The sequence below is a fragment of the Streptomyces sp. SID12501 genome (assembly GCF_010550245.1).
Classification (GTDB): domain Bacteria; phylum Actinomycetota; class Actinomycetes; order Streptomycetales; family Streptomycetaceae; genus Streptomyces.
The window spans coordinates 57,672-114,279 of sequence record NZ_JAAGLU010000036.1 but is presented as its reverse complement, the minus strand read 5'-3'; the positions used below and the strand labels follow the sequence as shown (position 1 = coordinate 114,279).

The 56,608-nt window shown below is 70.2% G+C and carries 53 protein-coding genes and 1 other RNA gene (1 of these 54 running past the window's edge); 14 read left to right on the top strand and 40 right to left on the bottom strand.

Annotated features, from left to right (window positions below):
• From guaB to G3I71_RS35055, 3 genes are all read right to left on the bottom strand, one after another.
• Positions 1-1,346: the 5' portion of an IMP dehydrogenase gene (guaB, locus tag G3I71_RS35065; RefSeq protein WP_164321156.1), read on the bottom strand. The gene continues 157 nt to the left of window position 1, outside the view; 1,346 of the gene's 1,503 nt are visible here — the first part of the coding sequence; the start codon lies at positions 1,344-1,346; its stop codon lies off the left edge, out of view.
• A 185-nt stretch (positions 1,347-1,531) separates the two neighbouring features.
• Positions 1,532-2,119 carry a sigma-70 family RNA polymerase sigma factor gene (locus G3I71_RS35060; RefSeq protein ID WP_164321154.1) on the bottom strand — a complete coding sequence of 196 codons (588 nt, stop codon included), beginning with the start codon at positions 2,117-2,119 and terminating at the stop codon, positions 1,532-1,534.
• Positions 2,120-2,375: 256 nt separating this feature from the next.
• Complete coding sequence (locus tag G3I71_RS35055; protein ID WP_164321152.1) at positions 2,376-2,987, bottom strand: response regulator transcription factor; 612 nt, start codon at positions 2,985-2,987, stop codon at positions 2,376-2,378.
• 402 nt (positions 2,988-3,389) lie between these two features.
• On the opposite strand from G3I71_RS35055, the gene G3I71_RS35050 reads away from it, so the two are divergent.
• Positions 3,390-3,719 carry a WhiB family transcriptional regulator gene (locus G3I71_RS35050; RefSeq protein ID WP_164321150.1) on the top strand — a complete coding sequence of 110 codons (330 nt, stop codon included), beginning with the start codon at positions 3,390-3,392 and terminating at the stop codon, positions 3,717-3,719.
• 29 nt (positions 3,720-3,748) lie between these two features.
• Here the strand turns inward: G3I71_RS35050 and G3I71_RS35045 are convergent, their stop codons facing one another.
• Positions 3,749-4,648 (bottom strand): LysR family transcriptional regulator, encoded by a 900-nt coding sequence (locus G3I71_RS35045; RefSeq protein WP_164321148.1) that lies wholly within the window; start codon positions 4,646-4,648, stop codon positions 3,749-3,751.
• 136 nt (positions 4,649-4,784) lie between these two features.
• Between G3I71_RS35045 and G3I71_RS35040 the strand changes: the two genes are divergently transcribed.
• The 3 genes from G3I71_RS35040 to G3I71_RS35030 all read left to right on the top strand — a co-directional run bounded on the left by G3I71_RS35040 (position 4,785) and on the right by G3I71_RS35030 (position 7,152).
• Entirely contained in the window at positions 4,785-5,447 is a 663-nt protein-coding gene (locus G3I71_RS35040) for an MOSC domain-containing protein (protein ID WP_164321178.1), read from the top strand.
• Positions 5,448-5,568: 121 nt separating this feature from the next.
• Positions 5,569-6,342 carry an SDR family oxidoreductase gene (locus G3I71_RS35035; protein ID WP_164321146.1) on the top strand — a complete coding sequence of 258 codons (774 nt, stop codon included), beginning with the start codon at positions 5,569-5,571 and terminating at the stop codon, positions 6,340-6,342.
• 102 nt (positions 6,343-6,444) lie between these two features.
• Positions 6,445-7,152: an ester cyclase gene (locus tag G3I71_RS35030; RefSeq protein ID WP_164321144.1), complete on the top strand. Its 708-nt coding sequence runs from the start codon at positions 6,445-6,447 to the stop codon at positions 7,150-7,152.
• Between the two features lie 126 nt (positions 7,153-7,278).
• Here the strand turns inward: G3I71_RS35030 and groL are convergent, their stop codons facing one another.
• On the bottom strand, positions 7,279-8,898 hold the full coding sequence (groL, locus tag G3I71_RS35025) for a chaperonin GroEL (RefSeq protein WP_164321142.1): 1,620 nt from the start codon (positions 8,896-8,898) through the stop codon (positions 7,279-7,281).
• A gap of 121 nt (positions 8,899-9,019) precedes the next feature.
• Positions 9,020-9,328, bottom strand: coding sequence for a co-chaperone GroES (groES, locus tag G3I71_RS35020; RefSeq protein ID WP_164321140.1), 309 nt, complete (start codon positions 9,326-9,328; stop codon positions 9,020-9,022).
• A gap of 255 nt (positions 9,329-9,583) precedes the next feature.
• Between groES and G3I71_RS35015 the strand changes: the two genes are divergently transcribed.
• On the top strand, positions 9,584-10,234 hold the full coding sequence (locus G3I71_RS35015) for a hypothetical protein (RefSeq protein WP_164321138.1): 651 nt from the start codon (positions 9,584-9,586) through the stop codon (positions 10,232-10,234).
• Positions 10,235-10,264: 30 nt separating this feature from the next.
• On the opposite strand, the gene G3I71_RS35010 is transcribed toward G3I71_RS35015, so the two are convergent.
• Together G3I71_RS35010 and G3I71_RS35005 are read right to left on the bottom strand one after the other, a co-directional pair.
• Positions 10,265-11,065, bottom strand: a complete 801-nt coding sequence (locus tag G3I71_RS35010) for a polysaccharide deacetylase family protein (protein WP_164321177.1) — start codon at positions 11,063-11,065, stop codon at positions 10,265-10,267.
• An 11-nt stretch (positions 11,066-11,076) separates the two neighbouring features.
• A complete protein-coding gene (locus G3I71_RS35005; protein WP_164321136.1) occupies positions 11,077-12,003 on the bottom strand; it encodes a polysaccharide deacetylase family protein in 927 nt (308 codons plus the stop codon).
• A 126-nt stretch (positions 12,004-12,129) separates the two neighbouring features.
• Here G3I71_RS35005 and G3I71_RS35000 point away from each other — a divergent pair, with 126 nt between their 5' ends.
• Positions 12,130-13,314, top strand: a complete 1,185-nt coding sequence (locus G3I71_RS35000) for a methyltransferase domain-containing protein (protein ID WP_343243154.1) — start codon at positions 12,130-12,132, stop codon at positions 13,312-13,314.
• A gap of 68 nt (positions 13,315-13,382) precedes the next feature.
• Here G3I71_RS35000 and G3I71_RS34995 read toward each other — a convergent pair whose 3' ends face one another.
• From G3I71_RS34995 to G3I71_RS34975, 5 genes are all read right to left on the bottom strand, one after another.
• Positions 13,383-14,675 (bottom strand): RNA polymerase sigma factor, encoded by a 1,293-nt coding sequence (locus tag G3I71_RS34995; protein ID WP_164321133.1) that lies wholly within the window; start codon positions 14,673-14,675, stop codon positions 13,383-13,385.
• 75 nt (positions 14,676-14,750) lie between these two features.
• Positions 14,751-15,107: a YciI family protein gene (locus G3I71_RS34990; RefSeq protein WP_164321131.1), complete on the bottom strand. Its 357-nt coding sequence runs from the start codon at positions 15,105-15,107 to the stop codon at positions 14,751-14,753.
• A gap of 213 nt (positions 15,108-15,320) precedes the next feature.
• Positions 15,321-16,394 (bottom strand): LCP family protein, encoded by a 1,074-nt coding sequence (locus G3I71_RS34985; RefSeq protein ID WP_164321129.1) that lies wholly within the window; start codon positions 16,392-16,394, stop codon positions 15,321-15,323.
• Positions 16,395-16,489: 95 nt separating this feature from the next.
• Complete coding sequence (locus G3I71_RS34980; RefSeq protein ID WP_203732163.1) at positions 16,490-17,842, bottom strand: endo-1,4-beta-xylanase; 1,353 nt, start codon at positions 17,840-17,842, stop codon at positions 16,490-16,492.
• Between the two features lie 202 nt (positions 17,843-18,044).
• Positions 18,045-19,094 carry a LacI family DNA-binding transcriptional regulator gene (locus tag G3I71_RS34975; RefSeq protein WP_164321127.1) on the bottom strand — a complete coding sequence of 350 codons (1,050 nt, stop codon included), beginning with the start codon at positions 19,092-19,094 and terminating at the stop codon, positions 18,045-18,047.
• Between the two features lie 141 nt (positions 19,095-19,235).
• Here G3I71_RS34975 and G3I71_RS34970 point away from each other — a divergent pair, with 141 nt between their 5' ends.
• From G3I71_RS34970 to G3I71_RS34955, 4 genes are read left to right on the top strand one after another with little or no spacing between them, the layout of a single operon-like run.
• Complete coding sequence (locus G3I71_RS34970) at positions 19,236-20,579, top strand: ABC transporter substrate-binding protein (protein WP_164321125.1); 1,344 nt, start codon at positions 19,236-19,238, stop codon at positions 20,577-20,579.
• Positions 20,576-21,472: a carbohydrate ABC transporter permease gene (locus G3I71_RS34965; protein ID WP_164321123.1), complete on the top strand. Its 897-nt coding sequence runs from the start codon at positions 20,576-20,578 to the stop codon at positions 21,470-21,472. Before G3I71_RS34970 ends, G3I71_RS34965 begins: the two co-directional genes overlap by 4 nt.
• Before the next feature lie 4 nt (positions 21,473-21,476).
• Positions 21,477-22,385 carry a carbohydrate ABC transporter permease gene (locus G3I71_RS34960; protein WP_164321121.1) on the top strand — a complete coding sequence of 303 codons (909 nt, stop codon included), beginning with the start codon at positions 21,477-21,479 and terminating at the stop codon, positions 22,383-22,385.
• Positions 22,386-22,444: 59 nt separating this feature from the next.
• Positions 22,445-24,775: a glycoside hydrolase family 3 N-terminal domain-containing protein gene (locus G3I71_RS34955; protein WP_164321119.1), complete on the top strand. Its 2,331-nt coding sequence runs from the start codon at positions 22,445-22,447 to the stop codon at positions 24,773-24,775.
• A 61-nt stretch (positions 24,776-24,836) separates the two neighbouring features.
• Here G3I71_RS34955 and G3I71_RS34950 read toward each other — a convergent pair whose 3' ends face one another.
• Positions 24,837-25,688, bottom strand: a complete 852-nt coding sequence (locus G3I71_RS34950) for a DUF3152 domain-containing protein (RefSeq protein WP_164321117.1) — start codon at positions 25,686-25,688, stop codon at positions 24,837-24,839.
• A 186-nt stretch (positions 25,689-25,874) separates the two neighbouring features.
• On the opposite strand from G3I71_RS34950, the gene G3I71_RS34945 reads away from it, so the two are divergent.
• A complete protein-coding gene (locus tag G3I71_RS34945) occupies positions 25,875-27,089 on the top strand; it encodes a transposase (RefSeq protein WP_343243153.1) in 1,215 nt (404 codons plus the stop codon).
• 127 nt (positions 27,090-27,216) lie between these two features.
• Here the strand turns inward: G3I71_RS34945 and pstB are convergent, their stop codons facing one another.
• The 12 genes from pstB to tsaB all read right to left on the bottom strand — a co-directional run bounded on the left by pstB (position 27,217) and on the right by tsaB (position 41,499).
• Complete coding sequence (gene pstB / locus G3I71_RS34940) at positions 27,217-27,981, bottom strand: phosphate ABC transporter ATP-binding protein PstB (protein WP_203732194.1); 765 nt, start codon at positions 27,979-27,981, stop codon at positions 27,217-27,219.
• Between the two features lie 185 nt (positions 27,982-28,166).
• On the bottom strand, positions 28,167-29,105 hold the full coding sequence (locus G3I71_RS51565) for a sortase (RefSeq protein WP_164321113.1): 939 nt from the start codon (positions 29,103-29,105) through the stop codon (positions 28,167-28,169).
• Between the two features lie 104 nt (positions 29,106-29,209).
• Entirely contained in the window at positions 29,210-31,192 is a 1,983-nt protein-coding gene (locus tag G3I71_RS34930; protein ID WP_164321111.1) for an Ig-like domain repeat protein, read from the bottom strand.
• Between the two features lie 152 nt (positions 31,193-31,344).
• Positions 31,345-33,996, bottom strand: a complete 2,652-nt coding sequence (locus G3I71_RS34925; protein WP_164321109.1) for a hypothetical protein — start codon at positions 33,994-33,996, stop codon at positions 31,345-31,347.
• An 8-nt stretch (positions 33,997-34,004) separates the two neighbouring features.
• Entirely contained in the window at positions 34,005-35,783 is a 1,779-nt protein-coding gene (locus G3I71_RS34920) for a substrate-binding domain-containing protein (RefSeq protein ID WP_164321107.1), read from the bottom strand.
• Positions 35,783-37,198: a phosphate ABC transporter permease PstA gene (gene pstA, locus G3I71_RS34915; RefSeq protein ID WP_164321105.1), complete on the bottom strand. Its 1,416-nt coding sequence runs from the start codon at positions 37,196-37,198 to the stop codon at positions 35,783-35,785. Before pstA ends, G3I71_RS34920 begins: the two co-directional genes overlap by 1 nt.
• Before the next feature lies 1 nt (position 37,199).
• Entirely contained in the window at positions 37,200-38,219 is a 1,020-nt protein-coding gene (gene pstC / locus G3I71_RS34910; protein ID WP_164321103.1) for a phosphate ABC transporter permease subunit PstC, read from the bottom strand.
• Positions 38,220-38,404: 185 nt separating this feature from the next.
• Positions 38,405-38,776 carry a hypothetical protein gene (locus G3I71_RS34905; protein WP_164321102.1) on the bottom strand — a complete coding sequence of 124 codons (372 nt, stop codon included), beginning with the start codon at positions 38,774-38,776 and terminating at the stop codon, positions 38,405-38,407.
• Positions 38,777-38,875: 99 nt separating this feature from the next.
• Positions 38,876-39,130, bottom strand: a complete 255-nt coding sequence (locus G3I71_RS34900; RefSeq protein WP_164321100.1) for a hypothetical protein — start codon at positions 39,128-39,130, stop codon at positions 38,876-38,878.
• Positions 39,127-40,269 (bottom strand): tRNA (adenosine(37)-N6)-threonylcarbamoyltransferase complex transferase subunit TsaD, encoded by a 1,143-nt coding sequence (gene tsaD / locus G3I71_RS34895; RefSeq protein ID WP_164321098.1) that lies wholly within the window; start codon positions 40,267-40,269, stop codon positions 39,127-39,129. The genes G3I71_RS34900 and tsaD overlap by 4 nt, the downstream gene beginning before the upstream one ends.
• Positions 40,262-40,846 (bottom strand): GNAT family N-acetyltransferase, encoded by a 585-nt coding sequence (locus tag G3I71_RS34890; protein WP_164321096.1) that lies wholly within the window; start codon positions 40,844-40,846, stop codon positions 40,262-40,264. The genes tsaD and G3I71_RS34890 overlap by 8 nt, the downstream gene beginning before the upstream one ends.
• Complete coding sequence (tsaB, locus tag G3I71_RS34885; protein ID WP_164321094.1) at positions 40,843-41,499, bottom strand: tRNA (adenosine(37)-N6)-threonylcarbamoyltransferase complex dimerization subunit type 1 TsaB; 657 nt, start codon at positions 41,497-41,499, stop codon at positions 40,843-40,845. The genes G3I71_RS34890 and tsaB overlap by 4 nt, the downstream gene beginning before the upstream one ends.
• Positions 41,500-41,609: 110 nt before the next feature.
• Here tsaB and G3I71_RS34880 point away from each other — a divergent pair, with 110 nt between their 5' ends.
• Positions 41,610-42,164, top strand: coding sequence for a hypothetical protein (locus tag G3I71_RS34880; protein ID WP_343243152.1), 555 nt, complete (start codon positions 41,610-41,612; stop codon positions 42,162-42,164).
• Between the two features lie 328 nt (positions 42,165-42,492).
• Here the strand turns inward: G3I71_RS34880 and tsaE are convergent, their stop codons facing one another.
• From tsaE to G3I71_RS34835, 8 genes are all read right to left on the bottom strand, one after another.
• A complete protein-coding gene (gene tsaE, locus G3I71_RS34870; RefSeq protein WP_164321090.1) occupies positions 42,493-43,065 on the bottom strand; it encodes a tRNA (adenosine(37)-N6)-threonylcarbamoyltransferase complex ATPase subunit type 1 TsaE in 573 nt (190 codons plus the stop codon).
• Positions 43,028-44,287 carry an alpha/beta hydrolase gene (locus tag G3I71_RS34865; protein WP_164321088.1) on the bottom strand — a complete coding sequence of 420 codons (1,260 nt, stop codon included), beginning with the start codon at positions 44,285-44,287 and terminating at the stop codon, positions 43,028-43,030. The genes tsaE and G3I71_RS34865 overlap by 38 nt, the downstream gene beginning before the upstream one ends.
• Before the next feature lie 135 nt (positions 44,288-44,422).
• Positions 44,423-45,616, bottom strand: a complete 1,194-nt coding sequence (gene alr / locus G3I71_RS34860) for an alanine racemase (RefSeq protein ID WP_164321086.1) — start codon at positions 45,614-45,616, stop codon at positions 44,423-44,425.
• Between the two features lie 43 nt (positions 45,617-45,659).
• Positions 45,660-46,559 (bottom strand): L,D-transpeptidase family protein, encoded by a 900-nt coding sequence (locus tag G3I71_RS34855; RefSeq protein ID WP_164321084.1) that lies wholly within the window; start codon positions 46,557-46,559, stop codon positions 45,660-45,662.
• 77 nt (positions 46,560-46,636) lie between these two features.
• Positions 46,637-48,118 carry an NAD(P)H-hydrate dehydratase gene (locus tag G3I71_RS34850; protein WP_164321082.1) on the bottom strand — a complete coding sequence of 494 codons (1,482 nt, stop codon included), beginning with the start codon at positions 48,116-48,118 and terminating at the stop codon, positions 46,637-46,639.
• 80 nt (positions 48,119-48,198) lie between these two features.
• Positions 48,199-48,570, bottom strand: coding sequence for a holo-ACP synthase (locus G3I71_RS34845; protein WP_164321080.1), 372 nt, complete (start codon positions 48,568-48,570; stop codon positions 48,199-48,201).
• A gap of 19 nt (positions 48,571-48,589) precedes the next feature.
• Positions 48,590-49,057, bottom strand: a complete 468-nt coding sequence (locus tag G3I71_RS34840; RefSeq protein ID WP_164321078.1) for a hypothetical protein — start codon at positions 49,055-49,057, stop codon at positions 48,590-48,592.
• Positions 49,030-49,470, bottom strand: coding sequence for an ATP-binding protein (locus tag G3I71_RS34835; RefSeq protein ID WP_164321076.1), 441 nt, complete (start codon positions 49,468-49,470; stop codon positions 49,030-49,032). Before G3I71_RS34835 ends, G3I71_RS34840 begins: the two co-directional genes overlap by 28 nt.
• Positions 49,471-49,694: 224 nt before the next feature.
• Between G3I71_RS34835 and G3I71_RS34830 the strand changes: the two genes are divergently transcribed.
• Both G3I71_RS34830 and G3I71_RS34825 read left to right on the top strand, forming a co-directional pair.
• Entirely contained in the window at positions 49,695-50,531 is an 837-nt protein-coding gene (locus G3I71_RS34830; RefSeq protein ID WP_164321074.1) for a helix-turn-helix transcriptional regulator, read from the top strand.
• Between the two features lie 8 nt (positions 50,532-50,539).
• Positions 50,540-50,809: a DUF397 domain-containing protein gene (locus G3I71_RS34825; RefSeq protein ID WP_164321072.1), complete on the top strand. Its 270-nt coding sequence runs from the start codon at positions 50,540-50,542 to the stop codon at positions 50,807-50,809.
• A 4-nt stretch (positions 50,810-50,813) separates the two neighbouring features.
• Here G3I71_RS34825 and G3I71_RS34820 read toward each other — a convergent pair whose 3' ends face one another.
• The 6 genes from G3I71_RS34820 to ftsE form a co-directional block, all read right to left on the bottom strand.
• Positions 50,814-52,181 carry a hypothetical protein gene (locus tag G3I71_RS34820; RefSeq protein ID WP_164321070.1) on the bottom strand — a complete coding sequence of 456 codons (1,368 nt, stop codon included), beginning with the start codon at positions 52,179-52,181 and terminating at the stop codon, positions 50,814-50,816.
• A gap of 105 nt (positions 52,182-52,286) precedes the next feature.
• Positions 52,287-52,689, bottom strand: a transfer-messenger RNA (tmRNA) gene (gene ssrA, locus G3I71_RS34815).
• 138 nt (positions 52,690-52,827) lie between these two features.
• Positions 52,828-53,310: an SsrA-binding protein SmpB gene (smpB, locus tag G3I71_RS34810; protein WP_164321068.1), complete on the bottom strand. Its 483-nt coding sequence runs from the start codon at positions 53,308-53,310 to the stop codon at positions 52,828-52,830.
• 101 nt (positions 53,311-53,411) lie between these two features.
• A complete protein-coding gene (locus G3I71_RS34805) occupies positions 53,412-54,593 on the bottom strand; it encodes a S41 family peptidase (protein ID WP_164321066.1) in 1,182 nt (393 codons plus the stop codon).
• A gap of 67 nt (positions 54,594-54,660) precedes the next feature.
• Entirely contained in the window at positions 54,661-55,581 is a 921-nt protein-coding gene (gene ftsX / locus G3I71_RS34800; protein WP_164321064.1) for a permease-like cell division protein FtsX, read from the bottom strand.
• 77 nt (positions 55,582-55,658) lie between these two features.
• Positions 55,659-56,348, bottom strand: coding sequence for a cell division ATP-binding protein FtsE (gene ftsE / locus G3I71_RS34795; protein WP_164321062.1), 690 nt, complete (start codon positions 56,346-56,348; stop codon positions 55,659-55,661).
• Positions 56,349-56,608 lie beyond the last annotated feature (260 nt).

Sequence of the window (56,608 nt, the reverse complement as noted above, 5' to 3'; positions counted from 1 at the left end):
CCGACGAGCTGGTGCAGCACGTTGGCCAGCGGACCGCGGTAGGGCACCTGGCCCTCGATGCCCTCGGGGACGAGCTTGTCGTCGGAGCCGACGTCGGCCTGGAAGTAGCGGTCCTTGGAGTACGACTTCCCCTGGCCGCGCGACTGCATGGCGCCCAGCGAGCCCATACCGCGGTACGACTTGAACTGCTTGCCGTTGATGAACTGCAGCTCGCCCGGGGACTCCTCGCAGCCCGCCAGCAGGCTGCCCAGCATCACGGAGTCGGCACCGGCGGCCAGCGCCTTGCCGATGTCGCCGGAGTACTGGAGGCCACCGTCGCCGATCACCGGGATACCGGCGACACGGGCCGCGAGGGCAGCCTCGTAGATGGCCGTTACCTGCGGTACGCCGATGCCGGCGACCACGCGAGTGGTGCAGATGGAGCCGGGGCCGACGCCGACCTTGATGCCGTCGACGCCCGCGTCGATCAGGGCCTGGGCACCGTCACGCGTGGCGATGTTGCCACCGATCACGTCGACGTGGATGCTCGACTTGATCTTCGACATCCAGCTCAGGGCGTTGCTGTTGTGCCCGTGCGAGGTGTCGACGACCAGGAAGTCCACGCCCGCCTCGGCGAGTCCCTGGGCGCGCTCCAGTGCCTCGGGGCTGGCGCCGACGGCCGCGCCGACCAGCAGCCGGCCCTCGGAGTCCTTGGCGGCGCTCGGATACTTCTCGGCCTTGACGAAGTCCTTGACCGTGATCAGGCCCTTGAGAAGACCGGAGTCGTCGACCAGGGGAAGCTTCTCGATCTTGTGGCGGCGCAGCAGCTCCATGGCCTCGGTGCCGGAGATACCGACCTTGCCGGTGACCAGCGGCATCGGCGTCATGACCTCGCGGACCTGACGTGAGCGGTCGGTCTCGAAGGCCATGTCGCGGTTGGTGACGATGCCGAGGAGCTTGCCGTTGCCGTCCGTCACCGGGACGCCGCTGATGCGGAACTTGGCACACAGCGCGTCGGCCTCGCCCAGCGTCGCGTCCGGGTTCACCGTGATCGGGTCGGTGACCATGCCGGACTCGGAGCGCTTCACGAGGTCGACCTGGTTGACCTGGTCCTCGATGGAGAGGTTGCGGTGCAGCACGCCCACGCCGCCCTGCCGGGCCATGGCGATCGCCATGCGCGACTCGGTCACCTTGTCCATCGCCGCGGAGAGCAGCGGGATGTTGACGCGGACGTTGCGGGAGATGAGGGACGAGGTGTCGACAGCGTTGGGCAGCACTTCGGATGCGCCCGGCAGCAGCAGCACGTCGTCGTAGGTCAGCCCGAGTGTCGCGAATTTGGCGGGCACTCCGTCGACGTTCGCAGTCATGACACCTTCCCCAAAGCCTTGATCGGTGCGGATGTCCATGCTAACGGGAAGCACGGGTCCCGAATTCCACGGTGCGAGCCGCCCCGGGGCTTCGTACGTTCGTACGGAGTCGTCTGTTCGTACGGAGTCGGTGCTCCGGCCGTTCACACAGGCCCAGGAAAAGGGAGTCAGTCGACCGTGGGGCCTTACTGCTCCGCCAGTGCCCGCAGCCGGTTCAACGCGCGATGCTGGGCCACACGCACCGCGCCGGGTGACATTCCCAACATCTGGCCCGTCTCCTCCGCCGTGAGGCCCACCGCGATGCGCAGCAGGAGAAGTTCGCGCTGGTTCTCCGGGAGGTTGGCCATGAGTTTCTTGGCCCATTCGGCGTCACTGCTGAGGAGAGCGCGTTCCTCCGGGCCCAGGGAGTCGTCGGGGCGTTCCGGCATCTCGTCCGAGGGGACCGCCGTCGAACCCGGGTGGCGCATCGCGGCGCGCTGGAGGTCGGCGACCTTGTGCGCGGCGATAGCGAAGACAAACGCCTCGAACGGGCGTCCGGTGTCACGGTAGCGCGGCAGGGCCAGGAGTACGGCGACACAGACCTCCTGCGCCAGGTCCTCCACGAAGTGCCGCGCGTCGCCCGGCAGCCGGGACAGCCGGGTGCGGCAGTAGCGCAGGGCGAGGGGGTGGACATGGGCGAGCAGGTCATGCGTTGCCTGCTCGTCCCCGTCGACGGCACGGTGGACGAGACCACCAATCACCCCATGGGCATAAGCCGCCTCGTCGTCACGCATCGGACCATGGTGCCTTGGCGCCGCTCTCTCCGTGGCACCGCGTCCGTTGTTGTGCACCGAAGCGTTATGAGCAGGTGCGCCGGAACTCATCTCCTGCGCCCTCCCCTTCCGCTCGACCGACTTGTCCCCGAGGAACTCCACACCTCAAGGATGCGGCATCCGCGCCGAAACGAGGAGCGGGCACCCGGCGGGCCGTTTCGCGACCCCCGCCCACCTTGCGGTGGACGGGGACTTCTCCGCCCCCGGTGAGGTCCACTTAACGGACCAGACCCCACCGGAAACCGAGCGCCACCGCGTGCGCCCGGTCCGAGGCGCCGAGCTTCTTGAACAGGCGCCTGGCGTGCGTCTTCACCGTGTCCTCGGAGAGGAACAGTTCGCGTCCGATCTCCGCGTTCGACCGGCCGTGGCTCATGCCTTCCAGGACCTGGATCTCGCGCGCGGTGAGCGTGGGCGCGGCGCCCATCTCGGCCGAGCGCAGCCGGCGCGGCGCGAGCCGCCAGGTCGGGTCGGCCAGCGCGTGCGTCACCGTGGCCCGCAGTTCGGCGCGCGAGGCGTCCTTGTGCAGATAGCCGCGGGCACCGGCGGCGACGGCGAGCGCCACGCCGTCCAGGTCCTCGGCGACGGTGAGCATGATGATGCGTGCTCCGGGGTCGGCGGACAACAGCCGCCGGACCGTCTCGACGCCGCCCAGACCGGGCATGCGTACGTCCATCAGAATCAGGTCCGAACGGTCGGCACCCCAACGGCGGAGGACTTCCTCGCCGTTGGCCGCCGTGGTCACGCGCTCGACACCGGGCACGGTCGCGACCGCGCGGCGGAGCGCCTCTCGGGCAAGCGGGGAGTCGTCGCAGACGAGGACGGATGTCATGGCCGCCCTCCGCAGCTGATGCGCGTCACCTTGAGCCTCCAGGCTGGTACTTATCGTCACCTGTGCGGTTGACGCTCGACCGAATTTCCCGGCAGTGGGTACTGCCGCCCGTTCGAGCGCTTGTCCCTCCAACCGCCTCGCACTCTCAACGATGGTCACTCGAAAGAGTTACGGGGCTGTGTGTCGTCTTCGGCACTCTACGTGAGGGCCCGCACACGGTGCAGACATGCACAACAGACCCTCAAGCTTTCAACACAACCTATGCCCCATTCAGACGTTTTTCTTCCCTTTTATTGGTGTCTGAGGCTAGATTCGCAATGAGTCATATTTTCATCTCCTTAGATCGTAGTTGTACGGTCAGGGGCACCAATACAGCCCAGAACGGCAACAAGGGGACACGCAATGGCAGATTTCTCCCGCCTTCCCGGTCCGAACGCGGACCTCTGGGACTGGCAGCTCCTCGCGGCCTGCCGCGGGGTCGACAGCTCGCTCTTCTTCCACCCGGAAGGAGAGCGCGGTGCGGCACGGAGCGCTCGCGAGAACTCGGCCAAGGAGGTCTGCATGAGATGCCCGGTCCGCGCGCAGTGCGCGGCGCACGCACTGGCGGTGCGTGAGCCCTACGGCGTGTGGGGCGGGTTGACCGAGGACGAACGCGAAGAGCTGATGGGACGGGCGCGCAACCGGCTGGTGTCGGCGTCGGCCGGTGGCGGGCACCTCGGTTCGAACAACTGAAGGAACGTTTCTTCCAAGGCCGGCGCGCCTCAGGTTCGCGTCGCCGCCCGCGCCAACTGCTCCAGCGTCGCCGCCACCGCCGGCACCTGCGCCAGGTCGGGCAGGGTCAGCGCGACGATCTCCCGCCGTACCGCCGGTTCCAGCGTCACCGTGCGCGCACCCCGCGGCCGTACGGACTCGATGGCGAGCTGGGGCAGGACCGCCACGCCCAGTCCCGCGCTCACCAGGCCGATCACCGCGGGGTAGTCGTCGGTGGCGAAGTCGATACGAGGGGTGAAGCCCGCGCTCTCGCAGGCCTCGACGAGCTGGCCACGGCAGCGCGGGCAGCCGGCGATCCACGACTCGGCGGCGAGTTCGCCGAGGGCGACCGACTCGGCGCGGGACAACCGGTGACCTTCGGGTACGAGGCCGACGAGCCGGTCGGTGAGTAGGGGGCGGACCACCAGGTCGTCCCACTCGCCGGCGCCGGCCGCGCTCTCGTACCGGAAGGCGAGGGCCACGTCGCAGTCGCCCTGGCGCAACATTTCGACGGAGTGCGGGGGTTCGGCCTCCTCCAGGGAGACCCGGGTGCCGGGGTGGGCGGCGCGCAGGGCGGCGAGGGCCGTCGGGACGAGGGTGGAGCTGCCGCTGGGGAAGGAGACCAGCCGGACCCGCCCCGCCCGCAGACCGGCGATCGCGGCGACCTCCTCCTCCGCCGCCGTGAGGCCCGAGAGGATGCCGGCCGCGTGTCGCACCAGGGCTTCGCCCGCCTGGGTCAGACGCATCTCTCGCCCGCTGCGGATGAGCAGCGGGGTGCCGACCGAGGCTTCGAGCGCCTTCATCTGCTGGCTCACGGCGGGCTGGGTGCAGCCCAGTTCGCGGCCCGCCGCCGAGAAGGAGCCGGTGGTGGCCACAGCGCGCAGGACACGGAGATGACGGGCTTCGATCATTTTTCGATCATAAGTGAAGCTTGGGGATGTTGGCGAATAACGCGTCGACACTTTGGGCATGAGTGACTTAGCGTGTGGTCGTGGTCATTGATCTGAATGTGGTGTCGAAGTGACGAGTACGGGGGCGAGTGCCGTGATGAAGGTGCTGTCGGTGAACGTGGGTCGTGCGCGGTCCGTGCCGTACACGGATCATCCGCAGGGCACCGCTATCGACAAGCGGCCGGTGGACGGGCCGGTCCGGATCTCGGCGCCCGGGCCCAAGGGAATCGGCGGCAGCGGTCTGGCCGGGGACTCGGTGTGTTCCAAGCAGCATCACGGCGGCGACGAACAGGCGGTGTACGCGGTCGCGCGCGAGGATCTCGACGAATGGGAGCGCGAGTTGGGCCGCCCGCTGCGCGACGGGATGTTCGGCGAGAACGTCACCACCCGGGGCCTCGACGTGTCCGGCGCGCTGATCGGCGAGCGCTGGCTGATCGGTTCCGAGGTGGTCCTCGAGGTCACCAGCGGGCGTATCCCCTGCGTGACGTTTCAGGGCCATCTGGGTGAGAAAAAGTGGGTGAAACGGTTCACGGAGCGGGGTGCGCCGGGCGCCTATCTGCGAGTGATCGAGCCGGGCGCGATACGGGCGGGCGACTCGGTCGACATCGTGCACCGGCCGGACCACGACGTGACGGTCGCCCTGTACTTCCGGGCGCTGACGACCGAGCGGGCACTGCTGCCACGGCTGCTCACGGCCGGTGCGGCGCTGCATTCGGAGGCGGCGACCACGGTTCGCGAGTATGTGAAGAAGTACGGCTGACGGACGGGGACGGTACGGCTGCTGACAAGGGATTGCGTGAAGGCCCCGCCCGGGGCCTTCACGATCGGGAGGGAGCGTGCAGGGGGCGGACGAGCACGGTCGGGGTCACTAATCTTGCGCCATGACAACGGCTCTGATTACGGGATCGACCGCGGGAATCGGCGCCGCGTTCGCGCGGCGGCTGGCGGCCGACGGCCACAACCTCGTCCTGGTGGCGCGCGACGCCAAGCGGCTCGGCGAGCAGGCGACCGAACTGCACGACCGGCACGGCATCGAGGCGGAGGTGCTGAGCGCCGACCTCGCGACGGACGTCGGCATCGAGGCGGTGGCCGATCGCCTCGGCGACCGCAAGAACCCCGTCGACCTGCTGGTCAACAACGCCGGCTTCGGCAACAAGGGCCGCTATCTCGACGTGTCGATGGCGGACGAACTGAGGATGCTCAAGGTGCACTGCGAGGCGGTGCTGCGGCTGACCGGTGCGGCGGCCGAGGCCATGCGGGAGCGAGGGCGTGGGGGTGTCGTCAATGTGGCGTCCGTCGCCGCCTTCGTGCCGCGGGGTACGTACGGGGCGTCGAAGGCGTGGGTCGTGCAGTTCACTCAGGGCGCGGCGAAGGACCTGGCGGGGAGCGGGGTGCGGCTGATGGCGCTGGCTCCCGGTTTCGTGCGCACGGAGTTCCACGAGCGAGCCGGGATGGGGACCGACAACATCCCGAACTGGATGTGGCTGGACGCGGACAAGCTGGTCGCGTCGGCGCTCGCCGATCTGGCCCGGGGCAAGTCCCTGTCGATTCCCGACCCGCGCTACAAGGCGCTGATGGGAGTGGTGAAGGTGACGCCCAGGGCGCTGCTGGGCGGGATCTCGTCGAAGACGGGGCGCAAGTACGGGCCTCAGTGACGCCTGTACGGCCTCTCCCGGTGTTGGTGGAAGAGGTGGTGCCGCGCCTCCGGTGGGAGTATGGATAGAGGTACCGGACCCAGGGGGGCCGGAGGCGGCGCCATGACATTCGTACAGCTGATTGACTGCAGAACCAGTCGGTTCGACGAGATGAACCGGCTGATGGACTCCTGGGTCGAACAGACCAGGGGGAAGCGGAGCGCGACGCACACGCTGGTCGGCAAGGATCTCTCGGACTCGTCGCACTTCGTCGAGATCGTGGAGTTCCCGTCGTACGAGGAGGCGATGCGGAACTCGAACCTTCCCGAGACCGACAGGATCTCGCGGGAGATGGCCGCTCTGTGCGACGGGATGCCGACGTTCACGGATCTGGACGTGGTGCGGGACGAGCAGTTGTGCGCGGACACCGCGCGGCGGTTCTTCGAGGTGATCGCCACCCATGGTGAACTGCCCCCGCTCAACGACCTGTTCGTGGAGAGTTACCACGACCACGACCCGTCCAACGAGCAGGATGTCGTCGGGCTGGACGCGGCCCGGCGCGAGATGCAGATGTGGCGCGAGGGCTTCGACTTCGCGTTCACGGTGCACGAGCAGATCGCCCAGGGCGACCGGGTCTGCACCCGCTGGATGTGGAACGGGACACAGCGGGGCGAATTCCTCGGGATTCCCAGCAGCGGCAGGAAGGTCTCGATGACCGGCACGACCATCCACCGGTTCGACACGGACGGGAAGATCGTCGAGGGCTGGTGGGAGTACGACCGGCTGGGGCTGATGGGTCAGCTCGGGGTGCTGGACTCGTTGGAGCAGTAGAGAGCAGCAGAGGGGCAGAGCAGTTGGGGTGCGTGCGTACGGGGATCATCTGACCGCCCGCGAAGGGAGAAACCCCCCGTTCCAGCCAGGAACGGGGGGTTTCTTCGTGCTGCGTGAGCCGTTGGCTCAGTGGGAGTGGCCGTGGCCACCGGCGGCCGGCTCGTCCTCTTCCTTCTTCTCGACGACCAGGGTCTCGGTCGTGAGGAGGAGGGAGGCGATCGAGGCCGCGTTCTCCAGGGCGGAGCGGGTGACCTTGACCGGGTCGATGACGCCCTGCTTGACCAGGTCGCCGTACTCGCCGGTCGCGGCGTTGAAGCCCTGGCCCTTGTCGAGCTCGGCGACCTTGGCGGTGATGACGTAACCCTCCAGGCCGGCGTTCTCGGCGATCCAGCGCAGCGGCTCGACGGCGGCCTTGCGGACGACCGCGACACCCGTCGCCTCGTCGCCGGTCTTGCCGAGGTTGCCCTCGAGGATCTTCACGGCGTGGACGAGCGCGGAGCCACCACCGGAGACGATGCCCTCTTCGACCGCGGCGCGGGTCGCGGAGATGGCGTCCTCGAGACGGTGCTTCTTCTCCTTCAGCTCCACCTCGGTGGCGGCGCCGACCTTGATCACGCACACGCCGCCGGCCAGCTTCGCGAGGCGCTCCTGGAGCTTCTCGCGGTCCCAGTCGGAGTCGGTGTTCTCGATCTCGGCCTTGATCTGGTTGACGCGGCCGGTCACGGCGCCACTGTCGCCGCCGCCGTCGACGATGACCGTGTCGTCCTTCGAGATGGTGACGCGGCGGGCGGTGCCCAGCACGTCGAGGCCGACCTGGTCGAGCTTGAGGCCGACCTCCTCGGCGATGACCTCGGCGCCGGTGAGCGCGGCCATGTCGCCGAGCATCGCCTTGCGGCGGTCGCCGAAGCCGGGGGCCTTGACCGCGACCGCGTTGAAGGTGCCGCGGATCTTGTTCACGACCAGGGTCGACAGGGCCTCGCCCTCGACGTCCTCGGCGATGATCAGGAGCGGCTTGGAGGAGTTGGTCTGGATGACCTTCTCCAGCAGCGGCAGCAGGTCCTGGATGGAGCCGATCTTGCCCTGGTGGATCAGGATGTACGGGTCGTCGAGGACGGCCTCCATACGCTCCTGGTCGGACACCATGTACGGGGACAGGTAGCCCTTGTCGAAGGCCATGCCCTCGGTGAACTCCAGCTCCAGGCCGAAGGTGTTGGACTCCTCGACGGTGATGACACCGTCCTTGCCGACCTTGTCCATCGCCTCGGCGATGAGGTCGCCGACCTGCGTGTCCTGCGCGGAGAGCGCGGCCACGGCGGCGATGTCGGACTTCTCCTCGATCGGGCGGGCGGTCGCGAGGAGTTCCTCGGACACAGCCTTGACCGCCGCGTCGATGCCCTTCTTCAGAGCGGCCGGGGAGGCGCCGGCTGCGACGTTCCTCAGGCCCTCGCGGACGAGCGCCTGGGCCAGCACGGTGGCGGTGGTCGTACCGTCACCCGCGATGTCGTTGGTCTTGGTCGCCACCTCCTTCACCAGCTGGGCGCCGAGGTTCTCGAACGGGTCGTCGAGCTCGACCTCGCGGGCGATGGTGACGCCGTCGTTGGTGATGGTGGGAGCGCCGAACTTCTTGTCGATGACGACGTTGCGGCCCCGGGGGCCGATCGTCACCTTGACCGTGTCGGCAAGCTTGTTGACGCCGCGCTCGAGGGCGCGACGGGCGTCCTCGTCGAACTTCAGGATCTTCGCCATGGGAGCGGTTCAGCCCTCTCGGAAAACTTGGGTGAACGAACCGCGCCCCCAGCACCCGGCTTGTTGAGAGTCGCGGGGGCCAGGGGCGCAGTTCACTGCAATGCTGTTAAAACCGGGTGAATTACTTCTCTACGATCGCGAGCACGTCGCGAGCCGAGAGGACGAGATACTCCTCGCCGTTGTACTTCACCTCGGTGCCGCCGTACTTGCTGTACAGCACGATGTCGCCGGTCTTCACGTCGAGCGGAAGCCGCTCGCCGTTCTCGAAGCGGCCCGGGCCAACACCAAGGACGACGCCCTCCTGGGGCTTCTCCTTGGCGGTGTCCGGAATGACCAGGCCAGAGGCCGTGGTCTGCTCGGCTTCGAGCGGCTGGACCACAATGCGGTCCTCGAGCGGCTTGATGGCAACCTTGGAGCTGGTGGTCGTCACGATCCGACCTCCCCCTTCGGAGATCTCACGGGGTTAACTGTCTGAGGTGGCGACCAGGTCGATCCGTCGTCGCGGGTGCCGGACCTGCCCGTCGCTATTGGCACTCTCCAGGGGGGAGTGCCAGAACTGAGACTATGACCGCGATTAGCACTCGGTCAAGCGGAGTGCCAATCCCGCCGTCGGTCGCGCCGGGTTTCCGGTGGTCGTGGGGCGCGGTGAAGCGGGTCGGGGACAGGGTTCGGAGACAGGGTGTCGATGCGTCTGCGTCCAGGTGAGACCGAGGCCGTCGGCCGGCACGCGGTGGCCGTGCTCGACGCCGTCCGGCGGCTGCGCGACGCGTCACCGGACGTCACCGGACGTCCCCGGGTGATCGCGATCGACGGCCGGGGCGGCGCCGGCAAGACGACCCTGGCCGAGCGGCTGCGCGGCGCGGCGCCCGGCTCCGCCGTCGTGCACACCGACGACGTCGCCTGGAACCACGCCTGTTTCGACTGGGGCGCCGTGCTCGTCGAGAACATCCTGCGGCCCCTGCACCGGGGTGAGGCGGTGGACTTCCGCCCTGCCGCCTGGATCGGACACGACCGGCCCGGATCGATCACCGTCCCCGCCGGTGCCGGCTTCGTCTGGGTCGAGGGCACGGGTGTCATCCGCGAGGAGCTCGCCCCGCGGCTGGACGCCTCGGTGTGGATGCAGGGCGACCTCGACGAGCAGCAGCGCCTGCTGGCCGTCCGCGACGGTGACTCCCCCGCGCAGCGGGAGCACGTGGCGAACTGGCTGCTGGAGGAAGTGCCGTTCATGCTGCGCGAGCAGCCGTGGGCCCGAGCCACCATGATCGTCGCCGGCCCTCCGCAGGCCGACCACGACCCGGACACCGAGTTGGTCATCGCCCCGCCGACCGGCCCCTAGGCCGCCCCTGGGCCGGCTCGCCCCCGGACGTCAGAGGTAGTCCTCCAGACGGCCCACGCTCAGCCCCCTCTCCTGGACCTCGCGGAGCAGCCTCACCGTCCGCTCGACCAGTGGAGGGCCGTCCAGATCGTCGTCCGGGCCCACCAGGAGGATGTCGCCCGCCTGGAGGCGCTCCCCTTCGGTCCACAGGACCACCGCCGAGACCCCGCAGTCCCCGGCCGCCCTGAGGGTGGTCGTGTCGTAGGTGCCGTAGGGCGGGCGGAAGAGGCGGGGGCGGAGGCCGAAGCGTTCCCGGAGCTTGTCCTGCTGGCCGCAGATCTCGGCGCGCTGGCCGGCGTACGGCAGGCCTTGGAGGGACTGGTGGTCCAGGGTGTGGTTCTGGACGTTCGCGCCGACCTCGCGCAGGCGGGCGAAGTGGGCGTAGCCCGGTCCCACGACGCTGTCCGTGAGGAACATGCTGACCGGGAGGCGCAGTTCGCGGACCAGGTCGACGAACCGGGGGTCGCGTTCGGCGCCGTCGTCGTAGGTGAGGAAGACGACCTTGTCGTGGGTCGGGACGCGGTCGACGACCGGGGGGAGGCCTGGGCCCGCCGCGCGGATCCGGGGGCGGGGGGCCGGGGGCGGGGCCAGGGGCACGGGCGACGACAGGCCCCAGCGGCGGTACGCGTGCGCGTGGCCGTCCGGGGAGGACGTACGGGCGGCCTGCCGGGCCGCGTGGGCCGCCTTTCTGCCGAGGCGTTCGATGGGGTCCACGGACTGGGCGCAGCCGGTGACGGTCGCCGCCAGGAGCGCGACGGCGAGTACGGCGGCGGCCAGTGGGCGCGCGGTCAGTGGGCGCGCGGTCACAGGTAGTCCTCCAGGCGGGCCACCGCGTACCCCTTGGCGGTGACGAGCTTCATGAAGCGGCGGACCATGTCGGGCATCGTGCCCTTCCCGTCGTCATTGCCGCGGAAGTGGCTGAGGACGATGTCACCGGGGTGGATGTCCCGGTCCCACTCGCGGTAGTCCCAGTGGTCGGCGAAGACCTCCTCGTTCCAGAGGGGTACGTGCTTCACGCCGCACGACTTCGCGGCGCGCAGGCTGTCCTCGTTGTAGTTGCCGTAGGGCGGCCGGAAGAGGGTCGGGCGGGTGCCGTACCGCTTTTTGATCACGTCCTGCATGCCGCAGATCTCGGTCTTCTGGCGCTCGTAGGAGAGGGCGGGCAGGTAACGGTGGCGGAGGGTGTGGTTGTTGAGTACGACGCCCAGGTCGCGCATCTTCCTGAAGTAGCCGTAGTCCTCCTTGACCAGGTAGTCGCTGAGGAAGGCGGTGTACGGGATCTTCAGTTCGCTCATCATCCGCAGGAACGCCGGGTCCTTCTCGGCGCCGTCGTCGATCGTGAGGAAGACGATCTTGTCGCGGGTCGGGATCGTGGTGAAGACGGGCGGCAGGCCGCGTTCCTCGTGGTCGTCCACCTCGAAGCCCTTGCGGGTGGTGAGGTGCGGTTTGCGAGTGGGGGGCGGGGGTGCGGTGAGTGGGGGTGCGGTCAGGCCCCAGCGTTCGGCCGTGGCAGCGCGGGCCGCGTAGGAACGGCGCAGCTTCTGGGCGTACGCGTCGAGGGCGCGCGCCGGGGGTGCGTTCAGGCGCAGTTCCTGGCCGGGGGCAGGGCGGACGTTCTTCGGCCCGGCGCCGCCTGCCGTGCCACCTGCCGTGCCGCCTCCCGTGGTGCTTTCCGCGCAGCCGGAGGCGAGGGTGGCCACGGCGAGCGCGGTGATCCCAGCACGGACCATTGACCGGTTTTTGTATTTTTGTCCTACGGATCGCATGGTGCCGGATCTTCCCAGGGCGGGACCGGGGAACGCGGCCGACACCGCCGCCGGAGGCACGCCGTCCACCGGCTGGCCCACAATGACCCGGTGAACGACCTCGCCGCACCCCTCTCCGCCTTCGCCGCCCTCCTCACCCCCGAGGGCCGCGCCCTTCTCGACGAGGTGCGCGGTACCGAGCCGGCCCGTGAACTGGCCGTCGCCACCCGGCTGCGCCGCGCGCATCCCGTCGAACTGGTCTCGGCGGCGCTCGGACAGGAGCGGTTGCGGCAGCGGGCGGTGGCGAAGTTCGGCGCCGGGGACGCCGGGCGGATGTTCTTCACGCCCAACGGGGTCGAGCAGTCGACGCGAGCGAGTGTGGCCGCGTACCGGGCGGGCCGGTTCAGGGAGTTGGGCGTGACCTCCGTCGCCGACCTGTGCTGCGGGATCGGGGGCGATGCCCTCGCGCTCGCCCGGGCCGGGATCCGTGTCCTCGCCGTGGACCGGGATCCGCTCACGGCCGCCGTCGCGCGCGCGAACGTCGAGGCGCTGGGCATCGGGGATCTGGTGGAGGTGCGGGAGGCGGATGTCACCGACATCGACACGACGTCGTACGACGCGGTGTTCGTCGATCCCGCGCGGCGCGGGGGGCGCGGGAGGATCTTCGATCCCGAGGCGTACTCGCCGCCGTTGTCGTGGGCTGTGGCGGCCGCGCGGAAGGCTCCGCTGGCCGCGCTGAAGATCGCCCCCGGTGTGCCGCACGAGGCGATTCCCGCCGACGCCGGGGCCGAGTGGATCTCGGACGGCGGGGATGTGAAGGAAGCGGTGCTGTGGTTCGGGACCGAGCCGGGGGTCGTGCGGGCAACTCTGCTGCCGGGGCCGCGTGTTCTGATCGGGCGAGGGCTGCCGGATCCTCAAGTGCGTTCGGTGGGACGGTACTTGTACGAGCCAGACGGCGCCGTCATCCGGGCGCATCTGGTGGCGGAGGTGGCCGAGGAGGTCGGCGGGGGGCTCGTCGACGAGACGATCGCCTATGTGACGGCGGATGAGCTGCGGGTTGCTCCGTATGCCTCCGCTTACGAGATCACCGATCAACTGCCTTTCGGGGTCAAGAAGTTGAAGGCCCTGCTGCGGGAGCGGGGAGTTGGGGTGCTGACCGTGAAGAAGCGGGGGTCGGCTGTCGAGCCCGAGGAGCTCCGGAAGATGGTGAAGCCTCAGGGGCCCAACTCGGCGACGGTTTTCCTTACTCGGGTGGCGGGGGCGCCGGCGATGCTGATTGGGCACCCTGTGCGTTGAGCTCCGCTGGTGGGGCGGCTATTTGGCTGCCGGCCAGTGGGGGGCTTGTCGCGCAGTTCCCCGCGCCCCTATGGGGCGCACTCCTGCGCTCGGGTTTGTAGCAAGTTCCGCTCTCTTTCGTTTTGGGTCAGTTCTGCTGCTCGTAGGAACTCGGCTCTTGCCTCCGTCCTGCGGCCCAGGCGTAGGAGCAGGTCGGCTCGGACGCTGGGGAGCAAGTGGTAGTCGCGTAGGGCCGGTTCGGTGGTGAGGGTGTCGATGATCTGGAGGGCGGGGGTCGGGCCCTCGGCCATCGAGACAGCTACCGCTCGGTTCAACTCCACCACGGGGGACGGGGATCGGACGGCGAGCGCGGCGTACAGCGCGGCGATGCGGGTCCAGTCCGTGTCGTCGTAGGAGTGGGCGTGGGCGTGGCAGGCGGCGATGGTGGCCTGGAGGGCGTACGGGCCCGGGCCTGATGTGGTTGTCGTGGCGCCGGCCGCTTCCGCGCGGGCCAGGGCCGTGAAGCCGCGGGCGATCAGCATGCGGTTCCAGCGGGAGCGGTTCTGGTCCTTGAGGAGTACCGGTTCGCCGGTCGGACCCGTGCGGGCCGCCGAACGGGACGCCTGAAGCTCCAACAGGGCTGTCAGCGCGTGCACTTCGGGTTCCTTGGGCATCAGGCCCGACAGCACGCGGGCCAGCCGAAGGGCGTCCTCGCAGAGGGCGGGGCGCAGCAGGTCGTCGCCGGCTGTGGCCGCGTATCCCTCGTTGAAGATCAGGTAGATGACCTCCAGGACCGAGCCGAGACGGGCCTCGCGCTGTGGGCCGTACGGGACCTCGAAGGCGACGTTCTTCGTCGCGAGGGTTCGTTTGGCGCGGACGATACGTTGGGCGACCGTCGCCTCGGGGACCAGGAAGGCGCGGGCGATCTCGGGGGTGGTGAGGCCGCCGAGAAGGCGGAGGGTGAGAGCGATGCGGGCCTCGGCGGACAGCACCGGGTGGCAGGCGGTGAAGACGAGGCGGAGCAGGTCGTCGTCGATGTCGTCGGGGGCGGACGGCTCGACCGGCGGGGCGGTCGGCTCCAGGGTTCGGCCGATCTCCGCCAGCTTGCCGGCGTACGTCTCGCGGCGGCGGACCAGGTCGATGGCGCGATGCTTGGCCGTGGCCATGAGCCAGGCGCCCGGGTTGTCGGGGACGCCGTCGCTGGGCCACTGTTCGAGGGCGGCGACCAGGGCGTCCTGGGCCAGTTCCTCGGCGATGCCTATGTCCCGGACGGTGCGGGTGACGGCCGCGATGATGCGGGGTGATTCGAGGCGGAAGACCGTCTCGACGGATCGCTCGGTCGCGGAGTCGGAGTCGGAGTCGGAGGTGGGCTGCGGGGTCACAGCCCACCATCAGACACCGTCGGCGACGATCGGCCAAGGAAGCCGGGAGGGTAGGGAGAACAGCGAGGGGTTCGCTCAGCCCTCCGCGATCTCCCGCACCTCGCAGGTGACCGTCCAGTGCTCCTCGTGGACCTTCAGGAACCGCTTGGTCCACTCCAGGGCCTCGGCCTTGTCCTTGCACTGCATGATCGCGTAGCCGCCGACGATCTCCTTGGACTCGGTGAAGGGGCCGTCGGTGACCGAGATCCTGCCGTCCTGCCAGTGCACGCGGGTGCCCTGCGCGGTGGGAGTGAGGCCGGCGGTGTCGAGCATCACCCCGGCCTTGGTGATCTCCTCGATCAGCTCGCCCATGCGCTGCATCAGCTCGGGGCTGGGGCCTTCGGCGGGGACGGTGGCTTCGTCGATCTGTACGAGGGAGAGATAGCGGGGCATGGGGTTCCTCCTTGGGCGGGGCCCGGTTCCTTTCCGGGCTCTCACCTGTGCGTCGAACGGGGCGGGCCCGGATCGACACGGCTGCGGAAATTTCTTCGGGAATTTTTCCCCGGGGGCGTTTCCGCAGCTCAGAAGCTTCCCTCTCTCCGCGAGACCCTCACCGCAAGGCCGTCACCGTTGGGTCGTCACCGCAAGTCCGTCACCGCAAGGCCGTCACCGTAGGGTCGCCCACAGCTCTGCCGCTTCCGGCTCCTCGGCAACCACCCGGTTGGCGTTGGACGCCGCCGTCACCACCGGCATCGTCACCGTCTTCAGATCGTCCGCCGACAGGCCCTGCAGGCTCTGGCCCAGGCTCATCAGTTCGCTGAGCGAGTTCAGGCCGGTGTCCGTGGTCAGGCCGGCCGTGGCCACGTCGGCGACCTTGTACAGCTTGGCCGGGCTGGTCAGCAGGTTCGTCGAGGAGATCTGCTGGAGGAGTGCCTTGACCAGGGTCTGCTGCAGGCCTATTCGACCCAGGTCGCTGCCGTCGCCGATGCCGTGCCGGGTGCGGGCGAGAGCGAGGGCCTTGGTGCCGTCGAGGTGGTGCGTGCCCGCCTTCAGGTCGAGGTGGCTGTCGTCGTCGTCGATGTCCTCGTCCGTGGTGACTGTTACGCCGCCCAGCGCGTCCACCAGGTCGGCGAAGCCGGCGAAGTCGACCTCCAGGTAGTGGTCCATGCGGACGTTCGTCATCGACTCCACCGTCTTGACCGCGCAGACCGGGCCGCCGACCGAGTACGCCGTGTTGAACATGACGCCGTACGCCTCCGCCGTCGAGCCCCCGTCCGCCAGGGGGCAGGACGGGCGCGTGACCAGCGTGTCGCGCGGGATGCTCACGATCGTCGCCTTCGTGCGGCCCGCGTCCAGGTGGACGACCATCGCGGTGTCGGACCGCGCGCCCTCGCTGCTGCCGCCGCCGAGTGCCTGGTTCCGCTTGCCGCTGCGCGAGTCCGACCCCAGGACCAGGATGTTCAGTGCCTCGCTCGGCAGCGGTGACGCCGAGGCGGACGCGGCTGCCGAGGGCAGCGACTGCGTCTTCGCCGGCCGGTTGTCGCCGAGCGCGCTGTTGATGTCGACGCTCTTGATGTTGCGGTTCAGGTGCCAGTAGGCGTAGCCCGCACCCGCGACCCCGATCACCAGGGTGCCTGCGAGCGTGAAACCGACGGCCTTCATCCAGCGCGACGACCGTCGGCCCACCTGTCTCTCCGCGCCCCCGTCGTCATCCGACTTCTGTCTTTCGTCTCCCGTCACACGGAGGAACGTACGTCCGAATTATTACGCGCAGGGGCCCCTACCCGGGATTCTTCGGAGAATCTCACGCTTCTCAGCCCAAAATCAGGCCGGGATCACCCCAGTGTTACCGTCGGTAGCGGGTTGCTCCCGCTCCATGTCCCGTTGAACCCGAAACTCACCGAGCCACCGCTCGGCACCGTCCCGTTGTAGGAGGCGTTCACGCAGGTCACCACCGCCCCCGACTGGGTGCAGGTGGCGTTCCAGGCCTGCGCGACCTGCTGACCCGCGCCGTACGTCCAGTTCACCTTCCACGACGACAGCGAACGGCCCGCGGAACAGGCGATCGTCACCTGCCCGGTGAACCCGGAGTTCCACTGGTTGGGGACGCTGTACGTCGCCGTGCAGCCCTCCGTCGACGGGGTGCCGCCGAGCGACTGGGCGATGGCGTAGTACGCCGGTTTCGGGGTGAAGCTCTCCGAGTACGGGGTCGCCGCGCCGTATCCGTCGAACACGTCCGGGATCCACGAGTCGGAGTCGGTGAAGCCCCAGACCGTCACGCCGACGCACCTGGTCACGGCCACGCAGGCGTTCATGACCGACTTGTAGTCGGCCGCCTGCTGGGCCAACTTGGCTTCTGTGGCGGGCAGTTGCATACGGATGTCGAGTTCCGTGATCGCCACGTCGACGCCGAGATCGGCGAACCGCTGGATGTTCTGCTGGAGGGTCGAGGGGTACTGACCGAGGATCAGGTGGGCTTGGAGTCCTACTCCGTCGATCGGTACTCCGCGCTCCTTCAGGGACTTGACCAGGTTGTAGAGGGCCGTGCTCTTCGCGTTGACGCCCTCGACGTTGTAGTCGTTGATGTAGAGCTTCGCCGCCGGGTCGGCCGCCCGTGCCCAGGTCAGGGCCTGCGCGATGTAGTCCGTGCCGAGGTTGGTGGACCACAGCGTCGAGCGGTAGGTGCCGTCCTCGTTGAAGGGCTCGTTCACCACGTCCCAGGCCGCCAACTTGCCCTTGTAGCGCGTGACTTCGGTGGTGATGTGGTCCTGGAGGATGGTGCTGAGCTGGGCCGGCGTCCACGTGCCGTTGGCCAGCCAGCCCGGGTTCTGGCTGTGCCAGACCAGGGTGTGGCCGCGTACCTGCTGGGTGTGGGCCTGGGCGAAGGCGACGATCTGGTCGGCCTCGGTCCAGTTGTACGTGCCCCGACCGGGCTCCACGGACTCCCACTTCATGGCGTTGCCGGGGGTGAGCGAGTTGAACTGGGCGCCGGCGAGGTCGCCGTACGTTCCCGTGAGTTTGGAGCCGGTGACCGCCGTGCCTATGACTTTGCCCTTGGCGGTGGCGAGGTCGCGCAGTGGGGGGTCTGCCGCGGTTGCCGTCCCGGCGAGGAGCAGGGTGGCGGTGGTGGCTGCGCCTGTGAGGAGGGCCAGCAGGCGTGGGCGTAAGGCTGTTCTGGAGGGGCTCATTGCGGGTGCCTCCGAAAGTTTCGGCTGTTCAACCGATTGACTTCGGTGCAGTTTGGGGGCCCTTGCGTCACTCGTCAATACGGTTGTGCCGATAAGAGGCCGGTGGGTCGCTGCGGGTGCGTCGTGGTTCGTCGCGCCCACGCGGCGGAGCCGGAAATCGATTCAGCCCCGCGCCCCTTGGGGGGGGGTTGCCCTGCCCCGCTCAGGCAGGCGGCGGCGCCGTGCTGTTGCGTACCACCAGGCTTGTTGCCAGCTCAACCCTGGTTGCCCCTGACGTGCCGTCTCCCCTGCCCAGGTCCAGGACCATTTTGGCTGCGGTTTCCGCCATTTCCATCAGGGGCTGGCGGACGGTCGTCAGTGGGGGGCCGACCAGGCGCGCGATCGGCAGGTCGTCGAAGCCGACGACGCTCAGGTCCTCCGGGATGCGCAGGCCGAGTTCGCGGGCCGCCTCGTACAGGCCCAGGGCCTGGAGGTCGTTGCCGGCGAAGACGGCGGTCGGGCGGTCCGGGGAGCGCAGGAGTTCGAGGCCGGCGCGGTAGCCCGTCTCGTGGTGGAAGTCGCCCACCTTGAGCAGGGCGGGGTCGACCGGCAGGCCGGCCGTCTCCAGCGCGGCGCGATAGCCGTCGACGCGGGCGCGGCTGCACATCATCCGGGAGGGGCCGCTGATCGACGCGATGCGGGTGTGGCCCAGTTCGACGAGGTGGCGGGTGGCAGCCAGGCCGCCCTGCCAGTTGGTCGCGCCGACCGAGGGCACGTTGTCGCCGGGGTCGCCCGCCGGGTCCATCACCACGAACGGGATGGAGCGGCTGGTCAGCAGCGCCCGCTGGGACTCGTCGAGGCCGGACAGGACCAGGATCACGCCGTGCGGGCGGCGGGCGGCGACCTGGTCGGCCCAGGTGCGGCCCGGGGTGAGGCGGCCCGCGCTCTCGGAGAGGACGACACTCAGCCCCTCCTCCCGCGCCGCGTTCTCCACACCCCGGATGACCTCCATCGCCCACGCGCTCTCCAGCTCGTGGAAGACCAGGTCGATCAGCGGGGAGCGGGTCGCCTCGGCACGGCGGCGCCGGTAGCCGTACGCCCTCAGCAGGTCCTCGACCCGGGTCCGGGTTCCAGGAGCGACATCGGCGCGGCCGTTGAGCACCTTCGAAACAGTCGGAGCGGAGACGCCTGCCTCGCGGGCGATCTCGGCGAGCGTCGCGGTCTGGGTGGACTGCGGTGTCGTCTGCTTTTCAACGGGTTTCGAGGGTCTCATGGCGGCGATCGTATCCCTGCGCGACCTCTTGACGAAGACCCTGTCCCCCCATAAATTTCCGGAACATTCGACGTACCACCCGAAAGATTCGTACAGAGACTTCTTCAGGTTTCGTTCAGAACATTCGCGAGAGGTGCAGTCATGGAGTCGAACAGAGGGCGGTCCACAGGGTCCACCGGTACGGCGTTCAGCAGGCGCTGGGTGCTCGGTGCCGGCGCCTCCGCCCTGCTCACCACCGGCCTCAGTGCCTGCGGCTCGGGTGAGGGTTCGGGCGGGGGCGGGAACACGATCACCGCGTTCGTGTACGGGGACGACGCCGTGAAGGTCCAGGCCGCGGCGGTTGCGCGGTTCAACAAGTCGGCCGCCAGCAAGACGGCCAAGGGCAAGGTCAAGCTGGAGAAGATCCCGGGCTCGGACTACCTGCCCAAGCTACGTACGGCGATGGGGTCGCCGAGCGCCCCGGACGTCTTCTTCAACTGGGGCGGCGGCTCCATCAAGGCGTACCAGGAGGCCGACAAGATCGTCGACCTGACCGACGTCATCGAGAGCGACCCGGTGCTGAAGAACGGCTTCCTGCCCTCCGTGCTCGCCGCCGGTGACCTGGGGGGCCGGCACTACGGCATACCGATGCGCGGTATGCAGCCGGTGATCCTCTTCTACAACAAGACCGTCTTCGCCGAGCAGAAGCTCCAACCGCCCACCACCTGGGACCAGTTGCTCGACATCAACACCAAGCTGAAGAAGGCGGGCATCACCCCGTTCGCCCTCGGCGGCTCCGACGTCTGGCCCGAACTGATGTGGCTGGAGTACCTGGTGGACCGTATCGGCGGCCCCGAGGTCTTCCGGCGTATCCAGGACGGCGACGCGGAGGGCTGGGGCGACCCGGCGGTCCTGAAGGCCGCCGAGATGGTGAAGGAGCTCATCGACGACGGCGCCTTCGGTGACAAGTTCACCTCGGTGTCGTACGTCAACGGCGGTGCCCCGGCGGTCTTCGCCAAGGGCAAGGCGGCGATGCATCTGATGGGCTCGTGGGAGTACTCGACGCAGCTCGGCAAGTTCCCCGACTTCGCCAAGTCGAACCTGGGCTGGGCCGCCTTCCCGAAGATCGAGGACGGGGTCGGCGACGTCCTCAACGTCGTCGGCAACCCCACCAACTACTGGTCCATCAACCCCCGTACGCAGAACAAGGACGCGGCGATCGCGTTCCTCAGGGACTGCGCGTCCGAGGCGTACGCGAAGGACCTGGTCGCCCTCGGCGACGTACCGACCACCTCGAACGCGGCGGCGCTGCTGTCCTCCGCGCCGAACCCCGAGTACGCCAAGTTCCAGTACGACCTGGTACAGAAGGCACCCGCGTTCACGCTCTCCTGGGACCAGGCGCTCGGCGACGAGCTGGGCACGAAGATGCACACGGAGATCGGCAAGCTGTTCACGGGCAAGTCGTCGCCCGGTGAGTTCGTGTCGGCCTGCAAGGGGCTGAAGTGAGCTCAACGGTCACCTCCGGGGGCGAGAAGGTTCCGCGGGGCAAGGTGCGGGCCGGGCGGCCGAGCGCTGTCTGGGCGCTCCCCGCGGTGCTCTTCTTCACCTTCTTCGCGGTCGTCCCGATGGCCCTGGCCTTCTATCTCTCCTTCACCGAGTGGGACGGCCTCGGCGACCCGAAGCCGGTGGGCCTCGCCAACTGGCAGAAGCTGCTGGACGATCCGCGGCTTACGCAGTCGCTTTCGCTCACCCTGCTTCTGATGGCGGCGAGCTGGGTCTTCCAGACGGTGGTCTCCCTGCTGCTCGGCGTCTGGGCGGCGGGCCGTCAGCGCAACCGGGCGATTCTCTCCGCGATCTTCTTCGTCCCGTTCCTGCTCTCCTCGACGGCGATCGCGCTGCTTTTCTACGCCCTGCTCGACCCGAACTTCGGCGTCATCCGGGCGAACATCCTCGGCTCATCGAGCGGTGCGTTCTTCGCGATCGTCTTCGTCGGCGCCTGGCAGTTCATCCCCTTCCACACCCTGATCTACCAGGGCGGGGCCCGCCAGATACCCGAGGTGCTCTACCAGGCGGCGGCGATCGACGGCGCGGGCCGCTACCGCCAGTTCTTCTCGATCACGCTCCCGCAACTGCGGCACACCATCACGACGTCCACCGTCCTGATGGTCGTCGGCCTGCTGACGTACTTCGAGACCGTGCTGATCCTCACCAAGGGCGGCCCGGGCACCGACACGGCGATCCTCCCGTACCTGATGTACGAGGCGGGCTTCAAGAGCTACGACTTCGGCTACGCGAGCACCATCGCGTCCTCCCTGGTCGTGGCCGCCACGGGACTGTCCCTGCTCCTTGTGCGACTGACCGGCTTCGGCCGCATGCGCAGTACCCGCGAAGGGATGTGACGGAGTGTCACACGACACGCTTCCTCGTCCCACGACCGCCGACAAGCGCCCGGAACAACCGGGGCGGCGGCCGGCCGGTCGTCGTCGCAGGCACTGGACGAGGCGCGCCAACCCGCTGGCCGGACTGGGTTCGTTCATCTGGCTGGTGATCGTTCTCGTCCCGATCTACGCCATGCTGTCGGCCTCGCTCACCAGCGCCGACAAGGCTCTCACCGGCAACCCCCTGAAGCCTCCGACCGATCCGACCCTCGACAACTACAACACCGTCCTCCACTCGGGCTTCTGGCATCTGCTGAGCAACACGGTGATCGTGGCCGTCGCGGTCGTGGCGATCGTCCTCGGGCTCTGCGTCCCGCTCGCCTACGTGGCCGTGCGCACCCGGAACCGCTGGTCGGGCCTGGCCTTCCGCCTCTTCCTGCTGGGCGTGGCGATCCCCGCCCAGGCCGTGGTCGTACCCCTCTACCTGCTCATCGCCAAACTCGACCTGTACGACAGCCTGTTGGCGGTCATCCTGCCGACGGCGGCCTTCGCCATGCCGGTCTCGGTACTCGTCCTCGTGGGCACCCTGCGGGACGTCTCGGAGGATCTGTACGAGGCGATGGCCCTGGACGGTGCCTCCCCGCAGCGGATGCTGTTCCAGCTCGCCGTCCCGCTGGCCAAGGGCGGTATCAGCACGGTCGTCATCTTCTCCTCCCTGCAGGCCTGGAACGGCTTCCTCTTCCCGCTGATCTTCACCCAGTCCGACGAACCCCGGGTCCTGACCCTCGGCCTCTTCAACTTCGTGAGCCAGTTCGGCGTGAACATCCCCGCCCTGCTCGCGTCGGTCGTCCTCTCCGGCATCCCGATCTTCGCCGTCTACCTGGTGGCCCGGCGCGCGCTGATCGGCGGCCTGATGGGCGTGGGCGGCAAGTGAACCGACGGGAACCGACGGAAACAGACGCCGGTGAACTCACCTTCCCTGACAGGAGTTTCATGACCACGGCTCCCTGGCGTGACCGCGCCCTGTCCGCCGACGCCCGCGTCGGCGACCTGCTCTCCCGGATGACCCTGGAGGAGAAGGCCGCCCAGCTGTACGGCGTGTGGGTGGGCGCCTCGACGGACGGCCACGGGGTCGCCCCGCACCAGCACGACATGACCGGCGACTACGAGTGGGACGAGCTGATCACCCGGGGCCTCGGGCAGCTCACGCGCCCCTTCGGTACGGCCCCCGTGGACCCGACGCTGGGCGCGCAGGCACTGGCCCGCGCCCAGCGTCGTATCGCCGCGGCGGGCCGCTTCGGCATCCCGGCGCTGGCCCACGAGGAGTGCCTGGCGGGCTTCACCGCGTGGCGCGCGACGGCGTACCCGGTCCCGCTGGCCTGGGGCGCCACCTTCCACCCCGAGCTGGTCGAGGAGATGGCCGCCCGCATCGGCCACGACCTCGCCTCGGTCGGCGTGCACCAGGGCCTCGCCCCGGTCCTGGACGTCGTACGGGATCCGCGCTGGGGCCGGGTGGAGGAGACGATCGGCGAGGACCCGTACCTGGTCGGGACGATCGGGTCGGCGTACGTGCGGGGTCTGGAGTCGGCGGGGATCATCGCCACGCTGAAGCACTTCGCGGGGTACGCGTCCTCGGCCGGCGCCCGCAATCTCGCTCCCGTTCGGGCAGGCGTACGGGAGTTCGCGGACGTGACGCTGCCCCCGTTCGAGATGGCGCTTCGCGAGGGCGGGGCGCGTTCGGTGATGGCCGCCTACAACGAGACGGACGGTGTCCCGGCCTCGGCCGACCCGCATCTCCTGACCCAACTCCTGCGTGAGGAATGGGGGTTCACGGGAACGGTGGTCTCCGACTACTTCGGCATCGGCTTCCTGGAGACCCTGCACCGGGTCGCGGGTACGCCGGCCGAGGCGGCGCACCTAGCCCTGGCGGCCGGCATCGATGTCGAGCTGCCGACGATCCGGAGCTACGGCGACGCCCTGGTGACGGCGGTACGGGCGGGAGACGTGCCGGAGTCGCTGGTGGACCGGGCGGCGCGCCGGGTGCTGACGCAGAAGTGCGAGCTGGGCCTGCTGGACGAGGACTGGCGGCCGGAGCCGGACGGCGGGCCGATCAACCTGGACTCGGCCGGAAACCGTGCGCTTGCCCGCCGGTTGGCCCAGGAGTCGGTGGTGCTGCTGGACAACACCGGCGGGCTGCTCCCGCTGGCCCCGGACACCCGGATCGCGGTCGTCGGGCCGAGGGCGGCGGACGCGCTGGCGATGCTGGGCTGCTACTCGTTCCCGTCGCACGTCCTGCCGACCCATCCGGAGACTCCGGTGGGTCTGGACATCCCCACGCTCCTGGACTCCCTGCGCGTCGAACTCCCGGACGCCAAGGTGACGTTCGCGGAGGGCTGCGCCACCTCGGACCCGGACACCGCGGGCTTCGGGGAGGCGGTTGCCCGGACCGTCGAGGCGGATGTGTGCGTGGCTGTACTGGGCGACCGGGCGGGCCTGTTCGGCGGCGGCACGTCGGGCGAGGGCTGCGATGTGGCGGAGCTGCAACTACCCGGCGTGCAGGCCGAGTTGCTGGACGCACTGGTGTCGACGGGCGTCCCGGTGGTGCTCGTCCTGCTCACCGGCCGCCCGTACGCACTGGGGCGCTGGCACGGGCGGCTGGCGGCCTCCGTGCAGGCGTTCTTTCCCGGGGAGGAGGGCGGCCCGGCAGTCGCGGGAGTGCTGTCGGGCCGCGTGACCCCGTCGGGCCGGCTGCCGGTGAGTGTGCCGAGGGAGCGCGGAGGCCAGCCGTGGACGTACCTCCAGCCGCCGCTGGGACTGGCGGGCGAGGTGAGCAGCCTGGACCCGACACCGCTGTACCCGTTCGGGCACGGGCTCTCCTACACCTCTTTCGCCTGGGAGGACTTCGTGGAGGGGGGCCAGGCGGAGGGAGACCCGGCGGAGATCGCGACGGACGGTTCGTACGAGGTGTCGCTGACCGTTCGCAACACGGGTGCGCGGGGCGGGGCGGAGGTCGTGCAGCTGTATCTGCACGACCCGGTGGCCTCGGTGACCCGGCCGGACGTCCGCCTGATCGGTTACCAGCGGCTGGAGTTGGCGCCGGGGGCCGCGAGCCGGGTGACGTTCCGCTTCCACGCGGATCTGTCGGCGTTCACGGATCGCTCGGGTCGCCGGATCGTCGAACCGGGGGTGCTGGAGCTGCGGTTGGGTGCGTCGAGTGCGGACGTACGGTATGCGGCACGGGTGCGACTGGTGGGCGCGGTCAGGGAGTTGGGAGCGGACCGGCGGCTGCGGTGCGAGACGGAGGTCGGTTCTGTAGGCCCGTAGACCTGTAGGTCACTGGGTTCCCAGGTTCCCAGGTCCGTAACGCGGACTCGGCCCCGCCGACTCAGGGTACGGCGGGGCCGTTCAGGTAGCGGCCCTGTGTGTCGTACGGCCAGGCGTTGGACACGCAGCCCTTGAGGCCGTCGATCTGCTGCATCATCGCGGGCGCGGGGCGTCCGGGCCCCGGGCAGGTCAGATGCCCGCGGCCCAGCCAATGGCCGACCTCGTGGTTGACGATCAGGGCGCGGTACTCGACCGGCGGGCCGTCGAACTCGGGGGAACCCAGCTGCCAGCGCTTGAGGTTGATCACCACGTCGGCGCCCGTACGGCAGTTGACCTCGCCGATGTGGTCCGCCTGCCGCACGTTGCACAGCTTGTCCGTGGTTTTCGCGGTGGCGACACGGAACGTCAACTCCGCTTCCGCGCCGGTGACTTGGCGGAAGCCGGCGCCCGCTCGACGCCAGCCCCGCTGGTCGTCGAGGATGGCGGCGATCTGGCGGGCGGCGTCCGCCGGGTCGACGCCCGCGCCGTCCTCGACCTGGACGCGGAAGGGCGTCCCGGAGGCGGGACCGGTGCCGGTGAGCGGGGCAGTCCTGAAGGTGCCGGGGCCGGACGCGGGGATGGTGGGCTGCGCGGAGGAGCCCTTCCCGGATCCGGAAGTGCGGTCGGCGTCCGGGGTGGACTCGGCCGGTGTCCGGACCACCTCCGGAACACGGGCCTGCGACGCGCTGTCCGGCAGCAGCCGGGGCAGGAGCACCGGCACCGCCGCCGTGCCGAGCGCGGCGAGACAGACGGTGGCGCCGATCGCCCCGATACGGGTCCGGCGCCTTTGCCGCCGCCGTAACGCCTTCCGGCGGTGCGACCCACCCTGCGCTCTCGTGGGGAGGACCGGGCCTTTAAGGCGGGGGAATCGCATCCCGTGTCGGCGACGCGGAGCGCCCCTGCAGCCTGCCCAGCGGAGCCGAGCAAGGGCGTACGCGCGTTCCCGTGTTCACTGGTTGGGGTGATCGCGACGGGAGGGGGTGCGGGTGTACGGATCTCGCACGTACGGTCGTCCAGCAGGGTCGGGTGACGGAGTGTGGGCGGGGGTGATGGTGTGGCGGTGGTGACCGGGACCGACGGAGCGGGGCATGCCCGGTGGACGTTCCGGCTGCGCGTCTCCTCCACCGCCCGCAGTGCCCTGATGGCGGAGTGGGGCCGCTGCCGGTGGGTGTGGAACGAGTGCGTGGCCAAGTCCAAGGCCGTACACCTGCACAACAAGGCCACCGGGGACAAGCGGACGTGCGGCCCGGCACAGCTGGACAAGCTGCTGACCAAGGCGCGCGAGACGACCCCATGGCTGCGAGAAGGCAGCTCGGTCCCGCAGCAGCAGATCATCAGGGACTTCGGCAAGTCCAAGGCCAAGGCGCACAAGGACATCAAGGACCGGCTGCCCATGACACGCCGGGCCGGAATGCCCAAGTGGAAAGCGAAGCACGAGGCGCTGCCCTCCCTCAACTACACCCGGCGCGGCTTCCACCTGAAGGACGCGCAGCTGCACTTGGCGGGCGGGATCGCCCTGACCGTGGTGTGGTCGCGGGACCTGCCCGCCGACCCTTCCAGCGTCCGCATCTACCAGGACAGCATCGGTCACTGGTACGCCAGTTTCGTCGTCTCCGTCGCCGTCGAGCCGCTGGCGCAGACCGGTGCAGTGATCGGCATCGACTGGGGTGTGAAAGAGACCGCCACCACCACATCCGACACCCACGATCTCCCGCACACAGAGCACGGCAAGAAGGCCAAGGAGAAGCTGACCCGGTACGACCGAATGATGGCGCGCCGCAAGCCGAAGAAGGGACGGGCCGGATCGAAGGGCTACCACAAGGCGAAGCGACTGCGCGCCAAGCTGCACAAGAAGGTCGCACGCCAACGCCAGGACACCGGCCGCAAATGGGCCAAGGGCGTCGTGACCGACCATGATGCCCTGGCCGTCGAGGACTTCAAGCCGAAGTTCCTCTCCAAGACCACCATGGCCCGCAAGGCCGCAGACGCCGCCATCGGCGCCACAAAACAGGCCCTGATCGAGATGGGCCACAAGCACGGACGCACCGTGCACCTGGTACACCCCGCGCACACCACGATGGACTGCGCGCACTGCGGAGCGAGAGCCAAGCACGCACTGCCGCTGGGGATGCGCATCTACACCTGCACCGCTTGTGGAACTGACTCCCCCCGGGACAAGAACTCCGCACGCGTGATGCTCATCCGGGCTGGTCTCAACCCGGCTGGTGCCGAGGGCGCAAGACCACCTGGGGCGCTGCCCCGGGTGGCCGCCTGAGCCAGGAATCCCCTCCCTTGCTTCAGGGAGAGGAGGATTCAATGGACGTCGTTGCTCACGCATCGGGGGTTCGGGAAGTTTCTCGTGAGCCCCGTTAGTCAGCCGAGCACTCGGCGCGCTCGTGGGCTCAGCCGAAGCGGCCCGCCACGTAGTCCGCCGTGCGCTGGTCCTGCGGGGTGCCGAACACGTCGTCGGTGGAGCCGTGTTCGACGATGCCGCCGGGCGTGCCCTGTTCGGCGAGGAAGAACGCGCACCGCTGGGAGACACGGGCGGCCTGCTGCATGTTGTGGGTGACGATCACGACGGTCACCTGGCCGGCGAGCTCGTGGATCGTCTCCTCGACCCGGCGGGTGGAGGTGGGGTCGAGGGCCGAGCAGGGTTCGTCCATGAGGAGGACCCGGGGGCGTACGGCCAGCGCGCGGGCGATGCACAGGCGCTGCTGCTGGCCGCCGGAGAGTGCGCCGCCCGGCTGGCGGAGCCGGTCGCGCACCTCCTTCCAGAGGCCCGCCCGGGTCAGCGACTCCTCCACGATCTCGTCCTTCTCCCGGCGGCCGGTACGCGTTCCGGTCAGCCGCAGGCCCGCCACCACGTTGTCGTAGATCGACATGGCGGGGAACGGGTTCGGCTTCTGGAAGACCATGCCGATCCGGCGCCGCGCGTCGGTCAGCCGCCAGGACGGGTCGTAGATGTCCTCGCCGTCGAGGAGCACCTCGCCCGCCAGCGCCGCCGACGGGATCATCTCGTGCATACGGTTGAGGGTGCGCAGGAACGTCGACTTGCCGCAGCCGGAGGGACCGATGAGCGCGGTGACCTGACCGGCGGGCATGGTGAGGGAGACCCGGCTGAGCACCTGGTGGCTGCCGAACCAGGCCGCCACGGCGCGGGCTTCCAGCGTGGCGGGCACGGTGGCAGCACCGGCCGGCGCCGACGCCGGAGTCGGAGCCGACGCGGCGGGCAGGACGATCGTGTCGGTCACGGAATCGGCCACGGAATCGGTCAGGGAGTCAGTCAGCGAGTCGGTCACGTCGGGTACCTCGTGTCGGAGAAGTCGGGGCGCGGAAGGCGTCGCTGCGAGGCTCACAGCAGGTTCGGCAGCAGCTCGGTGGCGCGGGTGGCGACCTGGAGGCCCAGGACGGCGACGACCGGGGCGAAGACGATCCACGTCTGGTGCCGGCCCCACCGGTGCCAGGTCCACACCGCGGCGACCGCCGCGAGCAGCAGGGCCTGGAGCCACATCACCAGTGGCCAGGGCACCCCGGAGGGCCGGGCGAGGGGCTCCTCGGCCTGTGGCAGGGTGCCGGAGCGGATGACTGCCGCCGGGGTCTCGGCGGGCGCGGACACCAGGTCGGCGTCGACGCGCAGGACACCGTCCGGCATGAAGCGCGGGCCGGTCGCGGTGACCAGCACCAGGCGCCCCTTCCCGGCGGCGAGGGCGGCGGGCGCCGGATCACCGGCCCGTCGTACGCCGGTGACCTGGTACTTGGCCTTGCCCTGGCCGGTGACGACGGTGAAGGTGTCGCCCGCCGCGAGGTCGGCCAGCTGCCCGAAGGGGCCGCCGTACGCCGCCGCGCGGCCCATCAGCACGCTGGTGCCGGCCTGCCCGGGCATCGGGGTGTCCCGGCGGTGACCGGGGCCGTCGGTCAGCACCGCGGAGTCGGTGCCCTCCATGACGACCTGGGACAGATGCAGGGCGGGTACGTCGATCAGCGCGACCGGTGTGCCCGGCGCGAGCAGCCTGCCCTCCTGGTCGACCTGCGCCACCGGGGCGGTGCCCTGGGCGAGTTGGTCGCGCAGGGCATCGAACTCGGCCTGCTGGGCGCTGTGTTGCTGGATGCCGCTGAGCAACAGCAGCTGTGCGGTGACGCCGAGCAACAGGGCGGCGAGGCTGAGCAGGCCGCCCCGGGCGAGGTGGCGCACGACGGTGACGCTCGCGACGCGTGTCCGGGACGCGGACGCCACCGGTGCCGTTCCCGGCGCAGGTGCCGGTGCGAGCGTGGTCTGTACGGCGACCGTCACGGCGGCCCGCCTCCTTCGCGGTTCAGGGGGTTTCGATGAGGGGTCCGGGCGGGCCGGGGGACCGTGGCGGCGGTCCCCCGGCCCTCGGGAGAGAGGAGCAGCGATCAGGTGGACTTGACGACGAAGTTCGCGCCGTTCTTGGAGACCACCGTCGTCGAACCGGCGTAGAAGGCGTGCAGCGTGTGCTTGCCCTTGGCCAGCTTCGGCAGGGTGATGGTCACCTTGCCGGCGCTGAGCGTGCCGGTGGCGATGATGCGGGTGCCCTCGTAGACACGGACCGTGCCGGCGGGCGTGGTGCCGGTCGCGGTGACCTTCACCGTGACCTTGGCGCGGGCGGTGTGGCCGACCGAGGCCGGGGCGGTGGCGGTGACGGCCGGGGTCGCCTTGGTGACCTTCAGGGAGACGGTCGCCGAGGAGGAGTTGAGCTGGGCGGCGCCCGCGTAGGAGACGGTCAGGGTGTGCGTGGCCACCGTGAGGTGGTTCGACAGGCTGACGGTGACCTTGCCGACGCTGCTGAGGGTGCCGGTGCCGAGGGTGGTCGCGCCCTCCTTGACGGTGACCTTGCCGGTGGGGACGACGCCGTGGGTGCCGGTCACGGTGACGGCGACCTTCGGGGCGACGCCGTACGCGGCCGTGGCGGTGGTCGCCTTCGTGGTGCTGGCGTACTTGACGGCGCCGGTCCAGGAGGCGGCGTCGCCGGTGCCGATGAGGTTGGCGGCGGCGACCGAGGCGGTGTAGGTGCCGGTGGCGAGGCCCGAGAAGGTGTACGACGTCGTCGTGGCCGGAACGTCCTTCGTGGCCACGACGCCGCCGTCGGCGCCGAGCAGCGTCACGCGGTAGTCGGTGACGGGCTGGGCCGGGGCGGGGCTCGCGGGGGTCCAGGCCAGCTTGACGCTCGCGTCGCCGAGGGTGGTCTTCAGGGCGGGTGCGGCGGGCGTCTTGGCTTCGAGGCCGCTGATCTCCAGGCCGCCGACCTTGGCGTGCTTGGCGAGGTTGACCGAGCCGTTGTACGACTCGTTCACGAAGCCGAACTTGGCGATGACCCCTTCGGCGGCGTCGGAGGCGAGGGCCGCCTCGTGGGTACCGCTGGTGACGAAGACGTCGTAGATGTCCTTGTCGAAGAAGACGCTGCTCGGGTCGATCGCCCGGGTCGGGACGACGTTGTAGACGTCGCGGCCGAAGGTGGCGTTCTCGTAGTAGCCGCCGACCGGGGAGAGCTTGCCGTTGACCGTGGTGACCGGGCTGGTGGCGCCGGTGTCGCCGGGCAGCGTGACGCTCGCCAGGTGCGCGCCGGCGGCGACCGCGTCCTTGCTGTGGTCGGGGGCGATGTCGTTGTTCTGCGCGATCCAGCTGCCCACGGAGAACGGGACGAGCGTGCCGTCCGCGGTGAGCGCGGTGTCGGCCTGGTTCTCCTGGACAGTCGTGATGCTCGTGTCGACCGTGTTCTCGTTGAGGCCGATCGCCCCGAGGAAGAACTTGCGGGTGCCCGAGCCGCTCTGCGGGAGGACGGGGTGCACGGTCTGGCCGTTCACCTTGTGGTCGCTGCCGGCCGCGTAGACGTCGTGCAGCTGGTCGACCGTCAGGGTGTCGAGGCCGGAGCCGCGGACCGCGACACCGACCGCGTCCCGCGCGAACGGGATGTAGGTGAGCGCGGTGCCGGAGACGCTCGGGCCGCCCGAGGAGCGGGCGAAGTCGACCTGGCTCTTGACGGAGACGCCCGTCGCGTTGGGGAAGAGGTCGCCGGTCAGCGACATGCTGAGCGCGGTCCGGCCGGGGCCGGAGCCGTTGGGCCGGTTGAACGTCGTACCGCCCGACCGGGTCTGGATGGTGGCGGAGCCGATCGCGTCGTACGAGGCGATGCCCGCGCCGGCCGTCGACTTCACGGCGGTGTCGGCGTAGCTGTTCTCGGCGACCTTGTCGCCGGCGAGGGCGTTCAGGACGTCCTGGGTGGTGTCGGAACCCACGCCCACGAGCTGGCGGAACGTTCCGGCGGGGGTGGGGTCGGCGGACGCCGGGCTCGCGAGAGCCAGCGTGCCGGACACCACGGCGGCGGCGACCATGGCCGCCGTGAGGCGCGTTCTGCGCATCGAGGTTCTCCTGTTGTGCGTCGTGTGGAACCGGTGGATCTGGCAGATCTTGCGGGTATGGCAGGGTGGTACGGGCTGTCCGCCCCGACTGCGATTCGGGGCGGGCGGCCGTCTGTGGGGAGCTCCGGCCCGGGGGCCGTGGCTCCGGGGGCTCAGCCCCGGCCGGGTGGCAGCAGCCTGCGCAGCCGCTCCGGCAGGGTGAGTCGGGGGACGACGGTCACGGTGCGACCGCCGGGAAGCGGGACCCTGAGCGGCAGCCGGAGCCGGCCGCCGCCCGCGAAGGGCGCCCCGATACCGGCGGCGGCGCCGAGCGCGGCGCCCACCGGGACGGCGTAGCGCAGCGCGTTCGCCGGGTCGGCGGGCGTGGTGCCGAGGGCGGTGGTCTCGACGGCCTGGCCGCCGCCGTACGAGGGCCGGTCGCTCGGTGACGCGCTCGCGCCGCCGGACGCGGCACCGCCGGTGGTACCACCGGCGGCCGTGGCCCCGCCCTGCGTGCCGCCGGAGGTGCCGGACCCGCCGCCGGACGTGCCGCCGCTGGATCCCCCGCTCGCGCCGCCGGAGGAGGACGAGCCGCCCGGGTCGGCGGACGGGCCGGTGTAGTGGGCGAGGGCGGTGGCGGCCTTGGCCGTCCGGTCCCGCAGGGCCTTCGGCAGCGGGGCGTAGCCGACCGGGAGGCGGCCCGGGTCGGCGCCGCTGATCTGGCCCTTGCCGGCCGCGTACGTCAGCAGGGTCGCGTAGTCCTTGCGGGCGGCGGGGTCGAGCTTCGCCGGGCGCACTGCCGCGTAGACGAGCTGTGCGAGCGGGTACGCGCCCTTCGCGGTCGCCTTGGCCGGAACGATCTCCGGGGCCTTCGCGCCGGACGCGCTCGCCGCGGCGGCGGTGAGGGCCGCGGGGGTGGGTGCGGTGAACGTGCCGGCGGCGTTGCGCAGCCGCGCGGTCTGGAGGCCGTAGCGGGCGGCGGAGGCCGCGTCGGTCACCGTGATCACGAACCGGGAACCGACCGTCTGCGGACCGGGGGTCTTGTACGCGGGCGGGCTGGCCAGCGGGTCCCAGGTCGCCTTCCAGAGGCTGTCGGCGCGCCGGGTGTGCAGGGCGCCGGCGTGCATGTCCGACACGTAAGGATGGAAGTCGATCATGCACTGCTTCTGCGTGGCGCCGGTGCCCGGCGGGATCGTGCACCACGGGTCGCTCTTGGGGTACGTGTCGATGGCGGCCGGGTCGAAGGCGAAGCCGGTGGGGTTCACGTCCGTGTTGGTGCTGAAGTACGGGTTGACCTTCATGCCCCAGTCGTCGGAGACGCCCGCGAGGAAGTTGCGGGCCTCCTTGTCGGAGACGATCCACTGCCAGACCGCGCGTGCCGAGTCGCTGTGGCCCAGCGCGGTGAGCAGGTCGGTGTCGGTGGCCGGGGTCTCGGGGACGGACAGTTCGGCGAACTCCGGGTTGAGCGAGATGAATTCGGGGTCGCTGGCCAGTCCGGCCGGGTTGTTCGTCGCCCAGCCGTAGCCCTTCGCGGCGGTGGTGCCGATGACCGCTCCCCAGGGGGAGTTGCGGTAGGACTCGGTGAGCAGTTTGGCGACCAGCCGGGGGGTCAGGTCGAGCGACTCGACCTTGGTGCCGGCGAGCTTGCGGATCGCCTCGGAGGCTCCTGCCTTGGGTCTGCGTTCGACGGTGAAGCCGATGACGGTGCCCGAGAGCGTGGTCGGCGCGTAGACGGTGGGGTCCGCCGGTGCGGTCGTGCCCGCGTCCGCGCCGAGGGCCCGGGTGGTGAACGCCAGGCCCGAGGAGCCGTCGGCGATAAGGCCGGAGCGGGTGTCGGGCTCGCCGAGTTCCGTGTAGCCGTACACCTTGCCGCTCGGGCAGAGGGCGGTCTGCCAGCTGCCCATGGCGTCGGCGGCGAGTTCGCTGCCGCTGGTGGCGCGCTCGTCGGAGCCCAGCGCGCAGTTGGCGCCGACCGTGTTGAAGCCGAGCCGGACGGCGACGCGGTTCTTCCAGTTGGTCGCGGAGACCGGGGAACCGGCGTTGACCTGGCTGGTGTCGGCGTACGGCTTGCCGTCCAGGTCGAGATGGCCCTGCGGCACGATGACCAGCCAGCAGGAGCGGGGCTTCACGGTCCCGTTCTGCCGTACGGGGGTGCCGCAGCCCAGGTGCGGGGCCTCGTTGGCGGTCTGCACCTCGACGTACTCGCGGCCGGTGCCGTCGGCGCCGGTGCGGGCGAAGTCGACCTCGTTGGTGGTGTTGCGGTTGAACAGGGCGTTGTTCTGGGTGCCGGAGGTGATCAGCGTGCCGTCGACGGCTTTGAAGGGGACCTCGCCGAGCCCGGTCACGTTGCCTGCGCCGTAGCGGTTGTCCTGGCCGTAGTTGGTGGGGTCGGCGCTGTAGAAGACCTTGCGGGTGTCGTCGTACTCGTTGCCGGGCCAGCTGCCCCGGTCCGTGGTCGGGGAGGCGCCGTACTGGCACTGGGTGCGCGACGGGCCGGGGTTGGCGGCGACCGTGCCGTCGTCGTCGCCCCAGCACTGCATGATCTGTACGAAGTCGGTGTTGAACAGGGTGCCCGCGAGGGTGGTCGGGGTGCCGCCGGTCCAGGAGACGGTGACCGCCTGGCTGGTGAGGTGCTCGGTCTGGCTGACGGTGAACCGCATGTCCGCGAACTCGCCGCGCCCGGAGACGGTGACGGCGGAGCCGCTGCCCGAGGCTGCGGCGGTCGCGGGCGGGGCGGTCTGCGCGACGGCGAGCCCGGCGAGGGCCCCGACAGCCGCCCCGGCAGTGAGGCGCACCAGCAGCCGGCGTATCCGACTCGTGCTCATGGCCGTCTTCATCGCGAGTTCCCGTCCGTGGTGTCGCCGCCGGTACCAGTGCCGGTGCCGGTGCCGTTGCCGCCACGAGCACCGAGCGCCCGTGCCACGGCGGACGGCAGCAGGACGAGCCCGAGGATGAGCAGCGCCGCGAGCAGCATCAGGGTCTGGGTGCCGGTCCAGCCGCCGCGTCCGGCCACGGCGACCGGCTGGGCCAGGGCGATCGTCCCGTCGACGGCGGTGCCGCCGCCCGAGCCGGAGGCATTGCCACCCGAGGACGAGGACAGCACCTGCCCGGTATCGGGGTCGACGGCCGGCTTCCCGTCGCCACCCCCGCTCGCCGCCGTACCGCCCGCCGCACTGCCGCCGCTCGCCGAGCCGCCGGTGCTCCCCCCGGACGCGGTGCCCCCGGCCGCCGTACCGCCGGTCGCGCCCCCGGACGTCGTACCGCCGGAACCACCCGAACCACCGCTGCCGGAGACCGGTTTGGCGCCGCCGCTGCCCGTGGTGCAGGGCGCGGCGCCCTTCTTGTCGCAGGCGGCCGGGTAAGGGGCGGTCTCAGCAAGCCTGTTGCGACCGTCGGCGCTGAAGGTGGGGTTGTTGCAGCCCTTGATGTTGATGTTCTGCGTCTTCACACCGGGGATCCGGCGGATCTGGTCGAAGCCCGCCTGCACCAGGTTGATCGGCAGCGGCGAGTAGCCGAGCTTGGGCGCCTGTTGCTGGCCCTGGCACATGAAGTAGTAGGAGAACGCGCCGAGCGTCTTGCCCTTGTCCTCGGTGAAGGTGCCCTGCACCTTCAGCGGCAGGATCATGTACGAGTAGCTGGACAGCGGGTAGTTGCGCTTGTCGGCGTCGTTGTAGACGCCTTCGAGCTTCTGGGTGAGGTAGTCGGCGGAGTTCTTGTTGGTGTTGATCCTCGCCTTGAGCAGCGACACGGCGACGTTCTTAGGAGTCGGCTCGGTGTAGTAGCCCGCGTGGTTGAGGACCTTGGCGACCGGATAGCCCTCGTTGATGGCGTACGAGTAGTTGACGTACCCGATCGCGCCCTCGCCGTAGTTCTGGGCGACGTACCCCGCCACGCCCGGGTCGCCGGACTGGGCGATCATGCCGGAGACGGTCGGGTAGTACGAGGTCTGCCCACAGGCACCCGAGCGGCCGACGCGGGCGCAGTACGCCTTCCACAGCGACGCGTGCTGGTTGGCCATCCACATCGTGAACTGGGCGGTGGAGCCCGAGCCGTCGGAGCGGACGACGGGCACGACGGCTCGGTGCGGCAGCTGCAGCCCCGGGTTGTCGGCCTTGACCACCGGGTCGTCCCAGTACTTCACAACACCGGTGAAGATCTTGGTGACGACGTCTCCGGAGAGGCGGAGGTTGGTGACCTTCCTGCCGTTGACCGTCAGGTGGTACATGAAGGAGGTGCCGCCGGCCACGATCGGCATGTAGGCGTAACTGCCGGAGGACGGGCGCTCGGCGGCCGAGCCGTCGGTCGGGTTGGTCTGGAACGGGATGTCCGAGACCGCGAAGTCCACCGTGCCGCTGAGGAACTGGCGGCGGCCGTCGGAGGAGCCGCCGCCGGCGTAACTGATCCGCATGCCGTACTGGTTGACGGCCTTGCGCCACTGTTCGATGGCGTTCTCCGCCCAGGTCGAACCGGCCCCGGCGACCGGGGTGTAGCTCTCGGCCGCCGCGGGCGCGGTTGCCGGCCCGGCGAGCAGCGCGGCGACCACGCCGAGCAGGACGGCGAGAGTCGCCGGCGCGCGCAGGCGCCGGAGAGCGGTGGTGAGGTGGCTGGGCATCAGTCGGTCTCTCCGGGGGCCGGTGCGTGGGTGGGTGCGGGGCGAGGGGTGGGCGCCCGGCCTTCGGCCGGGCCGTCGATCCCACACTCATCACCCGTGCTGCTCTCGTAGTCGGGTACGGGTGGCCTCTGTGTGGCGTCCCCGCCGTCGGCGACTGCCGCGGGTTCAGGGGCCGAGGTGTCGAACAGCGACAGCCCGGCCGCGGACGCGGGCGTGTGCAGTTCGTCGAAGCGGGCGACGTCGCGGCGGGAGGCACGGGCGGTACCGCGGGCCTGGCGGCGGGTCTGGTGGCCGGGGCCACGTCCACCGATGACCCGGGCGACCACGAACAGCACCAGCACCATGGTCATCAGCACGGCCGCCGCGCCGAAGCCACGGGCGATCATCTCCGGCTGCGGCGACTTGACGAAGTTGAAGACGGCCAGCGGCAGGGACACCATCGGCCCGGCGGTCGGGTCGGCGTTGAGTGCCGCCGTGAAACCGGCGGTCAGCAGCACGGGCGAGGTCTCGCCGATACCGCGCGCGGTACCGAGGATGACGGCGGTGGCGAGCCCGGAGCGGGCGGTGGGCAGGACGACGTGCCACACCGTGCGCCAGCGCGGCGCGCCGAGCGCCTCCGCCGCCTCGGTGAGGGTGCCCGGTACGAGCCGCAGCACCACGTCCGAGGCCCGGATCACGATCGGCAGCATCATCACGCTGATCGCGAACCCGGCCGCGAGGCCCGACTTCTGCATGCCGAGGCCGAGAATCCAGACGGCGTACACCATCAGGCCGGCCACGATCGACGGGAGCGCGGTCATCGCCTCGACGATGGTGCGGACGAAGCGGGAGAAGCGCCCCGGGAGCTGGTTGAGGTAGACGGCACAGGCCAGTCCGAGCGGCACGGTGATCGTCAGCGCGATGCCGATCATGATCAGCGTGCCGACCATCGCGTGGGCGATACCGCCGTTCGTCAACGGGTCGAGCGGGCCCGCCGCCTGCATGTCCTGGGTGAAGAAGTTGGCGTGCGGCAGGGCGTCCTTGCCGCGCCAGGCCGTGAACCCGACGACGAGGGCGAGGGCCGAGAACAGCAGCGAGGCCGCCGTCCACAGCACGACCGTCATCACCCGGTCCCGGACGGCCTGCCCGTCCTCCTCGAACCCGGTCAACACCGCGTAGACGGCGAGGAAGACGAGATAGGCGGTGACGGCGAAGCCCAACGTGCCGGAGAACGGGGCGAGTTCACCGAACAGCAGGACCGTGACACACAGCGCGGAGGCGGCGGCACCGGCCAGCGACAGCACGGCGGAGCGACTGACACCACCGATACGGCGGGGCTGTTCGGGGGCCGCCACAAGTTCGGGCACGACAGACACGACGGTCCCGACAGGCTGGGCGGCCTCGACGAAGGTCTCTTCTGCTTCTACGACGGTCATCTCATGCCTCGCTCTGGGCGCCGGAGCGGGAGCGGGCCGCGACGGAGGAGGCGGTGAAGTTGACCGCCAGGGTGAGCAGGAACAGCGCCAGGCCCGCCGCCATCAGCGCCGACATCCCGAACTCGGAGGAGTCTCCGTAGTGCAGGGCGATCAGGGAGGAGACCGAGTTCGAGCCGGTCTGCAGGATGTGCGGCTGGATGGTGAAGACCGGCGAGATGATCAGGTAGACCGCGATGGTCTCGCCGAGCGCCCGGCCGAGCCCCAGCATCGTGCCGCCGATGATGCCGCCCTTGCCGTACGGCAGGACGACCGAGCGGATCATCCCCCACCGGGTGGCGCCGAGCGCGTAGGCACCCTCCCGCTCGCCGGCCGGGGCCTGCGAGAAGACCTCGCGCATCACCGAGCACTGGATCGGCGCGACCATGAGCGCGACGACGATTCCGGCGACGAAGGTGGACGCCGTGTACACGCTGTCGGAGGCGAGCGGATCGCCCGGCTGGACGCCGTCCACCGTGAACAGCGGTATCCAGCCGAGCCAGTCGGACAGCCAGCGCGACAGCCCGATCACATGCTGCTGGAGGAAGAACAGCCCCCACAGCCCGTACACCACCGACGGTACGGCGGCCATCAGGTCGACCATGCTCACGAGGGTGCGGCGCAGCCCGCGCGGGGCCACGTCGGAGATGAAGAGCGCCGTCCCGACGGCCAGCGGTACGGAGATGGCCACCGCGACGAGGGCGATCAGCAGGGTGCCGGTGAGCACGGCGGCGATGCCGAAGTTGTGAACGTCCGGCTGCCAGGCGGCAGTTGTGAGGAACGCGAAGCCCCGGGCATGCAGCGCCTGCCCCGCCCTGAGCAACAGGAACAGCCCGACGGCCGCCATGATGGCGAGGACGACAACCCCCGTGGCCGTCAACTGGATCCGGAAGACCCGGTCACCGAGCCCCCTGGCGGCGGACAGCCGCCGCGGCACGGATCTGTCGGACTCCGGTCTGCCGGAACCCACCTGCGTGGACACCACGTACGCCCCTCAAGAAACGGAAACGACTCTCCCCACGCGGCACCGAAGGCACCGTGCGAGGAGAGTCAATGGCCGGATCCTGACGTACCGACGCGTCAGATATGGACTTCACGTGAACGAGCCATGTCAACCTGGTGGGGCAGCTGTGGAGATGGGCCCGGCGTTCCCGGGCCCAGGGAAGGTCTTTACGGTGTGGCGCTGTCCGTGACCTCTCGATCCGGCCGCGGGAAGCTCCCGGCCCGGCCGGCCCGTTCCTCTCCCGTGGCGAAGAACCTGCGCACATAGTCGTCCGGCGGGAGCCCGCTCTCCCGCATCGAGGAGAACACCTCGGCGCCTTCCCCCGGGGAGTCGAACATCGCGTACGCCTCGGCGAAGTCCACGTACTCGACGGCGTCCAGGTCCTCGCAGTACGCGGCGGCCTCCGCCTCTCCCTGGGCGATCGCCTCGCCCAGGGACCGGGCGACCCACAGGGTCACCCTCTCCTCGTACACCTCCAGGTGCCGGTGGCGGAATACGCACCGGACGCCGTACCAGGACGGTTCGTTCGTGTCACTCATGACCGTTTCCTCTGCCGTCGCCCCCGAGATGCCTCCGCGCCGTGCGCACCCGGCCGGTCACCGGCCCGCCCGCCGGGGCCCCGCGACAGATGCGGGCGCTTATTCGCCCACCGCCTCGAACCGCCACCGGTGCACAGCCCTGACCACCAACCCCGCGCCCGGCTCCGGAAGTTCGGGCAGGTCGGCGTCGTACTCCGCGTCCCACCAGGTGATGACGAGGACGCGGTCCTGGGGAGCCCGTAGCGTCTCCCGGCGCACCGGAGTCTCCGCCAGCTCCTGCGCCCTTGCCCAGGTGAGGAGTTCGTCCCCGCGGCCCTCGACGGCCCGGGCCTCCCACATCAGCGCGACGGTCACGTGTACAGGTTTCCCTTGCTGGCCTCATGCACATGGTCATGCGAATGCGTGTGACTGTCGCTGTCGCTATGGCTGTCGCTGCGGCTGTGTCCCGGCACATGCGGGTCGGTCACCGGCAGCGAGGAGTCCGCCGACAGGTCCCAGTCGGAGGGGGCCCGGTTGCGGGCGACCATCTCGGCGCCCAGAGCGGCCACCATCGCGCCGTTGTCCGTGCACAACTTGGGCCGGGGCACCCGGAGTTGGATACCGGCCGCCTCGCACCGCTCCTTGGCGAGTGCCCGCAGCCGGGAGTTGGCGGCGACACCCCCGCCGATCATCAGGTGGTCGACGCCCTCGTCCTTGCAGGCCCGCACCGCCTTGCGGGTCAGCACGTCCACCACCGCCTCCTGGAAGGAGGCCGACACGTCTCGCACCGGCACCTCCTCCCCCGCCGCCCGCTTCGCCTCGATCCAGCGGGCCACGGCGGTCTTGAGCCCGGAGAAGGAGAAGTCGTACGCGGCGTCGCGCGGCCCGGTCAGCCCGCGCGGGAACGCGATGGCCTTCGGGTCGCCCTCGCGCGCGTACCGGTCGATGACCGGGCCGCCGGGGAAGCCCAGGTTCAGCACCCGCGCGATCTTGTCGAAGGCCTCGCCGGCCGCGTCGTCGATGGTCGCGCCCAGGGGCCGTACGTCGGAGGTGATGTCCGAGGAGAGGAGGAGCGAGGAGTGGCCGCCGCTGACCAGCAGGGCCATCGTCGGCTCGGGCAGCGGCCCGTGTTCCAGCTGGTCGACGCAGATGTGGGAGGCGAGATGGTTCACGCCGTACAGCGGCTTGCCCAGTGCATACGCGTACGCCTTCGCCGCCGAGACCCCGACCAGCAACGCGCCCGCGAGCCCGGGACCGGCGGTGACGGCGATGCCGTCGAGGTCCTTCGGGCTCACCCCCGCTTCCTTCAGCGCCCGCTCGATCGTCGGCACCATCGCCTCCAGGTGCGCCCGCGAGGCCACCTCGGGCACGACACCCCCGAACCGGGCGTGCTCGTCGACGCTGGACGCGATGGCGTCCGCGAGGAGCGTGGTCCCCCGGACGACACCGACGCCGGTCTCGTCGCAGGAGGTCTCGATGCCGAGGACGAGCGGCACGTCCCTGGAGTCAGCCATTGCTCTCGGTTCCTTGTGCTGAAGGGGCTGAAGGGGCTGAGGAAGTCGAGGGAGTCGAAGGCACCGATGCCGCCGGGTCGCGCAGCCGCATCACCAGGGCGTCGACGTTCCCCGGCTGGTAGTAGCCGCGCCGGAACCCGATGGGCTCGAAGCCGAACCTCTCGTACAGCTTCTGCGCGCGCACGTTGTCCACCCGGCACTCCAGCATGACCTCGGTGCACTCGAACGCGGTCGCCGCCCGCAGCAGCTCGGTCAGCAGCACGGCACCGAGGCCGGTGCCCCAGTGCTCGCGGGCGACGGCGATCGTCTGCACGTCGGCCCCCGTGGCGGAGCCGTTGTCGGATTCGGTACCGGCGACGGCGAGCCCGCCGTACCCGATGATCCGTCTGCCGCCGCCCTCCGCGCGCTCGTCCTCGGCGACGAAGTACCGCCGGGTCGCGTGCGGTCCCCGCGCATGGGCCAGGTCGGACCAGAACATGCCCCGGGACCAGGCGTCCTCGGGGAAGAGGTCCCTCTCCAGTTCCAGCGCGGGCTCGATGTCCCACCAGCGCATCTCACGCAGCACGGCAGTCGTCACTTCGGGGTGACCACCTTGTAGTTCTTGGGGACCTGCGCGTCGGGTCGGCGCAGGTAGAGGGGCCGGGGGGCCGGGAGTTCGACGCCCGCCGCCAGCCGTTCGGCGGCCAGGGAGGCGAGGGCCGCCGCACAGACGTGCTCGGGCGCGTGCGCGCTGGGGAAGGTGTCCGGGTAGAGCAGGGCGCCCGCTCCGACGGCCAGCAGTCCCGCGACCTGGTCCGCGATGTCCGCCGGCCGGTCGACGGACGGCTCCGTCACTCTCGTACGGGAGTCGCTGTAGCGCGCCCAGTAGACCTCCTTGCGGCGGGCGTCGGTCGCCACGACGAAGGGGCCGTCCTCGATGTCGGAGGCGTACGCGAGGCCGTCCAGGGTGCAGACGCCGTGTACGGGGACGCCGAGGGCGAATCCGAAGGTGTCGGCGGTCATCAGGCCGACGCGCAGCCCGGTGTAGGGGCCGGGGCCGATGCCGACGACGACGACGGTGACGGCGTCGAGGCCCGTGCCCGCCTCGGCGAGGATCCGGTCGACGGCGGGCAGCAGCAGTTCCCCGTGCCGTCGCGCGTCGACCTGGCTCGACGCGGCGACAACGGCCGTCCCGTCGTGCAGGGCGACCGTGACGGCCGGGGTGGCGGTATCCAGAGCGAGCAAGAGCACGCGAACAGCCTACGGCGCCCGCGCCCCGCGCACGGCCGCTCCGGTCGGCGGTACGGCTGCTGCTACCGTCGCCACAAAACGGGACGTACAAGACGAAGAGGTGGGCACTGGTGACCAGGAGCGGCTCGGGATTCGTGGCCGGGCTCACCGCGACGGCTCTCGCCACGGTCGGCTTCCTCGCCTACCAGGCCTCGGCGAACGCCCCGCTGCGCCCGGGCGCCGAGCGCGTTTCCCCCACGGCGCCGGTGACGGCCTCGAAGGTCCCCCGGGACACCCGGCATCCCGACGCCCTGCCGGCCGGCTCCGGAACGGGCAGGCGGGTCGTGTACTCCCTGGACGACGACCGGGTGTGGCTGGTCGGCGACAACGGCAGGGTGCGCCGCTCGTTCCCCGTCGCGCCGGGGACGGTCGATCCGGCGCCGGGCAGCTATCTGGTCACGTCCCGCTCGAACTCGATCACGGGGACCGACGGCACTCCGATCGAGCACGTCGTGCGGTTCACGGGCGTGGACGGCGTGGGCATCGGCTTCAGCGCGGCGGTGGACGGCTCGGCTCCGCTGCAGGACCCGGAGGCGCGCACGGGCGGCATCCGGGAGACCCGGCCGGACGGGGACGCGATGTGGGAGTTCGCGACGATCGGCGAGAAGGTCGTCGTGATCCGCTGAACGCGCTACGCGGCTTTCGGCTGCTGCCGGACGGGCGCCTCGGGCGGGCGCGGAGGCGTCGAGATCGCGCGGGCGGCGGCACAGGACGCCAGCAGATCACGCATGGACACCCCGGAGACCGCGTACGGCTTCGACCTGGGCGTGCCGATGCTGGTGCTCGTGCTGCTGCTCGTGCTCGCGCCCTCTATAGCCGACATGGACGCCTCCTGAAGTTCGGGGGCGGGCGTGGTTAGGTAAGCCTAACCACGGACTGGGTACCATGTGACCACGCGTGAGACGCCGAACGCAACATCTTGCCGACGGATTGTCGGAACATTCACGCAAACGTTCATACGACGCTCAGGTCAACCGTCGCCCACCGCTCCCCCACCCCCGTGAGGGTGACGTGCCGGACCTCGTCCGTGTCCGGGGGTCCGGGGGTCGTCCCCCGGGAAGGCACAGTCCCGACGGCCCGGTGGATGAGGAGATGGAGGCGGTCGTCGGTCAGCTCCTCGACCTTGCCCTCGCCCCACTCCACGACGATGACGGACTCGGGCAGGGAGACGTCGAGGTCGAGGTCCTCCATGTCGTCGAGACCGCCGCCCAGCCGGTACGCGTCCACGTGGACGAGCGGCGGGCCGTCGCCGAGGGAGGGGTGGACGCGGGCGATCACGAAGGTGGGCGAGGTGACCGCACCCCGGACCCCGAGCCCCTCGCCGAGCCCGCGCGTCAGCGTCGTCTTGCCCGCGCCGAGCTCACCGGTGAGCATCACGAGGTCGCCTGCCCGCAGCTGCCCGGCGAGCCGACGGCCCAACTCCCGCATCTCGTCGGGCGAGTTGACGGTGAGCTCGGCGGACGAGGAGGGCGTCGGGCGCGCGGGGGACTCAGCCGGGGTGTCGTGCGCTGCTGCTGGTGCTTCCATAACCGGAAACGGTAGCCCCTGCCGGCACGGCGCCCGCGCGGGTGAGCAGGTCGGCGAGCCGGTCGGTGACCGCCTCCGGGTGCTCCAGCATCACCAGGTGCCCGGCGTCCGGCACGAGGACCAGCTCGGCGTCCGGCAGCAGGTCGGCGATGGCCTCGCTGTGCTCGCTGGGCGTGACGAGGTCGCCGACCCCGGCCAGCACCAGCACGGGCAGGTCCTTGAAGTGGCCGAGGGCCTCGGTCTTGTCGTGCTCGGTGAAGGCCGGGTAGAACTCGGCGACGACATCGATGGGCGTGCTCTCGATCATCCGCTCGGCGAACCGGGCGACAGCGGGGTCGACGTCCCGCGACGAGAACGAGTACCGCTTGATGATGCCGGCGAAGAGATCGGTGGTGGCCCGCCGCCCCCGCTCCACCCACTCGGCCTGCTGCCCCAGCGCCTTCAGTACGCCGGGCAGCACCCGCCGGACCGCGTTCACGCCCGCGACGGGCAGCCCGAAGTTGACCTCGCCGAGCCGCCCGGACGACGTACCGACGAAGGCGACCGCGACGACCCGCTCCCGCACCAGATCCGGGTACTGGTCGGCGAAGGCCATGACGGTCATCCCGCCCATCGAGTGCCCGACGAGCACGATCGGCCCCTCGGGCACGGCGGCGTCGAGGACGGCCTTCAGATCCCGCCCGAGCTGGTCGATGGAGAGGACCACACCCTCGTGCTGGGCGACTCCGCGCCCCGACCGCCCATGGCTGCGCTGGTCCCAGTACACGCTGCGGACGACCCCGCGCAGGGCGGCCCGCTGGAAGTGCCAGGAGTCCTGGCTGAGGCAGTAGCCGTGACTGAAGACGACGGTGACGGGGGCCGGGGCCTTGCGCCCGAAGAGCCGCCGCCGGCGCGGGGTGAGGGCGGGCGCGGCCTCCGGGTCGACGTCGTCGACCTCGTAGTACAGCTCGGTGCCGTCGTCGGCGTACGCCTTCCCCGGGGTGCCGCGCAGCGCGCCGTACGGGCCCGTCGAGTCGAGCGCCATCCGCGCCCGCTCGCGGATGCCGCGCCCCACGGTGAGCCGCTCGACGGCGACCCCCGCGGCGGCACCGGCGGCCACCACTCCTATGGCGACGCCCGCGATACCGGTCGCCCGGCGCCACCCCCCGCCCGTCGCCCCCGCGGCGGAGGCCACGACCGCCGTGGCGGCGCTCGCGACGACCTCCGCACTGCTCTCGCTCACGTACCGCTCCTTGCTGGAATTACCACTGAAGACTGGAACTGCCTGCCACTAGGACTTGAACTGCCGCTAAGGCTGGAACCACCACTGAGGTCGCCGCGGTTACTCGTGCCGCCGACCGAGGAACCCCGCGGGCGCCTACCCCTCTCGGTCCTCTTCCTCATTCACATTCACGTACACGCGGGGCACCCGGGTTCCGATGCGGGTGATGATTTCGTACGCGATCGTCCCGGCCGCCTGTGCCCAGTCCTCGGCGGTGGGCTCGCCTCGGTCGCCGGGCCCGAAGAGCAGGACTTCCGCGCCCTCTTCGGGCTCGTCGCCCCCGAGGTCGACGACGAACTGGTCCATGGCGACCCGCCCGGCCACGGTCCGCCACTTGCCGCCGATCAGGACGGGGCCGGTGCCGGAGGCGTGGCGCGGGATGCCGTCCGCGTAGCCGACGGGGACGAGGCCGAGGGTGGTGGCGCCGGGGGTGACGTAGTGGTGCCCGTAACTGACGCCGTGCCCGCCCGGTACGTGCTTGACCAGCGCGAGCGAGGCGGCCAGCGTCATCACGGGGCGAAGACCGAGGTCGGTGGAGCTGCCGATCTCAGGACTCGGCGAGATCCCATAGACAGCCACCCCCGTCCGTACGAGGTCGAAGTGCGTGTCCGGGCGGCTGAGCACGGCGGGCGAGTTGGCGAGGTGCCGCACGTCGGGCCGCAGTCCGTGCCGCTCGGCGTAAGCGACCATCTCGTGGAAGCGGGTGAGCTGGGCGTCGATGGAGGGATGCTCGGGTTCGTCGGCACAGGCGAGATGGGACCACAGCCCGGTCACCCGGATCAGCCCGTCACGCTCGGCGGGCAGCGCGGCGGCGACGAGCGCGCACCAGTCGTCCCCCGGCTGGCAGCCGCCGCGCCCGAGCCCGGTGTCGGCCTTGAGCTGGACGCGCGCGGGCCGCCGGGCGGCGGCGGCTGCCTCAACGACCTCCCGCAGGGCCCACATCCCGCCCACCGACACGTCGATGTCGGCCTCGATGGCGGCCTGCCAGGGCCCGCCCGGGGTCCAGAGCCAGCACATGACCCGTACGTGGGCGGGAATCCCGGAGGCCGGATCCCGCAGCGCGAGCGCCTCCTCGGGGGTGGCGGTGCCGAGCCACTCGGCGCCCGCCTCGACGGCCGCCCGAGCACACCGGAGGGCCCCGTGGCCGTACGCGTCGGACTTGACGACAGCCATCAGCGCGGCGCCGCGCGCGCGGGCGCGCAAGGTCCGTACGTTGGCCCGCAGGGCGGCCAGGTCGATCTCGGCGCGGGCTCGCAGGGCGACGGCCGGCGGGGCTGCTGTCTCACTCATGGCGCCCCCAGTGTCTCAGAGGGACCGTGGAGCACACCCGCGGCTACCCCGCGGCCCGCCGTCCCCACACGTACACCCGGTCGCCCGTCTTGAGAACACCCCAGAGCGTACGGGCGTCGGCGAGCCGCATATTGACGCAGCCCATGGAGCCGACGGTGGTGTGGATGCTGCCGTAGACGGCGTGGAAGGCCTGGCCGCCGCTGAAGAACTGGGCGTAGGGCATGGGGGTGTCGTAGAGGGTGGAGTGGTGGTTCTTGTGCTTCCAGTAGACCTTGTGCCACCCGCCGCGCGTCGGGTAGACCGTCCGTCCGCTCCGGACGGGCACGGGCCCGTAGACGACCTTCTTCCCCTTCTGCACCCAGGTCAGCTGCCGCCCGAGATCGACACAGGCGACGCGGTAGGTCCGCACGGGACACCTGCCGGCGGCGTTCGGATTCTTCTTCGCGGACAGCAGCTGCATCCGGGACCAGGTGACGGGCCCGGCGAATCCGCTGTCCGGCTTGATCCTGTACTTGCGCTGGAACTCGCGGACGGCCCGGCAGTCGGCGGCGGACTGCTTCCCGTCCACCTTCAGCTTCAGCCAGAACTCGACCTGCCGCTGATAGGGCCCCGTCAGCTTGGAGCAGGCCACTTTCCGGGCGGCGTCACGCAGAGGTACGTACTCGATGAGGTCGTACGTCCCCCGCGCGGCCTCCGCCGGTTCGACGGCGTCCTCTTGTCTCGTCGGCGTGTACACCTGCGGCGCGAGCACCTGGTCCGGGGTGTCGAAGGTCCAGGGCTGGGAGGGGGCGGGGGGCACGCCGGGCACGAGGACACCCTCGGTGCCGGGGGTGGGGGCGGACGGCACGGGGTCCGCGAAGGCGGGGCCGCCGGGCGGCAGCACGGCCGCTGCGACAAGCAGCGCGGTGAGCCCCCGGAGCACGAACGGTCGTCGACTGATCATGTGATCAGGAGAACGCGGGGTTGACGCCACCGGGCTCAGCCGCGCGGCGGAGTCACCCGACCGTGCGCCTCAGGACCTCAAACGCCCCGACCATCCCGCACTTCCGGGCCGTCCCGAACATCCCGGACGTCCCGCCAGGCCCTCGCCACCCCCTCCGCGACATCCTGCGCCCCCACCGGCGCCCCCTCCGACGCCAGCCGCCCCGCCAGCCCGTGCAGATACGCCCCCGCACTCCCCGCGTCCAACGCCGAAAGCCCCGCCGCCAGCAACGACCCGCTCAGCCCCGAGAGCACGTCACCGCTCCCGGCGGTGGCAAGCCACCCCGTACCGGTCGCGTTGACCCGTACGGCACCCCCCGCCGGGTCGGCGACCAGCGTGGTCGAGCCCTTGAGGAGAACGGTCGCCCCGTAACGGGCGGCGAGTTCACGCACCGCCGACAACCGCCCGCCCTCCACCTCCCCACGCCCCACACCGAGCAGCGCGGCGGCCTCCCCGGCATGCGGAGTCATCAGCGTCGGCGCGGTACGCCCCCGTACCGCCCCCCGCTCCGCCAGCCGCAGCCCGTCCGCGTCGATCAGCACGGGTACGTCCGCCTCCAGCACCTCGGCGACCGTCGCGGCGTCCTCCCCGGCCCCGGGCCCCACGACCCACGCCTGTACGCGCCCCGCCTTGTGCGGCCCCTGGTCGGACACGAGCACCTCGGGAAAGCGGGCGATCACCGCGTCGGCCGCCGGCCCCACGTACCGCACGGCCCCGGCACCACCCCGCAGCGCCCCGGCCACGGCGAGGACGGCGGCCCCCGGGTACCGCGCCGACCCCGCCGCGATCCCGACGACGCCCCGCCGGTACTTGTCACTCTCGACCCCGGGCACCGGCAACAGCCGGGCGACGTCCGCGTGTTGCAACGCCTCCAGCTCGGCCAGCTCGGGAAGCACCTCCCCGAGCCCGATGTCGACGAGCCGCACCGTCCCGGCGTACTCCCGCGCGGGATCAATGAGCAGCCCCGGCTTGTGGGTCCCGAAGGTCACGGTCAGATCGGCCCGGATGGCGACCCCCCGCACCTCACCGCTGTCGGCGTCGACCCCGCTGGGCAGATCGACGGCGACCACGGCGGCCCGCGCCTCCCGGACCTTCTCGGCCAACACCAGGGCGTCACTCCGCAGGCCGCCACGCCCCCCGATCCCGACGATGCCGTCGACGACGAGGTCTGCGCGCCGGATCACCCCCTCGACGCCGTCACCCTGGGCGCCCATCACGGTCCCGCCTGCTCCCCGCAGCGCAGCGAGCCCCCCGGCGTGCGTGCGCTCCGGGGCGAGCAGCACCGCCGTGACACCGGCCCCGCGCCGGGCGAGCCGGGCCCCGGCGTACAGGGCGTCGCCGCCGTTGTCACCGCTGCCGACGAGAAGAACAACCCGGCTGCCGTACACCCGCCCCATCAACTGCCCGCAGGCGACGGCCAGTCCGGCCGCCGCTCGCTGCATGAGCGCACCTTCCGGCACCCGCGCCATCAGCTCACGCTCGGCCGCCCGTACCGTCTCCACGCCGTACGCAGTTCGCATACGCCGAGTCTCCCGCACGGCCGGCCGACCGGCCCGCCGCACACGGCTCCCACCCCCACAAGGGCGGCTCTGTCCTGCCTCTACCCCTCCGCGATCACCACGGCCGAAGCCACCCCCGCGTCATGGCTGAGCGACACATGCCATGACCGCACCCCGAGTTCCGCCGCCCGCGCGGCCACAGTCCCCGTCACGCGCAGCCAGGGCCGCCCGCTGTCCTCGACGCAGACCTCCGCGTCCGTCCAGAGCATGCCGCCCGGAGCGCCCAGCGCCTTGGCGAGCGCCTCCTTCGCGGCGAACCGCGCGGCAAGCGAGGCGGCACCCCGGCGCTCACCACCGGGCAGCAGCAACTCGCTCTCCAGGAACAGCCGTCGGGCCAACCCGGGCGTCCGCTCCAGCGAGGCCCGGAACCGCTCGATCTCGGCGACGTCGATCCCGACTCCGATGATGCTCATCCGGGCACTCTACGATCCGTCAGACCTGTTCAGGAGCATCACCCGGCACAACCTCCGGGTCCCCGGCGAACAGGCCCTCCGCGCGCTCCGCAGTTCCGACGCGGTCGAGCCAGTCGTCGAGGCGGGCAAGGTCGGCGCAGGCGGTGACGCGGTCGCGGATGTCGTCGGAGACGGGGAGCCGCCTTACTTCCAGCACGGTCAGAATCGTCTTGACCTTCCCCTTCACCAGGCCGTTCGCATAGCCGATGGCCCACTGCTCGGCGTATCCCGGCGGCCAGTTCTCGATCTTTCCCCGCAGATACGCGATCTCTCCAGGCGACAACCCCTCCCGCTTGAGGATCTCCTTGAGCCTGCGGTGGAGTTCGGCCATGGCTCGCTCGGGCGAGAGGCCCACCAGAGCCATGGCCGCCACAAGCCCCGTGGCGATGCCGGAGACTTCCTCTTCCAGTTCCAGGCTCATCACGCGGCGGCCCGCAGCTCGCACCACACGAATTTCCCACGGTTCCCGAATCGGGACAGCGGCTGCCACCCCCACAGATCGGCACAGGCCACCACCATCCCGAGCCCGCGCCCGTCCTGCGACTCGACGAGCTGTTCCAACTCCCTTGGCGGCTCCGGCGGGCGGGGGTCCGCGTCCCAGGCCCCGATCCGCAGGACGCCGGCCGACCAGCGGACGCGTAGGGCGGCGGGGCCCTTGGTGTGCCGCACCGCGTTGGACACCAACTCGGTGGCGAGGAGTTCGGCGGTGTCGACGAGGCTGATCAGTCCGTGCATGGTGAGGATGAGGCGGAGGGTGCGGCGGCTGACGGTGACGGCTCGCAGGTCGTTCGGGATGTACAGGGAGTACTCCCAGGACTCGGGGTCGGACGTGAACTCGGGTTCGGCATCGATTTCAGGCATGCGTCAACTCCCGTTCGGTGGTGGGGGTCGCGGTCGGGCGGGTGGTGGCATGCCGCAGCCGTCGTGGCAGGACGGAGTGGTGCGCTTCCGGGGATCCCGGCGTTCCGCAGAGTGTGCGTCGCGTCACCTACGGTACGTCTAACCTGTAATCCCGAGCAAGCCGATCGCGTAATCTGACCCCGAACGAGCGGCACCGGCAGCCATGTTGAACAAGGAGCTATTGGATGGTCCTGAGGCGCGAACCCACGGCGCGTCAGCTGCGCCTGGGAGTCGAGTTGCGCAGACTCCGCGAAGGGGCAGGACTCACCGCCATCGAGGCAGCAGCACTGCTGGGGGCGAATCGCGTCCAGATGAGCCACATCGAAAACGGACTCGCGGGCGTGAGCGAGCAACGACTCCGCCGCCTCGCATCCCACTACGCCTGTATGGACGAGGAGTTCATCGACGCCTTGGTCGCGATGGCCACCGACCGAACGCGCGGCTGGTGGGAGGAGTACCGGGGGCTGCTGCCCACGTCCTTCCTGGACTTGTCGGAGCTGGATCACCACGCCGTTTTCCAGCACGAGGTAGCCGTCCTGTACGTACCTGGCCTGTTGCAGACCGAGGACTACGCTCGCGCCGTTTTCTCCGGCCGCGTTCCCGAACTAACGCACGATGAACTTGAGTTGCGCGTCGGCCACCGAATGAGACGTCAGCAGCTCTCCATCCCGTACGAGCTGGTGATCCACGAGTCGGCCCTACGCATCAGGGTCAGCGACCGTGCCGCCGCCCGTGCTCAACTCGCCAAACTCGTGGAGCGCTCCGAAGCGGACCACGTCACCGTACGCGCCATCCCCTTCGATCTGGATGGCTTCGCCAGAGCCGCCAGCACCATGACGTACGTGGGTGGCTCCGTACCCAAACTGGACACGGTGGTGCGTGACGTACCCCATGGCTCAGCCTTCATCGACTCTGAAGGACAGCTCAGCGTCTTTCGAACGCGCTTCCGTAAGGTGGAAGCCGTATCACTCGACCCCTCACGGTCGCGTGACTTCATGAACCGGTTGGCGAAAGAGCTGTGAGGTACCCCATGGGCAACTGGCGGAAGTCGTCCTATTCCGGCCCCGACGACGGCAACAACTGCGTGGAAATAGCCATCCCTGAAACCTGGCGCAAGTCGTCGCACTCCGGCGGCGGCGACGGCAACGAGTGCGTAGAACTCGCCAACGCCCCCACCCACACAGCCATCCGCGACTCCAAGGCCCCGACCACCCGCACCCTCACCTTCCCTGCCTCCGCCTATACCCCTTTCATCGACTCCCTCAAGTCGCCCACACGCCAAGCCGATTCCGGCCTCTGAACCCTCACGCCCCAGCCGGGTTCTTCCTCCGCCACTGCCACCACGACAGCGCACTGGCCCGATGGTCGTGCTCGAAACCGGGGCCGAGGGGACCCACCCGGTCGATCGCGTCATCGGTGCGCGGATCTTCGCGCAGGGCGAGACCGTAGGCGGTTTCCAGGCGCACGATTTGGTCGTCGTGATCGAGCAGCGCCACCAACGCGTCGGCCACAGCGGGCGTGCGGATTCGGGAGTTGGCGAGCATCACCGCCGCCATGCCCCGCGCGTCCGCGTCCGGGTCCTCGGCCGGGAAAAGCAGCGCCCGGGTGATCTCCGGGAGAAGGTCATCGTCTGTCATGCCCGCCTCGCACGCCCTGATCCGTACCCGGGCGTCCGGGTCACGGGTGAGGGTGAGCAACGCGGCCCTGGCCGCAGGGGTGAGCGGGACGCCGTGCGTCGAGAGGGCGTAGGGCACTTCACGGCGTACGCGGGGATCGGGATGGTCGGCATAGCGGAGCCCGATGGCCTCATGGCCCGGAAACTCGTCCTCGGCGTAGATCTCCAGCACCTTCGCGAGCGTCCCGCCGTCGGTCTCCTCCGCCGCCCAGGCAGCCAGGAATTGAGCCTCCTGCTTCCTGTAGGACGAGTCCCCGGCACACACGACCGCCCGCACATACAGGTAGTCGAGCACGAAACGCCGGTTCACCGGGGCGGAGTCGTGGCGGTGGGCCACCACTGCCGACCAAGTCTCGAAGCTGCTCCGCCTGGTGAGGGTCCAGCGGACGGCCGTCCAGTTCACATGGTCCTCGTCGGGCGGGTCGACGGCACGGGCGATCAACTCGTCGACCGGCGTCAGGATGCGGAAGGCCCACTCCAGCAAGGTGAGGACGGCCCCATGCCCGGCCCGTACGGCGAGCCCGCCGAGCGAGAGCTGATCGACCCAGTCGTACTCGCCGTCCTGTACCCGGACTGTCGCCTCCGGACCCGGTGCGCCCGTCCTGCGCCGCAACTCCTCGGCCGCACCCGTCCCGTACCAGCCCCGCGCCAGAGTGAGCAGCCGTTCCCGGGCCTCCTCCGGCAGCCGCAGCCGGGGCTCTTCTCCCAGCACCGCCGAGAAGACCGCCGGGGAACCTCCATCGACGGCACGCCACAGAGGCGTCGTCCCGTCTGGCAACACCCGGTCAGGGTCCGCCCCGCCCCACACCAACTTCTCCGCGACCGCTGCGTCGTACGCCGCGACAGCCAAACACAGGACGGGCAGGCAGTCCGCGTCCGCATCCACCGTGTTCGGGTCGGCGCCCTCCTCCAACAGAACCCGCACCGCCTCGGCGTCCCCTGCCCGAACCGCCGACCTGAGCCGACTGTCGAGTGCTTCCTCCGCTTCCTCCGTCATCCCCCGCCCAATTCCTCAGAAGTCCCGCACAAGGCACGAACAAAGCGCGCCAAAAGCCCCGCCGCTCGAAAGCGACGGGGCCTTTGGTACTGCATAACATGGGAATTGTGGAGATGGCGGGAATCGAACCCGCGTCCAACGGTGCGGAATCAGGGCTTCTCCGTGTGCAGTTCGCTGTGCTTTTCTCGGCCCCGGCAATCACGCGAACAAGTCGCCGACGGGCCCAGTCACTGTTAGATTTCCCTCTTCACCCCGTGACCGGGATCAAGGTTTAGTCCCCTAGCTGATGCCAGGATCCGGGTCGGGAACACTCCCGGGCTGACACTCCCATTAGTGCGGAGCAGACTCGTCGCTACCTGAAATCAGGCGGCGAGAGAGAACTGCTGCGCGGAAGAATCGCTGTTAGAATTGGCGATTATTTTTTTCGGCCTGTGGTTTACGAGATCATGGCCGCTTTCTCGACACGCTTCACCTGCTTCGACATCCGCTGTCGAAACCGATCATCCCCATGTTGTTTTTTCAATCCCTCCGAGGAGGGGGTTGCGCCCTCGGTGAGGCGCAGTTGCCATCGTACGTGACCAACGCGCGCGCGTGCCACCAATATTCCGCCCGCCTGTCGCGCCGCCGGTCGGGCCGCCGCGCGGTACTACGCGTGCTGCTGCTTGCGCTTCACCGCCGAGACCGCCCGGTCCGTCTCGCGACGGTCCTGCTTCTCCCGCAGCGTCTGCCGCTTGTCGTACTCCTTCTTGCCTCGTGCCAGCGCGATCTCGACCTTCGCCCGGCCGTCCTTGAAGTACAGGGCGAGGGGCACGATCGCGTGACCCGACTCCTGCGTCTTCGACTCCAGTTTCTCGATCTCCGCGCGGTGCAGCAGCAGCTTCCGCTTGCGCCGGGCGCTGTGGTTGGTCCAGGTGCCCTGGCTGTACTCCGGCACGTGCACGTTGTGCAGCCACGCCTCGTTCCCGTCGAGCTGCACGAAGCCGTCGACGAGCGAGGCCCGCCCCTGACGCAGCGACTTCACCTCGGTACCGGTGAGGACCAGACCGGCCTCGTAGGTGTCGATGATGGCGTAGTCGTGGCGCGCCTTCTTGTTCTGGGCGATCAGCTTGCGCCCTGTTTCCTTAGCCATAGTGCCGCCATTTTCGCACTAGGAGGGCGCTGGAGGGAAAGTCGATTACCAGAGGGACCGGGTGGGGACCACAAGAGGACTACGAGCGGACCACGCGCGGACTACGAAGGATCGCCCAGCCCGCTCAGTACGGTCTCCGCCTGCTCCAGTGCTCCCTGGTCAGCGTCGAGGTCGGGCGTGAGGCCCACGCCGTCGACGCTGCGCCCCGCCGGGGTGCGGTAGTGGCCGACGGTCAGCTCGGCGACAGAGCCGTCGGGCAGCCTGCTCGGCATCTGCACCGAGCCCTTGCCGAAGGTCCTGGAGCCCACGACGACCGCCCGGCCACGGTCCTGGAGTGCGCCGGTGAGCAGCTCGGCCGCGCTCATCGTGCCGCCGTCGACGAGCGCGACCAGCGGCCTGGTGGTGTCGCCGCCCGGATCGGCGTGCAGGGCGCGCTGCTCGCCGTTGACGTCGTACGTGGCGACGAGGCCGCCGTCGAGGAAGGCGGAGGCGGCGGTGACGGCCTCGGTGACCAGCCCGCCGGAGTTGCCGCGCAGGTCGAGAATGATCCCGGCGCCGGCCGGGGCCGCCCGTACCGCGCCGCGCACCACGTCGCCGACCCCCTTGGTGAAGGCGGCGACCCGGATGACGGTGACCTTGCTCGCGGCGACCTGCCGTACCGTCGCGGAGTCCGTGGAGAGCTGTGCCCGGCGTACGGTCTCGCTCCACGCGCGCGTGCCGCGTTCCAGCCCGAGCCGGACGGTCGTACCGGCGGCGGCGTCCTGTGCGTCACCGCGGAGCAAAGAGACGACCTCGGTGACCGGCCGCCCGTCGACCGCGTGGCCGTCCACACTGCGCAACCGGTCCCCGCTACGGATCCCGGCGACGGCCGCGGGAGACCCGGACCGCACCTTGGTGACCTCGATACGGCCGTCCCGCTCGCGCCGGGCCCACAGCCCGACGCCCGTGTACCGGCCGTCGAGGGCCTCTTCGAGCTCCTCGTAGTCCCCCGGGGAGTACACCGCTCCCCAGCGGTCCCCGCTGCGGCTGACGGCGCGCTCGGCGGCTTCCATGGGGGACTTGCCGTCGGCCATGGCGTCCGCGGCAGCGGCGGCGACGGCGTCCTCGTTGTGCCCGGCGGGGGCGGCGGAGCGGGCCGTGTCCGGGAGGGCGGACTTCCGTTCGGTGGGCTCGGGGAGCGAGCCGGTGGCCGCGCCGGCGACCAGGACGCTGGCGAAGAGCAACGTCAGAGCCGCCCCGCGGCCTGCGCGGCGGGGCTGTGTGAACAGGTCGCGGCCCGACATGCCGGTGAGTCTAGGACAAGGCGAAGGGCCGTACGGTCGGATGTCCGAACGGCCCCCTTGGCATGCGTCACACCTTCAGGTACTTGCGCAACGCGAAGAACGCGGCCAACGCGGGCATCAGCACGCTCGCGGCGAGGATCAGCGGCAGCTTCGTCAGTACGGAGTCCCAGCCCAGGAAAGTGATCAGGTTGAGCTTCGAGGACAGGGCCATGCCGTGGTCGATGGTGAAGTACCGGCCCAGGATCAGGAAGACACAGGCCAGCCCACCGCCGATCGCACCGGCGACGGCGGCCTCCATGATGAACGGCGCCTGGATGTAGAAGCCGGACGCGCCGACCAGCCGCATGATCCCCGTCTCACGCCGACGGCTGAACGCCGAGACACGCACCGTGTTGACGATCAGCAGGAGGGCGACGATCAGCATCAGCGCCATCACCCCGAGCGCCGCCCGGTTCATCAGGTTCAGCAGCTCGAAGAGGTTGTCAAGGATGCCTTTCTGGTCCTGCACGGACTGCACCCCGTCGCGCCCGTCGAACGCGGTCGCGATGACCTGGTACTTCTCCGGGTCCTTGAGCTTGATCCGGTACGACTCCTGCATCTGGTCCGGGGTGAGCGAACTGGCCAGCGGGGAGTCGCCGAACTGCTCCTTGTAGTGCTTGTAGGCCTCGTCCGCGGACTCGTAGGTGACCGCCTGCACGACCGAGTCCATCTTCTTCAGATCGGCGAGGATCTGCTTCTTCTGGTCGGTGGTCACCGCGCCCTTGGCACAGTTCGGGTCGGACTCGGCGTCGCTCTTGTTGCAGAGGAACACCGAGACGTTGACCTTGTCGTACCAGTAGCCCTTCATCGAGCTGACCTGGTCGCTCATCAGGAGCGACCCGCCGAACAGGGCGAGTGACAGGGCTACGGAGACGATGACGGCGAACGTCATCGTCAGATTGCGACGGAGACCGACACCGATCTCCGACAGTACGAACTGGGCACGCATGGCGAGCTCAAGCCTTTCCGGGAACTCCGAGGACCGTCGGCGTCACTGACACCAGTGACCGCCAGTGACAGTGACCGTCAGTGCTGGTAGCCGTAGACGCCGCGCGCCTGGTCGCGGACGAGACGGCCCTTCTCCAGCTCGATGACGCGCTTGCGCATCTGGTCGACGATGTTCTGGTCGTGCGTCGCCATCACCACGGTCGTGCCCGTCCGGTTGATCCGGTCGAGCAGCTTCATGATGCCGACGGAGGTCTGCGGGTCGAGGTTGCCGGTCGGCTCGTCGGCGATCAGCAGCTTGGGCCGGTTCACGAAGGCCCGCGCGATGGCGACACGCTGCTGTTCACCACCGGACAGCTCACCGGGCATCCGCTCCTCCTTGCCGCCGAGGCCGACGAGGTCGAGCACCTGGGGCACGGACTTGCGGATCTCGCCCTTCGACTTGCCGATGACCTCCTGCGCGAAGGCGACGTTCTCGGCGACCGTCTTGTTCGGCAGCAGCCGGAAGTCCTGGAACACCGTCCCCAGCTGACGCCGCATCTGCGGCACCTTCCAGTTGGAGAGGCGCGCGAGGTCCTTGCCCAGGACGTGCACCTGACCGTGGCTGGCGCGCTCCTCGCGGAGGATCAGTCGCAGGAAGGTGGACTTTCCGGAGCCGGAGGACCCGACGAGGAAGATGAACTCACCCTTCTCCACCTCCAGGGTGACATCCCGGAGGGCGGGGTGGCTCTGCTTGGGGTAGAGCTTGGAGACGCTGTCGAATCGGATCACGGATACACCACGGACCATCGGGGGCAGGTGACCGTGACCATACGCGAACCGAGCACGGGAGCGCAGGCGTGGGAGTGCTTTGCACAAGGGTTGTGCCCTTTTATGCCGGTCGTGAGCGACCTCACACACTCGCCCGACCTCGACTGACCCGGGGAAGCGCTGGGCAGAATAAGGCGAGCCGCGCCGAAATCCGCGGAACCTGGCACAGTGGAGCGTGGAGTGGGGAACGGTTGCGTCCCCGGAAGCGTTGTGTACGTAGA

Coding starts and splice junctions, on each gene's coding strand:
- G3I71_RS35060 (WP_164321154.1), bottom strand. CDS start 2,119: ATGCGTGACGACGAGGCGGCTTATGCCCATGGGGTGATTGGTGGTCTC.
- G3I71_RS35055 (WP_164321152.1), bottom strand. CDS start 2,987: ATGACATCCGTCCTCGTCTGCGACGACTCCCCGCTTGCCCGAGAGGCG.
- G3I71_RS35050 (WP_164321150.1), top strand. CDS start 3,390: ATGGCAGATTTCTCCCGCCTTCCCGGTCCGAACGCGGACCTCTGGGAC.
- G3I71_RS35045 (WP_164321148.1), bottom strand. CDS start 4,648: ATGATCGAAGCCCGTCATCTCCGTGTCCTGCGCGCTGTGGCCACCACC.
- G3I71_RS35040 (WP_164321178.1), top strand. CDS start 4,785: ATGAAGGTGCTGTCGGTGAACGTGGGTCGTGCGCGGTCCGTGCCGTAC.
- G3I71_RS35035 (WP_164321146.1), top strand. CDS start 5,569: ATGACAACGGCTCTGATTACGGGATCGACCGCGGGAATCGGCGCCGCG.
- G3I71_RS35030 (WP_164321144.1), top strand. CDS start 6,445: ATGACATTCGTACAGCTGATTGACTGCAGAACCAGTCGGTTCGACGAG.
- groL (WP_164321142.1), bottom strand. CDS start 8,898: ATGGCGAAGATCCTGAAGTTCGACGAGGACGCCCGTCGCGCCCTCGAG.
- G3I71_RS35015 (WP_164321138.1), top strand. CDS start 9,584: ATGCGTCTGCGTCCAGGTGAGACCGAGGCCGTCGGCCGGCACGCGGTG.
- G3I71_RS35005 (WP_164321136.1), bottom strand. CDS start 12,003: ATGGTCCGTGCTGGGATCACCGCGCTCGCCGTGGCCACCCTCGCCTCC.
- G3I71_RS34990 (WP_164321131.1), bottom strand. CDS start 15,107: ATGCCCCGCTATCTCTCCCTCGTACAGATCGACGAAGCCACCGTCCCC.
- G3I71_RS34980 (WP_203732163.1), bottom strand. CDS start 17,842: ATGAGCCCCTCCAGAACAGCCTTACGCCCACGCCTGCTGGCCCTCCTC.
- G3I71_RS34975 (WP_164321127.1), bottom strand. CDS start 19,094: ATGAGACCCTCGAAACCCGTTGAAAAGCAGACGACACCGCAGTCCACC.
- G3I71_RS34970 (WP_164321125.1), top strand. CDS start 19,236: ATGGAGTCGAACAGAGGGCGGTCCACAGGGTCCACCGGTACGGCGTTC.
- G3I71_RS34955 (WP_164321119.1), top strand. CDS start 22,445: ATGACCACGGCTCCCTGGCGTGACCGCGCCCTGTCCGCCGACGCCCGC.
- G3I71_RS34950 (WP_164321117.1), bottom strand. CDS start 25,688: ATGCGATTCCCCCGCCTTAAAGGCCCGGTCCTCCCCACGAGAGCGCAG.
- G3I71_RS34930 (WP_164321111.1), bottom strand. CDS start 31,192: ATGCGCAGAACGCGCCTCACGGCGGCCATGGTCGCCGCCGCCGTGGTG.
- G3I71_RS34925 (WP_164321109.1), bottom strand. CDS start 33,996: ATGAGCACGAGTCGGATACGCCGGCTGCTGGTGCGCCTCACTGCCGGG.
- G3I71_RS34920 (WP_164321107.1), bottom strand. CDS start 35,783: ATGCCCAGCCACCTCACCACCGCTCTCCGGCGCCTGCGCGCGCCGGCG.
- pstA (WP_164321105.1), bottom strand. CDS start 37,198: ATGACCGTCGTAGAAGCAGAAGAGACCTTCGTCGAGGCCGCCCAGCCT.
- G3I71_RS34905 (WP_164321102.1), bottom strand. CDS start 38,776: ATGAGTGACACGAACGAACCGTCCTGGTACGGCGTCCGGTGCGTATTC.
- tsaD (WP_164321098.1), bottom strand. CDS start 40,269: ATGGCTGACTCCAGGGACGTGCCGCTCGTCCTCGGCATCGAGACCTCC.
- tsaE (WP_164321090.1), bottom strand. CDS start 43,065: ATGGAAGCACCAGCAGCAGCGCACGACACCCCGGCTGAGTCCCCCGCG.
- alr (WP_164321086.1), bottom strand. CDS start 45,616: ATGAGTGAGACAGCAGCCCCGCCGGCCGTCGCCCTGCGAGCCCGCGCC.
- G3I71_RS34855 (WP_164321084.1), bottom strand. CDS start 46,559: ATGATCAGTCGACGACCGTTCGTGCTCCGGGGGCTCACCGCGCTGCTT.
- G3I71_RS34850 (WP_164321082.1), bottom strand. CDS start 48,118: ATGCGAACTGCGTACGGCGTGGAGACGGTACGGGCGGCCGAGCGTGAG.
- G3I71_RS34845 (WP_164321080.1), bottom strand. CDS start 48,570: ATGAGCATCATCGGAGTCGGGATCGACGTCGCCGAGATCGAGCGGTTC.
- G3I71_RS34835 (WP_164321076.1), bottom strand. CDS start 49,470: ATGCCTGAAATCGATGCCGAACCCGAGTTCACGTCCGACCCCGAGTCC.
- G3I71_RS34830 (WP_164321074.1), top strand. CDS start 49,695: ATGGTCCTGAGGCGCGAACCCACGGCGCGTCAGCTGCGCCTGGGAGTC.
- G3I71_RS34825 (WP_164321072.1), top strand. CDS start 50,540: ATGGGCAACTGGCGGAAGTCGTCCTATTCCGGCCCCGACGACGGCAAC.
- G3I71_RS34820 (WP_164321070.1), bottom strand. CDS start 52,181: ATGACGGAGGAAGCGGAGGAAGCACTCGACAGTCGGCTCAGGTCGGCG.
- smpB (WP_164321068.1), bottom strand. CDS start 53,310: ATGGCTAAGGAAACAGGGCGCAAGCTGATCGCCCAGAACAAGAAGGCG.
- G3I71_RS34805 (WP_164321066.1), bottom strand. CDS start 54,593: ATGTCGGGCCGCGACCTGTTCACACAGCCCCGCCGCGCAGGCCGCGGG.
- ftsX (WP_164321064.1), bottom strand. CDS start 55,581: ATGCGTGCCCAGTTCGTACTGTCGGAGATCGGTGTCGGTCTCCGTCGC.